The organism is Rhodanobacter denitrificans (assembly GCF_003335105.1).
Taxonomy (GTDB): domain Bacteria; phylum Pseudomonadota; class Gammaproteobacteria; order Xanthomonadales; family Rhodanobacteraceae; genus Rhodanobacter; species Rhodanobacter denitrificans_A.
On sequence record NZ_QFWQ01000007.1, the window covers coordinates 1 to 55942 of the forward strand.

The window sequence follows — 55942 nt, forward strand, 5'->3', positions numbered from 1 at the left end:
CGCTTTTTACGTCCGTCAACATCCGCAGCGAAGAAATTTTTCAGCGAGGGATGTTGCAGAAACCCTCTCGAGAGGGCGTCTCGTCGAAGGGGCGAGAATCATAGCGCCGAGTGAAGCATCTGGGAAGGGGCAAACGCGCTCTGCGCGTGAAAAGCGCAACCGATCGCAGCGCTACACTGCACAACGTTCCCAAAACTGCGACACGTGCCGCGATGAAAAGATGGCTTGTCCCGCTGCTTCTGCTGCTGGCCGGATGTTCCCGCAGCATTCCCGCTCCGCACGCAGGAATCGCTGTTGTGCTGCACGGACAGCGTTTCTCGGTGGAGCTCGCCACCGACGACGCCAGTCGCCAGCATGGCCTGATGATGCGCACCACGCTGGCACCCGACCACGGCATGCTATTCGTGTTTCCCTACACAGCGCCGCAGGCGTTCTGGATGAAGAACACGCTGATGCCCTTGGATATCCTGTATTTCGACACGGATCGCCGGCTCGTCTCGATGCAGTCGGGCTTGCCGCCGTGCAAGGCGGATCCCTGCGCGACCTACCCGAGCGATGCGCCCGCGCGCTACGTGCTGGAACTGTCCGCGGGCACCGCGCAGCGCATCGGCGCGCGGCACGGCGACGAACTGAAGATCGACGGAGAAATCGGCGCGGTGCGCTGAACGGAAGCACTACCCGCATCCAGCATGCCGACCCGGTAGGGAATCAAGGCCTCGGGACGCAGGGTCTCCAGGATGTCCCAGTTGTCTTCGAACGGAATGAACTGTTGCATGGCGATGTTCCTCGCATGACGCGCCACGCGAAGGGGGCGCAGGAGCATCAGAACAGGCGGCCCGGCCAATACACTGACGGGATCGGGCCGTTTGCTGGCAGAAACAGGCGTTCAGTCGATCTCGATCATCTCGAAATCGGCCTTGGTGGCGCCGCAGTCCGGACAGGTCCAGGTATCGGGCACGTCCGCCCAGCGGGTGCCGGCGGGAATCCCCTCGTCGGGCACGCCCGCGGCTTCGTCGTAGATGTAACCGCAGACGACGCACATCCATTTACGCAAGGCAGCGGTTTCGGTGGAACTCTGGCTCATGATCGGGCTTCTTCGGATCGCAACGGAATTGCCCATTCTCGCAACTCGCCAGACATTGCGAAAGCATGGATCATCATCGCCCGCTTCACCAACCCAGAGATCATGCCTTGAACATGCCCACCGCCCATTCCGGCCACGGCCTGTATGCGATCACCGACGGGCCGCGCGCCGATCTTCTGGCCGCGGTCGCGCAGGCGCTGGCCGGCGGCGTGCGGCTGCTGCAGTATCGCGACAAGAGCGCTGACGCGGAACGACGCCACGCCGAGGCGATCGCGTTGCTGCAACTGTGCCGCGGCCACGGCGTGCCGCTGATCATCAACGACGATATCGCGCTGGCCCGCGCAGTGGGCGCGGACGGCGTGCACCTGGGTCGGGAAGACGACGATCCCGCCAGCGCCCGCGCAGCGCTCGGCGAGCACGCGATCATCGGCGTATCGTGCTACGACTCGCTGCAGCGCGCGCAGGCGGCGGCCCGCGCCGGCGCGAGCTATGTCGCGTTCGGCGCGTTCTTCCCCTCCCCGACAAAGCCGCTGGCGCCGCGCGCGCCGCTCGAACTGCTGAGGCAAAGCGCCGCGCTGGGCGTGCCGCGGGTGGCGATCGGCGGGATCACGCCGGACAATGGCGCCTCGCTGGTCGAGGCGGGTGCGGACTACCTGGCGGTGATTTCCGCCGTATTCGCCGCCGCCGATGTGCGCGCCGCCGCGCGGCGCTTCGCCGACCTGTATCCCTCCGATCGAGAATCCGCACGATGAGCAACCACGAACTCTTCCAGCGCGCCCAGAAGCTGATGCCCGGCGGCGTGAACTCGCCGGTGCGCGCATTCAAGTCGGTCGGCGGCGAACCCTTCTTCACCGCGCGGGCGGATGGCGCGTATCTGTGGGATGTGGAAGGCACCCGCTACATCGACTACGTGGGCTCGTGGGGGCCGATGATCGTCGGCCACAACCACCCCGCCGTGCGCGAGGCGGTGGAGCGCGCGGTGAAAAACGGCCTCTCGTTCGGCACGCCCTGCCCGGCCGAAGTCACCATGGCCGAGACGATCATCCGGCTGATCCCCTCGGTCGAGATGGTACGCATGGTGAACTCCGGCACCGAGGCGACGATGTCGGCGATCCGCCTCGCGCGCGGCGCCACCGGCCGCAGCAAGATCGTGAAGTTCGAGGGCTGCTACCACGGCCATGGCGACAGCTTCCTGGTCAAGGCCGGCTCCGGCGCGCTGACCTTCGGCGTGCCAACCTCGCCGGGCGTGCCGAAGGCGAATGCCGACCTCACGCTCACCCTGCCCTACAACGACCTCGCCGCCGCGCAGGCGCTGTTCGCCGAACACGGCAGCGAGATCGCCGGCCTGATCATCGAGCCGGTCGCCGGCAACATGAATTGCATCCCGCCGGTGGACGGCTACCTGCAGGGCCTGCGCGAACTGTGCACGCAATCGGGCGCGCTGCTGATCTTCGACGAGGTGATGACCGGTTTCCGCGTGGCGCTTGGCGGCGCGCAGGCGCATTACGGCGTGATGCCGGACCTCACCACGTTCGGCAAGATCATCGGCGGCGGCATGCCGGTGGGTGCCTACGGCGGCCGCCGCGAGCTGATGGAGCAGATCGCGCCGAGCGGACCGATCTACCAGGCCGGCACACTCTCCGGCAACCCGGTGGCGATGGCGGCAGGCCTGGCGATGCTGGAGCTGATCCAGGCGCCAGGTTTCCACGACAAACTGGCCGCCCGCACGCGCCTCCTCTGCGACGGCTTCCAGTCCGTCGCCGACGGCGAAGGCATCGCGTTCAGCACCAACCGCGTCGGCGGCATGTTCGGGTTGTTCTTCCACGCCGAAAAAGTGCAGAGCTACGCGCAGGCCACGGCGGCGGATACGGCGCTGTTCAACCGCTTCTTCCACGGCATGCTGAAGCGCGGCGTGTACCTGGCGCCCTCGGCGTTCGAAGCCGGCTTTCTGTCCAGCGCGCACAGCGACCAGGACATCGCCGACACGCTGGAAGCCGCGCGCGGCGCCCTGCGCGACGCGAAGGGCTGATTCACCAGCTGCCGGTGTTCGGCATCGACGCCCACGGCTCGCGCGGCGGCAGGTGGCCTTCCTGTAGCAGCTCGATCGAGATCAGGTCGGGCGAGCGCACGAAGGCCATGTGGCCGTCACGCGGGGGCCGGTGGATGGTGCAACCGATCGCCTGCAGGCGCGCGCAGGTGGCGTAGATGTCCTCGACGCGGAACGCGAGGTGGCCGAAGTTGCGGGCACTGCCATAGTCCTCGGTCGAACCCCAGTTCCAGGTGAGCTCGATCTCGGCCTCGGGGCTGTCCGGCGCAGCCAGGAACACCAGCGTGTACTTGCCCTCCGGCACCTCCTTGCGGCGCACTTCGCGCAGGCCGAGGCCTTCGACATAGAAACGCAGCGAAACGTCGAGGTCGCGCACGCGCACCATGGTGTGCAGGTATTTCATCGGGATGCTCCTGATCGTCCGGCTTCAGCCTGCCGCAAAATCGCTCAACGCCGCGTGCAGGCGCCCGAGGCCGTCGGCGAGCTCCTCGTCGGTGATGGTCAACGGCGGCACGAAGCGCAGCACGTCCGGCCCCGCCTGCAACAGCAGCAAGCCATGCGCGGCGGCGTGGTCGAGGATCGCGCCGGCCTTGCCCTTGTGCGCCTCGGCCAGCACCGCGCCGATCATCAAGCCACGGCCGCGCACCTCGGCGAACACTTGCAGCTCATGGTTGATGCGCGCGAGCCCCACGCGCAGGTCGTTCGCCTGCCGCTCCACGTTCATCAGCACCGCCGGCGAGGACAGCTTGGCCAGCGCGACGCGCGCCACCGCCGCGGCCATCGGGTTGCCGCCGAAAGTGGTGCCGTGCGCGCCGTACTGCATCACCTCGGCCACCCTGGGGCCAGCCAGCATCGCGCCGATCGGGAAGCCGCAGCCGAGCGCCTTGGCCAGGGTCACGATATCCGGCCTGACATTCTCGTGAGCATGCGCGAACAGCGTACCGGTGCGGCCCATGCCGCACTGGATCTCGTCCAGCACCAGCAGCGCATTATGTCGGTCGCACAGCTCGCGCACGCGCTCGAGGAAGCCCGGCGCGGCGGGCAGCACGCCGCCCTCGCCCTGCACCGGCTCCAGCATCACCGCAGCGACATCACCAGCGACGAAGGCCGCCTCAAGCGCCTGCGCGTCGTTGAAATCGAGGTAGCGGAAACCCGCCGGCAGCGGCTCGTAGCCCTGCTGGTACTTCGGCTGCGCGGTGGCGGTGACGGTGGCCAGCGTGCGGCCGTGGAACGAACCCTTGAAGGTGATGATGACGCGCCGTTCCGGCGCCCGGCCCTGCGCCGCCGCCCACTTGCGCACCAGCTTGATCGCCGCCTCGTTCGCCTCGGCGCCAGAGTTGCACAGGAACACCCGCTCGGCGAAACCCGAAGCCTGCACCAGCTCTTCCGCCAGCCGCAGCGGCGGCTCGGTGTAGAACACATTGCTGCTGTGCCAGAGCTTGTGCGCCTGCGCGGTCAGCGCGGCGAGCAGGTCCGGATCCTGGTGGCCGAGCGCGTTCACCGCGATGCCGGCGCCGAAATCCACGTAGTCACGCCCCTCGGTATCCCACACCCGCGCGCCCCTGCCGTGGTCGAGCACCAGCTCGCGCGGCTTGTACACCGGCAGCCAGTAATGTTTGCCGAGCGAAGTCAGGGCCTCGGTGGAGGAATCGGAGCGGGTCATCGATGTTCCGGCGTGCGTGAAAGGGGATGGGTGGCGCGCATGCTAGAACCTGATTCCGGCAATTGCACGGCCGATTTCAGTCCAGGAAGAGATCCGGCAGCAAGGCCGCGCCCGGCTGCACGGCATAGCCGTCGAAGTCGCTGACGCCGGCCTCGCGCAGGATCTCCTCGTCGATCGCGAAATGGCCGGTGTAGCCACGCGCCGGACGGGTCAGGATGGCGTGGGCGGCATCGGCCACGATCTCCGGCTTGCGGCAATGCTCGGCCTTCACGCCGTCGATCATGCTGATCGCCGCGGTGGCGATCACCGTGCGCGGCCACAGCGCATTCACCGCAATGCCCAGCGGCGCGAATTCCGGGCTCATGCCCAGCACGCACAGGCTCATGCCCATCTTGGCGATGGTGTAGGCGGTGTGCGGCGCGAACCATTTCGGGTCAAGGCTCGGTGGCGGCGACAGCATCAGCACATGTGGATTGGCCGCTTTCTTCAGGTACGGCAGGCAGGCCTGGGTGACCAGGAAGGTACCGCGGGTGTTGACCTGCTGCATCAGGTCGAAGCGCTTCATCGGCGTGCCTTCGGTACCGGCGAGCCAGATCGCGCTGGCGTTGTTGACCACGATGTCGATGCCGCCGAAACGGTCGGCCGCCTGCGCCGCGGCGGCCACCACCTGGGCCTCCTCGCGGATGTCTACCTGCAGCGCCAGCGCCTTGCCGCCGGCCGCCTCGACCGCTGCCGCTGCGCTATGAATGGTGCCGGGCAGCTTCGGGTTCGGCACGCCGCTCTTGGCCGCGATCACGATGTTGGCGCCGTCGCGCGCGGCGCGCAGCGCGATCGCCAGGCCGATGCCACGCGAGGCACCGCTGATGAACAGGGTCTTGCCGGCAAGGTCGGCCATGCACGTCGCTCCGTCGAATAATGTGCCCAGTGTAGAACCCGTCGGGCTCACGGTTTCTGGAAGCGCGGCAGGATGTCGCGCAACTGGGCCAGCCGCTGCACCGGATCATCCAGTTCGAGCATGTGCTGCTGCTCGCCGGCATCCAGCGGCAACAGCTCGGCCAACCGGAAGCCCAGCCAGCTGGCATCGTCGTAGGCGCTGCGCGGCGCATCGCGCCACTGCGGCGCCATCGTCTCGATCAACCGCTCCAGGATGGTCTGCAGCAGGGCGAACTCCACCGGCACCGGCTGCTTCGGCTCGTCCGGCCAGACCTCCACGTCGCCGCGCAGCAGGCCGTCGGACCGCGCCCGGCTGCGTGCCACACGAAAACGCGAGCCGCCCTCGGCGACGATGCCGAGCAGACCACCGTCGTCGCGATGGAAATCGCTGATCCGCGCGATCGTGCCGATCGCCGCCGGCACCGCCGGCTCGCCCGTTTCCTGGCCCTGCAGGATCAGGCACACGCCGAAGCCGGTGCCGTGACGCGTGCATTCGCGCACCAGGTCGAGATAGCGCGGTTCGAAGATGCGCAGCTGCAGCCGACCACCGGGAAACAGCACGGATGCCAGCGGAAACAGCGGCATTTCGACGAGCGGCGATTGGGACCGGACAGCCATGCGACGAGTGTACCCAGAGCCGGCATCCCGGGTCTGCAGCGGCCGGATCAGGCCTGCCGCAAGCTCTCCACGAAACGGCGCGGCGCCGCCTCGAAACCGCCGTTGGACATGAAGATCACCTGGTCGCCCGCGCGCGCCTGTGCACGCAACGCGCCGATCAGTGCATCGACCGTCGGCGCCGTGGTGCCGCGCCCGCCCAGCGCCGCGGTTACGCGGCCGGCGTCCCACGGTAGTTCGGGGCGATGCAGGAACACCACCGCATCGGCGTCGGCCAGGGACGGCGCCAGCGCCTCGGCGTGCGCACCCTGGCGCATCGAGTTGGAACGCGGCTCCAGCGCCACCAGGATGCGCGCATCGCCCACCTTCGCGCGCAGCCCCGCCAGCGTGGTGGCGATCGCGGTGGGGTGATGGGCGAAGTCGTCGTACACGCGCACGCCATCCACCTCGCCGACCAGTTCCATCCGCCGCTTCACGCTCTCGAAGCCGGCGAACGCCGGCAGCAGCGCCTGTGGATCGGCGCCGGCGGCGGCCGCCGCGGCGAGCGCGGCCAGCGCGTTCATCACGCTGTGGTGGCCGAGCAGCGACCAACGCACCTCGCCCACTTCTTCGCCGTGACGCGTCACCCTGAACGCGCTGCCATCGGCCTCGATCAGTTCCGCCTGCCAGTCACCGGTTCCGATGCCAAAGCTTTCCACCGGCGTCCAGCAGCCCATCGCCAGCACCTCGGCCACGCGTTCGTCATGCGCGTTGACGATCAGCCGGCCGTTGCCCGGCACGGTGCGCACCAGATGATGAAACTGGCGCTGGATCGCGGCCACGTCGGGGAAGATGTCCGCGTGGTCGTATTCGAGGTTGTTGAGGATCGCGATGCGGGGGCGGTAGTGCACGAATTTCGAGCGCTTGTCGAAGAACGCGGTGTCGTATTCGTCCGCTTCGATGACGAAAGGCCTGCCTTGCCCGAGCCGCGCCGACACTCCGAAATTGCCCGGCACCCCGCCAACCAGGAAGCCCGGTGCCATGCCCACGCTCTCGAGCAGATGCGCAAGCAGGCTGGTGGTGGTGGTCTTGCCGTGGGTGCCGGCCACGGCCAGCACGTCGCGGTCGGCCAGCACGGTCTCGCCCAGCCATTGCGGGCCGGAGATGTAGCGAAGACGCTCATCGAGCATGTACTCGACGGCCGGGTTGCCGCGGGTCATCGCGTTGCCGACCACGACGAGATCGGGGGCCGGCTGCAGGTGCTCGGCGGTGTAGCCGCTCATCAGGCCGATGCCGAGCGCCTCAAGCTGGGTGCTCATCGGCGGATAGACGTTGGCGTCGGAACCTTCGACCGCGTGGCCCAGCTCGCGCGCGAGCGCGGCGACCCCGCCCATGAAGGTGCCGCAGATGCCGAGGATGTGCAGGCGCATGGTGAGCGATTCCCTTGCAGGGAGCGGGAAGTGTGCTCAGCCGTTTGCGGCGGCGGCTTCGTTCTGCAGCGCGCGCTCGATCCGTGCGGTGACCTCGGCCAGCTCGCCGACGCCGTCCACCACCTGCAGCTTGCCGCGGCTGGCGTAGAAATCGGCCACCGGCGCGGTCTGCTCGGCGTAGACGCCCAGGCGCTTGCGCACGGTGTCCGGGTTGTCGTCGGCGCGGCCTTCGGCCTTGAAGCGGATTTCGCAGCGCCCGATGATCGTCGCGTTCGGCACGTCCAGCTTCACCACCGCATCCAGCGGCTGGCCGAGCTTGGCCAGCAAGTGATCCAGCGCGTCGGCCTGGGCCAGGTTGCGCGGGTAGCCGTCGAGGATGAAGCCAGCCTTCGCGTCGGCCTGGGCGAGGCGCTCTTCCAGCATGCCGAGCAGGATGTCGTCGGAAACCAGCTGGCCGGCGTCCATCACCGCCTTGGCCTTGAGCCCCATCGCAGTGCCGGCGGCGACGGCGGCGCGCAGCATGTCGCCGGTCGAGATATGCGGAACGCCCAGCGCCGTCTTCAGCCGGGCCGCCTGCGTACCTTTGCCCGAGCCGGGCGCACCAAGTAGGACGAGTCGCATAATGCTCCACAAGTTCGGCGGGCCGCCGCACACTGCAACAGCCCGCCCGATGCACGGAATTGTGCGTCAAATTAGCCGCTGCACCGGATGTCGTCAAACAGAGACCTTCGTCGCAACCGGCCAAGTGCTTGTTGCAGAAAAAGATTTGCCGGCACCATTGCCACGCTTCCACCGCCCGATCGAGGATCCCATGAGCCCGAGCCGCCGTTCGCCCGCCATCACCGGCAACCTGCTGTACGCCCAATCCGGCGGCGTCACCGCGGTGATCAACGCCACCGCCGCCGGCGTGATCGAAGCCGCGCGCGGCAAGGGAGTGAAGGTATACGCCGCGCGCAACGGGATCCTCGGCGCACTGCGCGAGGAGCTGATCGACACCTCGAAGGAACCGGCCACGGCGATCGCCGCGCTGCGCCACACTCCCGGCGGCGCGTTCGGTTCGTGCCGCTACAAGCTGAAGTCACTGGACGAGAACCGCGCCGAGTACGAGCGGCTGATCGAGGTGTTCCGCGCCCACGACATCCGCTGGTTCCTCTACAACGGCGGCAACGACTCGGCCGACACCGCGCTGAAGCTGTCGCAGATCGGCAAGGCACTCGGCTACGATGTCCGCTGCATCGGCGTGCCGAAAACGGTGGACAACGACCTCGCCGTCACCGACTGCTGCCCGGGCTTCGGCTCGGTGGCGAAATACACCGCGATCTCCACGCTGGAAGCCAGCCTCGACGTGGCCTCGATGGCGGAGACCTCAACCAAGGTGTTCATCCTCGAAGTGATGGGTCGCCACGCCGGCTGGATCGCCGCGGCCGCCGGTCTCGCTGGCGATGGGGCGGATGCGCCACCGCACATCATCCTGTTTCCCGAGAACACGTTCGACGAGACTGCGTTCCTGGCGAAGGTGAAGGCCACGGTCGGACGGGTGGGCTGGTGCACCGTGGTCGCTTCCGAAGGCGTCCGCAACGCGGCCGGGCAGTTCCTCGCCGAAGCGGGTACGCGCGATGCGTTCGGCCACAGCCAACTGGGCGGTGTGGCGCCGGTGCTGGCGGCGCTGGTGAAGGAGAAGCTCGGCTACAAGTACCACTGGGCACTGCCCGACTATCTGCAGCGCTCGGCGCGGCATGCCGCCTCAAAGGTCGACGCGGAGCAGGCCTACGCGGTGGGCCGTGCGGCGGTCGACTACGCGCTGGCGGGGATGAATGCGGTGATGCCGGTGATCGTGCGCACGTCCGACACGCCGTATCGCTGGAAGATCGAACCGGCCGCGCTGGCGAAGATCGCCAACCGCGAAAAGAAGATGCCGAAGAACTTCATCACCCGCGACGGTTTCGGCATCACCGCAGCCGCACGCCGTTACCTGGCACCGCTGATCCGCGGCGAAGCGCCGCTGCCCTATGGCAAGAACGGCCTGCCGCGCTACGTGCAGCTGAAAAACACGGCCGTGGCAAAGCGCCTGGCGGCATTCCAGCGCTGAACCGCAGCGATGGCGTGATGCGCTTCACGTGCCGAGCGCCCCCTCCTGAAACCGGGAGGCGTCGTATCGGCTTGCGTTCAGCCGCATATTCTTACGATCCACCTGCCTGGGTCGATCGTCGCATGCTGCGGCCACGGCCCTCCACGGAGGAGACCTGCAAATGAAATTCATCCCCCGCCTGTTCATCGTGCTTGCCTTGCTCGCTACCGGCAGCCTGGCACTGGCTGCCCCGGGCCCCGGCCCGGGCGACCACGGCCGGCATGGCCACGATCGCGGGCACGATCGCCGCCATGACGATGGGCGCCGCGACCATCGACACCACGGCGACCGCTACCGCGGTCACTACCATGACCACCGCTACGCCGGCCCGCGCTACTACCCGGTGCGCCACCATCGCTGGGAACGCGGCCACCGCTACCGCGGCCCGACCTACGTGGTGCGCGACTACGGCCATTACCGCCTGCGTCGACCGCCGCGCGGCTACCACTGGGTACGCGCCAACAACGACTACCTGCTGGTCGCGATTGCCACCGGCATCATCCTGGACGTGGCGCTGCGTTGAGTCTGTTGCGGCACGAACCGACCGGGCCATGCATCCGTGCATGGCCCTTTTCGTTGTGGGCCGCGGCGTTGCGCCGCACAACGGCTTGCGCCGCCACGTCTGCCTATACTCCCGGGGACCGCCCGTTCCGGACGGCCACATACAACCCATGGGGAGGCTCCGATGCTGCAGCAGTATGGCTGGTGGATCGTCGTTGCGTGTGCGGTGGTGGCGGTTCTGTATGGCGCGTTCTCCGCGCGCTGGATCCTGGCGCAATCGCCGGGCAACGAGCGGATGCAGGAAATTGCCGCTGCCATCCAGGAAGGCGCACGCGCCTACCTCAATCGCCAGTACACCACCATCGGCCTGGTCGGCGTGGTGCTGTTGCTGCTGATCGGCTTCTTCCTCACCTGGGCGACCGCGGTCGGCTTCCTGATCGGCGCGATCCTGTCCGGCGCGGCCGGCTACATCGGCATGAATGTGTCGGTGCGCGCCAACGTGCGTACCGCCGAGGCGGCGCGGCGCGGCCTCCGCGCGGCGATAGACGTGGCGTTCCGCGGCGGCGCGATCACCGGCATGCTGGTGGTGGGGCTGGCCCTGCTCGGCGTGGCCGGCTACTGGCTGATACTCGATCGCATGGGCATCGGCGGCGAGACGGCGTTGCATGCGCTGGTCGGCCTGGCGTTCGGCAGCTCGCTGATCTCGATCTTCGCGCGCCTGGGCGGCGGCATCTTCACCAAGGGCGCCGACGTCGGCGCCGACCTGGTCGGCAAGGTCGAGGCCGGCATTCCCGAGGACGACCCGCGCAACCCGGCGGTGATCGCCGACAACGTGGGCGACAACGTGGGCGACTGCGCCGGCATGGCCGCCGACCTGTTCGAGACCTACGCGGTGACGGTGATCGCCACCATGCTGCTGGGCGGCCTGATGGCCGGTGAAGTCGGTCCCAACGCGGTGCTGTATCCGCTGCTGCTGGGCGGCGTGTCGATCGTCGCCTCGATCATCGGCACGCTGTTCGTCAAGGCGAAGGAAGATGGCTCGATCATGGGCGCGCTGTACAAGGGCGTGTTCGTCTCGGCAGTGCTCGCCGGCGCCGCGTTCCTACCGATCACCATGCAGCTGATGCCCGGTTTCGGCCACGGCGCGATGAACCTGTGGGTGTGCTCGCTGATCGGCCTGGCGCTGACCGGCGCGATCGTCTGGATCACCGAGTTCTACACCGGCACGCAATACGCTCCGGTGCAGCACATCGCCGCGGCGTCCACCACTGGCCACGGCACCAACATCATCGCCGGCCTGGGGGTGTCGATGAAATCCACCGCGATGCCGGTGGTGGTGATCTGCGCGGCGATCTGGGGCGCCTATGGCCTCGGTGGCCTGTACGGCATCGCGATCGCCGCTACCGCGATGCTGTCGATGGCCGGCATGGTGGTGGCGCTGGACGCCTACGGCCCGATCACCGACAACGCCGGCGGCATCGCCGAGATGGCGGACCTGCCGCCGGAAGTGCGCGGCGTCACCGATCCGCTCGATGCGGTGGGCAACACCACCAAGGCGGTGACCAAGGGTTACGCGATCGGCTCGGCCGCGCTGGCCGCGCTGGTGTTGTTCGCCGACTACACGCACAACCTGCAGGCGGCGCATCCCGGTGACGTGTTCACCTTCGACCTGTCCGACCACATGGTGATCATCGGCCTGCTGATCGGCGGCCTGGTTCCCTACCTGTTCGGCGCGATGGCGATGGAGGCCGTGGGCCGCGCCGCCGGCGCGGTAGTGGAGGAAGTGCGCCGGCAGTTCCGCGACATCCCGGGCATCATGCAGGGCACCGCCAAGCCTGAGTATTCGCGTGCGGTGGACATGCTGACCCGCTCGGCGATCCGCGAGATGATCGCGCCGTCGCTGCTGCCGGTCGCGGTGCCGATCGTGGTCGGCCTGCTGCTGGGGCCGAGGGCGCTCGGCGGCGTGTTGATCGGCACCATCGTCACCGGCCTGTTCGTGGCGATCTCGATGACCACCGGCGGTGGCGCCTGGGACAACGCGAAGAAGTACATCGAGGACGGTCATCACGGCGGCAAGGGTTCCGAGGCGCACAAGGCCGCGGTCACCGGCGACACCGTGGGCGATCCGTACAAGGACACCGCCGGCCCCGCGGTGAACCCGCTGATCAAGATCATCAACATCGTGGCGTTGCTGCTGGTTCCGCTGCTGTAAGCCGCGCCTCCGTGCTCGCGAAGATCCCGCCCGCGTGGCGGGATCTTCGTTTCCGGCCCGCGCGCCTGACTTTAGCCACGGGCGGCCCCGCGACCGCGGCGTTACGCTCGGCCGGCGGCGGGCGTGCCCCGTCCATCACGTCCACTCGCGTACCTGGGAGCACACGATGAAATCGGTCTGGCTGATGCTGGCACTCGGCGTCACACTGGCGGGCATGAATGACACCCACGCCCGCGACACAACACCCCGCTCCACGCCCGAGGCCGCGCCGGCCGGCGACGACCGGTTCCTGTGGCTGGAGGACATCCACGGCGCCCGCGCGCTGGACTGGGTGAAGCAGCAGAACGCGGCGACCGCGAAACAGTTCGTCGACAACGCCGAGTTCGCGCGTACCCGCGACAGCATCCTCGAGGTGCTCGACTCGGAAGCGCGCATTCCCTACGTCAACCGGATGGGCAGCTACCTGTACAACTTCTGGCGCGACAAGGCGCACCCGCGCGGCATCTGGCGGCGCACCACGCTGGCCGAGTACCGCAAGACCGAACCGGCGTGGGAAGCGTTGCTGGACGTCGACGCGCTGAACCGGGTCGAGAACAAGCGCTGGGTGTTCAAGGGCGTGGAATGCCTGAAGCCGGCGTTCGAGCGCTGTCTGGTCTCGCTGTCGCCGGACGGCGGCGACGCGGTGGCCGTGCGCGAGTTCAGCATTCCGCACAAGGCGTTCGTGAAAGGCGGATTCGAATTGCCGGTGGCGAAAAGCCAGGTCGGCTGGATCGATGAAAACACCCTCTACGTCGGCACCGACTTCGGCCCCGGCTCGATGACCGAATCGAGCTACCCGCGCATCGCCAAGGAGTGGAAGCGCGGCACGCCGCTGGCGGCGGCCGTCACCGTGTACGAGGGCAAGCCGACCGATCTCGCAGTCGGCGCATCGCACGATCGCACGCCGGGCTACGAGCGCGACTTCGTCTCCGTCGCCAAGGATTTCTTCCACAGCGAGCTGTACCAGCGCATCGGCAACCAGCTGAGGCGCGTCGAGATGCCGACCGATGCGAACGCCGACGCCCATCGCGAATGGCTGCTGGTGCAGACGCGTTCGCCGTGGACGATCGGCGGCGACCACTACCCGGCCGGCGCCCTGCTGGCGACGAAGTTCGATGATTTCATGGCCGGCAAGCGCCGGTTCGTCGTGCTGTTCGCACCGGACGCGCGCACCTCGCTGGACTCGTACGCCTGGACGAAGGACCACCTGATCCTCAACCTGATGGACGACGTCAAGAGCCGGCTGGAGGTGCTGACCCCGCCACAGATGGCCACGCCCGACGGCAACTGGAAGCGCGAGGCCATGCCGGGCGCGCCTGCAATGAGCACCATCCGCGTGGTCGACACCGACCCCGACCACAGCGACGAGTACTGGCTCGACGTCACCGGCTTCCTGGCGCCGTCGTCGCTGAAGCATGGCGTGCTTGGCAGCACGGCGGCCGAGACGATCAAGCAGGCGCCGGCATTTTTCGACGCCGCGAAGTTCGCGGTCAGCCAGCACTTCGTGCAATCGAAGGACGGCACCCGCGTGCCGTATTTCGAGATCGCCCCGAAGGGCCTCAAGCTGGACGGCAACAACCGCACCCTGCTGTACGGCTACGGCGGCTTCGAGGTCTCGCTGCAGCCGCAGTACAGCGGCAGCGTCGGCCGCGCGTGGCTGGAACGCGGCGGCGTCTACGTGATCGCCAACATCCGCGGCGGCGGCGAGTACGGCCCGCAGTGGCATCAGGCCGCGCTGAAAGCGAACCGCCCGCGCGCCTACGAGGACTTCGCCGCGGTGGCGCAGGACCTGGTCCGCCGCGGGGTGACCTCGGCGAAGCACCTCGGCGCCGAAGGCGGCAGCAACGGCGGCCTGCTGATGGGCAACATGCTCACGATGTATCCGCAGCTGTTCGGCGCGATCGCCTGCGAGGTGCCGCTGCTGGACATGAAGCGCTACATCCACCTGTCCGCCGGTGCCTCGTGGATGGCCGAGTACGGCAACCCCGACGGCACCGACTGGAGCTTCATCAGGACCTTCTCGCCGTACCAGAATGTGAAGAGGGACGGCCGTTATCCGCCGGTGCTGTTCTACACCGCCACCAGCGACGACCGCGTCGGCCCGGTGCAGGCGCGCAAGATGGCCGCGAGGATGCAGGCGCAAGATCACGGGAACGTCTGGTTCTACGAGAACCTGGAAGGCGGCCACGGCGCCGGCGCGGACAACCAGCAATCCGCCCACATGCACGCGATGGCCTACGACTTCCTGTGGGACCAGCTGAAGTAGGCAAAGACGTATGCGCCACCCGCAAGACGTCCCATGGCGTCTTGCGCCACGGGAATCGGCTTGGCAGTGTGGACCATTCCGCGTTTCCAAAGATGCCCGGATTCGACTCGAGTGCTCGCGCATCCGAGCCGAGAGGCTGTTATTTCACGGCATCTCCGCCGCGCGCAGCCATACGGATGGCATAGGGTCCGGACATGACGGCGGCCATGCGCTGTCCGCACAGGTCTGCGTGGTCGCAGAGCACGGCCACGTTTGTCATGGGGTGATCGGGCGTGCCTGCGAAAGTGTAGCGGACGGCCATCGCTCGGTCGGTCGAGATGTCGGTGAAATACCAGAGCTCGTGCGGCGCGAGATGGGCATCGTAGATCCGGTAGATATGGAATTGATCGCCCGTGCCGTCGTACACGGCCTGGTGAACCCGTGCCGCCACCCCGGCAACGGCTGCCGCCACCGAGGTGTAGCCGATAGGTACCCGATCGACGCTGATCGGCGCCTGCCGATAGGCCTGCCACCAGTCCGGCTCGTTGGTGAGCGTGTCGGTGAACACCACCGGGACACGCACGTAACCGTCGACCGCGTAGCCGTATTTGATTTCCGGCCGGAACCGCCACGCGATGGCCGCCGTGATAGCCGCCCGGTCAAGGTTGCGCGAACCCGAGCTGCGGACAACCTTGATGTCGAGCGGGCTGCCTTGCTTGCCGATCAGGATCAGCAGCATGGTCGTGCCCTGCACGCCGTAGATCGCTTCAAAGCCCGGATAAACCGGGGCTTTGTAGAACGATCGCATGGCTGCCGGATTAGCAAAATAGCCGGAGGGCGGCGGGGGTGGTGGCGGTGGCAAGGGGCGCGGCGACAGGAAGGGTTGCGGTGGAGCGGGGGTCGAAGCCATGTCGTCGACGGGCTTCTGGGCCGGTATGGCCGCACAACCGGCGAGCGACAGGCAGCAAAGAGCGGCCGCGGGTATCCAGCGCATGAGTCACCATGGTTTGCCAGGCAAGGCGGCAGGGTAAACGTCGACGGGCGGCGGGTTCAAGCAGGCAAGCGGACCTTAACCGGTGGCTTCGCGTCGATCCTGAATGGCGTGAAGTAAGCTTGGACAGGTCCACGCCCGCACCGCCATGCACCCACACACCACGATCAGCCCCGAACTGCGCGAATGGATCCTCGCCACCACGCGCGCCGGCCACGGCGTGCCGGAGGTGCTGAAGCTGATGAAGGAACATGGCTACGACCCGCGGCAGAGCCGCAGCATCGTCGCCGAGGTGCTGAAGCTGCCGCTGGCGGCGCTGCTTGCCGGCAGTGCCAAAGGGGCGCAGCCGGGCCTTCGTACGAAGCACCCCGAGGCTCCGGAAGTCCATGTGGACGGGCACGCCATCGGCGTCTCGCTCAGCGTCGACGCGCCGGCGCTGCGCATACTGGAGAACGTCCTCGGCGCACAGGAATGCGACGAACTGATCGCGCTGGCGCGGCCGCGCCTGCAGCGCGCGCTCACCGTGGACAGCGAGGGGCGCCAGCAGGTGGATCGGCGACGCACCAGCGAGGGCATGTTCTTCACCCTGAACGAAGTGCCGCTGGTCGGCCGCATCGAACAGCGCCTTGCCGCCCTGCTCGGCGTGCCGGCGAACCACGGCGAGGGGCTGCAGATCCTGCACTACCTGCCGGGCCAGGAATACGAGCCGCACTTCGACTGGTTCGATCCGGAGCAGCCGGGCTACGAGGCGATCACTGCCGTCGGCGGCCAACGCATCGCCAGCGTGGTGATGTATCTGAATACACCCGCCCGGGGCGGCGGCACGGCGTTCCCCGAACCCGGCCTCACCATCACCGCGCGGCGCGGCACGGCGGTGTATTTCGCCTACGAGGGCGGCGACCGCAGCTCGCTGCACGCCGGCCTGCCGGTGCTGGAGGGCGAGAAGTGGATCGCCACCAAATGGCTGCGCGAACGGCCTTACAAGAAGCCGGCGAAAGCCTGACCGGCCAGTGTGGCACCCCGCCACTGCTGCATCGCAGCAGTGTTTGGCGTATCCTTGCGAACCTCATTTTTCCCTTTACCGCCAAGGACAGTCCATGGGTCTGCACCTCGTCTCCGCCGGCCGCAACGTGCCGGAAGAAATCAACGTCATCATCGAAATCCCCAAGGATGCCGAGCCGGTCAAGTACGAGGTGGAGAAGGAAAGCGGCGCGATCTTCGTGGACCGCATCCTGTCCACCCCGATGCGCTACCCCTGCAACTACGGCTACGTGCCGCGCACGCTGGGCGGCGACGGCGATCCGCTGGACGCGGTGGTGATCCTGCCGCTGTCGCTGGCCGTCGGTTCGGTGATCCGCTGCCATCCGGTCGGCATGCTGAAGATGACCGACGAGGCCGGCAGCGACGAGAAGCTGGTGGTGATCCCCTCGCCCAAGGTGTTCCCCGGCTATGCGCACATCAACGACATGAAGGGCGTCTCGCCGCACTGGCTGGAACGCATCGGCCACTTTTTCGAGCACTACAAGGATCTTGAGAAAGGCAAGTGGGTGAAGGTCGAGGGCTGGGTCGGCGCCGACGAGGCGAAGGCCGAGATCCTGGCTGGCTTCCAGCGCTACCAGGACGCCATCAGCGGCTGAGCCTGTCAGGTGCGGACTCCCTGCGGAACACGTGGCCGCACCGCGCACAAACCCCGCTTCGGCGGGGTTTGTGCGTTTTGGCCAACCGCGGCCGGGCGGGACGCGGGGCACGTGCAGGACCGGCCCTCAGCTTCCATCCGCTGAGTGTCACGGCTATCGGCGCCTCGACGGCGCCCGCCGGATCTCGGCGGCGGCCGGGCTGGCGCCGTATCCTTGTCGCTCCGCGGGAGCAGACCATTCGCCGAGCGCACTCCGCTTCCGGCACCGGCCCTCCCGGTCTGCTGCCGGAGTTACCCCATGAAAGCCGTCGCCCTAACCCGCTACCTGCCGATCGACGACCCGCAGTCATTGCTCGACGTCGAACTGCCCACCCCCGTACCCGGCGCGCACGACCTGCTGGTGCGCGTCGAAGCGGTATCGGTGAATCCGGTCGACACCAAGATCCGTTCGCCCAAGCCGCAGATCGAGGCGCAGCCGAAGGTGCTCGGCTACGACGCCGCCGGCGTCGTGGAGGCGATCGGCGATTCGGTCGGCGGCTTCCGGCCCGGCGATCGCGTGTACTACGCCGGCGACGTGACCCGCGCTGGCAGCAACGCACAATTCCAACTGGTCGACGCACGCCTGGCCGGCCATGCGCCGCGGTCGCTGGAGCTGGCCGAGGCGGCGGCGTTGCCGCTGACCGCGCTGACCGCGTGGGAGCTGCTGTTCCAGCGCATGCCGTTCGACAGCGAACTCGGCGGCGAAGGCAAATCGCTGCTGGTCATCGGCGGCGCCGGCGGCGTGGGCTCGATCGCGATCCAGCTGGCGCGGCGCGCGGGCTTCACGGTGATCGCCACCGCCTCGCGCGTCGAGACCATCGACTGGTGCCGCACGATGGGCGCGCACCACGTGCTCGACCACCACCATGCGCTGGCGCCGCAGCTGGAGGCGCTGGGTTTCGGCCAGGTCGACGCCGTGCTCAACCTCGCCGATACCGACCACTACTGGGAAGCGATCGGCCAGCTGCTGGCGCCGCAAGGCCACGTCGGCCTGATCGTGGAACCGGCCAACGCGCTGAGGATCGGCGATCCGTACAAGGCCAAATGCATCGGCATCCACTGGGAATTCATGTTCGCGCGGCCGCGCTTTGGCACCGCCGACATGGCCGAACAGGGCCGCATCCTCGAACGGGTCGCCGGACTGATCGACGCCGGCGAACTGCGCGGCACGCGCACCGGGACGCTGGCCCCGATCAACGCGGCGAACCTGCGCGAGGCACACCGCCGGCTGGAATCGGGTCGCACGATCGGCAAGCTGGTGCTGGCCGGCTGGTGACGGCACCGGCGGCGCGCGCCGGTGCCGCCTGGGACAATCAACTCCGCTTGCCCACGGCCTTCCTGGCGGGCGAAGGCTTGGCCGGCTCGCCCTTCTTGCCGAGCTGTTCCAGCAGCGTGTTCATGTCCTCGGCGTGCTCCTCCTCCATCGCCAGGATGCCCTCCAGCATGCGGCGGGTGGTGGGATCGTCGCTGCCGATGTAATCGATCATCTCGCGGTAGCTGTCGATCGCGATGCGCTCGGCCACCAGATCCTCCTTGATCATGTCGACCAGGTCGTCGCCTTCCGCGTAATCGGCGTGGCTGCGGCTGAGCAGGCCTTCCGGCGACAGGTTCGGCTTGCCGTCGAGCTGGGTGATCCGTTCGGCGATCAGGTCGGCGTGCCCCTGCTCCTCATTCGCGTGCTGCAGGAACTCGCCCTTGATCGCCTGCGAGTTGATGCCCGACGCCATGTAGTAGTGGTACTTGTAGCGCAGCACGCAGACGATCTCGGTCGCCAGCGCATGGTTGAGCAGCTTGACCACGGTGGTGCGGTCGGCGCTGTAGCCCGCCGTCATCGCGCCCTTGTCGATATCCTTGCGCGCGCGTTTGCGGATGTTCTCGATGTCGCTGACGAAAGGTTTGCTCTTGGCCATGACCTGCTCCTCTGGATGACGTGGCTTTCCAGCCTAGGCAGGCGCGCGAAAAAGCCGGGTGAAGAGCGCTTCAACCGCCCGCTCAGGTGCGGCGATAGACCTCGGCGCCCCGCGCGCGGAACTCGGCGGCCTTCTCCGCCATACCCTCGTCGATCGCCGCGAACGCCTCGACGCCATGTTCGGCAGCGTAGTCGCGCACGTCCTGGGTGATCTTCATCGAGCAGAACTTCGGTCCGCACATCGAGCAGAAGTGCGCCGACTTGTGCGCATCCTTCGGCAGCGTCTCGTCGTGGAACTCCTTCGCCTTGTCCGGATCGAGGCCGAGGTTGAACTGATCCTCCCAGCGGAACTCGAAGCGCGCCTTGCTCAGTGCGTTGTCGCGCACCTGGGCGCCGGGATGGCCCTTGGCGAGGTCAGCCGCGTGCGCGGCGATCTTGTAGGCGATGATGCCGTCGCGCACGTCCTGCTTGTTCGGCAGGCCCAGGTGCTCCTTCGGCGTCACGTAGCAGAGCATCGCGGTGCCGAACCAGCCGATCATCGCCGCGCCGATCGCACTGGTGATGTGGTCGTAGCCCGGCGCGATGTCGGTGGTGAGCGGCCCCAGCGTGTAGAACGGCGCCTCGCCGCACTTCTCCAGCTGTCGGTCCATGTTCTCCTTGATCAGCTGCATCGGCACGTGGCCGGGGCCTTCGATCATGGTCTGCACGTCGTGCCTCCAGGCGAGCTGGGTGAGCTCGCCCAGCGTGTCCAGCTCGCCGAACTGCGCCGCGTCGTTGGCATCCGCGATGCAGCCGGGGCGCAGGCCGTCGCCGAGGCTGAAGGACACGTCGTAGGCCTTCATGATCTCGCAGATGTCCTCGAAGTGCGTGTAGAGGAAGTTCTCCTTGTGGTGCGCGAGGCACCACTTCGCCATGATCGAGCCGCCGCGCGAGACGATGCCGGTGACACGCCCGGCGGTGAGCGGCACGAAGCGCAGCAGCACGCCGGCGTGGATGGTGAAGTAGTCGACCCCCTGCTCGGCCTGCTCGACCAGCGTGTCACGGAACAGCTCCCAGGTGAGCTCCTCGGCCACGCCGCCCACCTTTTCCAGCGCCTGGTAGATCGGCACCGTGCCGATCGGCACCGGCGCGTTGCGCAAGATCCACTCGCGCGTCTCGTGGATGTGCTTGCCGGTGGAAAGGTCCATCACCGTGTCGCCGCCCCAGCGGATCGACCACACCATCTTCTCGACCTCTTCGGCGATCGACGAGGTCACCGCGCTATTGCCGATGTTCGCGTTGATCTTGGTGAGGAAGTTGCGGCCGATGATCATCGGCTCGCTTTCCGGATGGTTGATGTTGGCGGGAATGATGGCGCGGCCGCGCGCCACCTCGTCGCGCACGAACTCCGGCGTGATCAGGCGCGGCAGCGCGGCGCCGAACGACTGGCCCGGATGCTGGACGCGGAGCGCGCTGTCGCCCAGCACCTCGATGCGCTGGTTCTCGCGGATCGCGATGTACTCCATCTCCGGCGTCACGATGCCGCGGCGCGCATAGTGCATCTGGGTGACGTTGGCGCCAGCCTTGGCGCGGCGAGGCGCGGGCAGATGCGGAAAGCGGATCGCCGCCAGTTCCGGCGCGGCGGCGTGGCGGCGGCCGAATTCGGAACTCCGGCCACCGAGCACCTGGCTGTCGCCGCGTTCGGCGATCCATGCGGCACGCAGCGGCGGCAGGCCGGCGACCAGGTCGACGCGATGGTCCGGATCGGTGTACGGGCCGGACGTGTCGTAAACGGTGACCGGCGGATTCCTCTCCACGCCGAACATCGCCGGCGTATCGGCCTGGACGATCTCGCGCAACGGCACGCGCAGGTCGGGCCGGCTGCCCGGCACATGGATCTTGCGCGAACCCGGGATCGGCCGCACGACGGACTCGGAAAGTTCCTGCGCGGCGCGCGCAAGGTCGAAGGGCTGGGCATTCATCGGCATGGCTCCGGCATTCACCCGCGTCCCCGCGGGGACGCGCTTTGTTGTGGGTCCGCGCAAGGACGTGCGGATCCTTGCGAGGAATTCGCATACAGCAACAAAGCGGCGATGCCGGACGCACGAGGGTGGATGTCGTGCGACGAAGCTCCCTACACCGGTACGAGCCGGATCAGGTTCGAAGGGACTCTCTCAGCCGACCGTGGTCGGCACCCCCGCTTCAGAACGGCGCCATTCAAGCACGAAGCGGGGGGTGCAGGCGAGCACTGCCGAGGATAATGGGCGGTAGGAACCGTCCGGGCTCCTAGCGCGGCAGGTAGGCGCGCAGGAATGTCTCGACGCCGGCGCGTGCCGTCGCCTCGATTTCCTCGATATAGCTGTCGGTGCAGCCGGTGCAGCCGAACATCTGGCGCATCATCAGGTTGCCCTTGATCAGGGTGAGGAACTGCACGGCGGCGCGCGGCACGTCGTCGATGTCCAGCCGGCCGGCGTCAACCGCCTGCTTCAGCAGGCGTTCCATCAGGCCATGCGTTCGCATCGCGCCTTCCTCCCACATCAGCTTGCCGTAGCGCGGGTTGCCCTGGCGACAGTCGCTGAGGATGGCACGGAACGTGCCCACGGTCTCGGCGTTGCAGTCCAGGTGGGCATGGGTCAGCGCCACCCGCATCAGCACTTCGCGGATGTCGGCCTTCGGATCGAAGGAGTAGGTCTCCTCCGGCAGCAGGTCCTGGATGCGCGAACGGATCACTTCGCGGAACAGGTTGTCCTTGTCGCCGAAGTGGCTGTACACGGTGAGCTTGGACACGCCGGCGTCCGCGGCGATCGCATCCATGCTGGTGCCGGCAAAGGCATTGCGGATGAACAGCGCCTTGGCTGCCGCCAGGATAGCCGCACGCTTCTCCATGTCCTTCGGGCGGCCTGGTCCCTGGGATTTGATTTGCGTGCTGCTGCTCATGCCTCCACCTTCACAAACGGATGTTCAAGCTTTATTATACGCATCGGTTCAATTATTTTCCAGAAGGCCGCCTCCCATGGCCCGGCGCCTGCCGCGCCGGCATCCGCATGGAGCGGCTGACCCTCGGTCGGCCGCGATGACTTCCGGCACTTCGTAGGGCCGCCGGCAACCGGCAGGCTTGCCTGCGTCGAAGGTGTCATTGTAGGGCCGGGCGCCAGCGCTTATCCTTTTTGACCTTTTTCGATCCGTACGGGACACGAGCAGATGGCGATGAACATCGAGCAGGCGCGGCTGAACATGGTGGAAAACCAGGTGCGCCCTTGGGAAGTGCTGGACGGCCGCGTGCTGGACGTGCTCGGCCGCGTACGCCGCGAGGATTTCGTCGCTGCCGAGCACCGCCAGCTTGCCTTCGCCGACCTGTGCCTGCCGCTGGGCCACGGCGAGGTGATGATGAAGCCGGTGGTGGAGGGCCGCGTCCTGCAGGCGTTGGAACTGCTGCCCACCGACAGCGTGCTGGAAATCGGCACCGGTTCGGGCTTCCTCACCGCCTGCCTGGCCAGCCTGGCGGCCCGGGTGAGCAGCGTCGACATCCATGCCGATTTCACCGCGGCCGCCGCCCGGCGCCTGCAGAATGCCGGCATCGCCAACGCCAACGTGGCCACCGGCGAGGCGGTCAACGAGTGGCAGCCCGACGGCCTGTTCGACGCGCTGGTGGTGACCGGCGCGGTGCATGCGATCCCGCCGCGCTGGCTGGCCTGGCTCAAGCCCGGCGCACGCGCGCTGGTCATCCGCGGCCAGTCGCCGGTGCAGCAGGCCACCTTGCTGACCCACGAGGGTGCCGGCCGCTGTCGCGAAGAAACCCTGTTCGAAACCGACCTTCCCTACCTGACCCATGCCGAGCCGCCGCAACGGTTCGTGTTCTGACCTCTCCCGAACCATCCCCACGAGGCATCCCATGCGCTTGAAGCTGCTTACCCTTGCACTGGCCCTGGCCGCCATCTCGCTGCCCAGCCACGGCGAGGATCTGCTCGATGCCTACCGCGAGGCGCGTGCCAATGACCCGGTGCTGTCGCAGGCCGACGCCTCCCGGCTGGCCACCGGCGAAGGGGTGGACCAGGCGCGCGCGCTGCTGCTGCCGCAGGTCAACGCCAGCCTGAGCCTGGACCAGACCCACGGCGGCAACCTCATCGGCCATGCCCGTTCGCGCTCGCTCAAGGGTACGCTCAGCCAGACGGTGCTCGACTTCAGCAAGTACGCCAACCTCAAGGCCGCGCACTCGGCGTCGGAGGCCCAGGACGAGCTGTACCAGGCTGCTGCGCAGGAGCTGTACGTGCGCGTCGCCTCCGCCTATTTCGGCGTGCTGACCAGCGACGACGAGCTGACCTACGCCAAGGCCAACGAGGATGCGTTCCGGCAGCAGTACGAGCAGTCCGACCAGCGCTTCAAGGTCGGGCTCTCGGCGGTCACCGATGTGTATCAGGCCAAGGCCTACTACGAGGCGGCCAAGTCGCAGACCATCGCTGCGCAGAATGCGGTGAACGACGCCCGCGAGGCGCTCGCCCAGATCACCGGCAAGCCCACCGGCGACCTGAAGAAACTGCGCGACGACCTGCCGATGCAGCCGCCGGAGCCGGCCGACCAGGACAGCTGGGTGAAGCAGGCGCTGCAGACCAGCCCGAGCCTGCTCGCGCAGAAGAGCAACGTGCAGACGGCCGAACACAACATCAGCGCCGCACGCGCCGGCCACCTGCCCACGATCACCGCCGGCGTCAGCTACGGCAAGGATGCCGGCTGGTCCGACACCAACGCCTCCGCGCGCTACCACGATCCGGCCTCGACCACGATCGGGCTGACCCTCAACGTGCCGATCTTCTCCGGCGGCGCGACCCAGTCGCGCGTGCGCCAGTCGATCTACCAGCGCGATGCCGCTGCCGACGCGATGGAAGCGCAGCGCCGCCAGATCGTGCGCGACACGCTCAACTACTACCGCTCGGTGATCGCCGGCATTGCCCAGGTGGAGTCGGCGAAAGCCTCGGTGGAATCCGGCCGCAAGGCGCTCGAGGCAACCCGCGCGGGCTTCGAGGTCGGCACCCAGACGATGACCAACGTGCTGCTGGCGATCCAGGTCCTGACCTCCTCGGAGAGCAGCTACTCGCAGGCCCGTCACCAGTTCATCCTCAACAAGCTGCTGCTGAAGCAGACCGCCGGCACTGCCGACCTGAAGGACATCGAGACGATCAACGCGCTGCTGCAGTAAGCCGCTGCGCCACGCACGCGCCAGACGGCCGGGCTTGCCCCGGCCGTTTTGCCGTCTGCGGAATCACTCCTGCAGCAGCGCGTCGATCAGCCGCATCACCCGCTGCACCGCACCGCGCTCGCGCTGGAACACCTGCTGTGCCGCCTGCCCCATCCGCTCGCGCCTGGCGGTATCGCGCAACAACGTCAGCACGCCGGAGCCCAGCCGCGCGGCGTCCGCCACGCGTTCGGCGCCCCCGTGCTCGATCAGGCTGCGGGTGATCTCCTCGAAGTTGAACGTGTGCGGCCCCACCAGCACCGGCACCGACAGGGCCGCCGGCTCCAGCACGTTGTGGCCGCCGATCGGCACCAGGCTGCCGCCGACGAAGGCGACGTCGGACGCCGCGAAGAAAGGCATCAGCTGGCCCATGGCGTCGATCACGAACACCTGGTGCGACACCGACGGCACGCCCTCACCACTGCGCGTGGCGACCGAGAAGCCCAGGCTGCGCACCGCATTCTCGGCCAGCTTGAAGCGCTCCGGGTGGCGTGGCGCCAGCAGCAACAGCGCGTCCGGCAGCCGCTGCAGCACCTGCAGGTGCGCCTCCAGTGCCGCCAGTTCCTCGCCTTCGTGCGTGCTGGCCGCCATCCATACCGGCCGCCGCCGGCCCCAGTGCTCGCGCATCTCCGCGCCGACGGCCACCGCGCCGTCCGGGATCGGCATGTCGAACTTCATGTTGCCGGTGACAAGCACCTGCTCCGGGGTAGCGCCGAGCAGCCGGTAGCGCGCGGCGTCGGTGCGCGACTGCGCCGCGATCAGCCGCACGCAGCGCAATGCCGAGCGCGCCAGCCCGCGCAGCGGCGCATAGCCGCGCAGCGAGCGTTCGGACAGCCGCGCATTGACGATCATCAATGGAATGCCGCGCCGGCGGCAGGCGAAATACAGGTTTGGCCAGATCTCGGTTTCCACGATCAGCGCCAGCCTCGGCCGGATCTTCTTAAGGAAGCGGCTCACCGAGTACGGCAGGTCGTACGGCAGGTAGACGTGGAACACGCTGTCGCCGAACAGCTGGTGCACGCGCGCCGTGCCGGTCGGCGTGACCGTGGTGACCACCAGCGGCGCGTTCGGATAATCGCGGCGCAGCGCCTTGATCAGCGGCTCGGCCGCATTCACCTCGCCCACCGACACCGCGTGCACCCACAGACTGCCGCTGAAGCCGGGCGGATCGAAGAAGCCGAAACGCTCCGGCCAGCGCCGGTGATAGGGCCGCGAACGCACCCCCCGCGCCAGCAGGCGCAGCACCAGCAGCGGCGTCACCAGGAACATTGCCAGGGTATAGAGGTAGCGCAACGTCACGGCCCGTCAGTCCAGCGCGGCAGTATACGGGACCGGGGAATCGCGAACCGGGGGCCATGACCGGGGCCTGCGGCACGCTGTCGCCCCGCGGTCCGTTGCCGGTTCCCGCCTCCACTACAATGCGCACGATGCCCGGCATGCCCCGCCCCACCTTCACCCGCTCGCTGCTTGCGCCGCGCCACTGGCCGGCCTGGCTGGGCGTGGCCGCGATCTGGCTGATCGCGCGGCTGCCGCAGCGCGCATTGATGGGGCTGGGGCGCCGGCTGGGCGCACTGGTGCCGCGGATCCCTTCCGAGCGGCGGCATATCGCCGCGGCGAACATCGCGCTGTGCTTCCCCGAACTCGATGCCGCGGCGCAGAAGGCGCTCGTCGAGACGAACCTGCGCGACATCGGCCTGATGCTGGTGGAGTTCGCGCTGGGCTGGATGGGCAGCGACCGCCGCATGGCCGCCATCCCCACCCGCATCGAAGGGCTGGAACACCTCGAGGCGGCGCGCGCGCAGGGCAAGGGCGTGCTGCTGGTGGGCGGCCACTTCTCGCACTTGGAGCTGTGCGCGCGGCTGGTCTCGCAGCGCATCCGCATCGCCGGGATGTACCGGCGGATGGATTCGGCCGTGTTCGAATGGGCGGTGCTGCGCGCGCGGCTGGACTACGCCGACGCGATGTTCGAGAAGGACGACATCCGCGGCACCGTGAAATACCTGCGCGGCGGCGGCACGCTGTGGTACGCGCCGGACCAGGACATGCGCAGCAAGGACAGCGTGTTCGTGCCGTTCTTCGGCGTGCCGGCGGCCACCATCACCGCCACCCATCACCTGGCGCGGATGTCCGGCGCGCTGGTGGTGCCGTTCTTCCATCGCCGCCTGCCCGGCGGCGATGGCTACGCGCTGCGCCTCGGCGCGCCGCTGGAAGGTTTTCCCGGCACGGACGTGCTGGACGACACGGCGCGCATCAACGTCTGCATCGAGCAGATGGTGCGCGAGGCGCCCGAGCAGTATCTGTGGGTGCACAAGCGCTTCAAGACGCGGCCCGCCGGCGCACCCGCGGTCTACTGACGCCGCACGACAGCTGGGCGAAAGCCTGACCCGCTGAAATGGCGCCGTCTCCGCGAACGGGCGCCGACCACGTCGAACCGTCCTCGCGCCGAATGCCGGCCTCGTGCAGGAAGCTCCCGATGCCCGCCCGGCAAGTCGCGCGGGCGTCGCGGCGTTCCGTATCATGGCCGTCTCTTCACCACACCGTCGGCGGAGGAGTCGGCATGGGTCAGGTCAGATCGCAGGGAACGCATGCCCTGCCGATCCTCATGTATCACAACATCGCGCAGGCGCCGCGCGACCTGCGCGTGTACCGCAGCCTGTTCGTGAGCCCGGCCGCGTTCGCGCGGCAGATGTGGCTGCTGCACCGGCTCGGCTATACCGGCCTGTCGATGTCCGCGGCAATGCCCTACCTGCGCGGCGAGCGTACCGGTCGCGTCGTCGTCATCACCCTCGACGACGGCTACGCGGACAACCTGGACGCGGCGCTGCCGGTACTGCAGCGTCATGGCTTCAGCGCCACCTGCTACGTCGTCAGCGGCAGCATCGGGCGCTACAACCAGTGGGACTCCGAACGGTTGGGCCTGCGCAAGCCGCTGATGTCGACGGAGCAGCTGCGCGAGTGGCATCGCGGCGGAATGGAAGTCGGCGCGCACACCCAGAGCCACCCGCGGCTGACGCAATGCAGCGACGCGCAGCTGCGCGACGAGATCCACGGCTGCAAGGTGACGCTGGAGGACCGCCTCGGCGCGCCGGTCACGCAATTCTGCTACCCCTACGGCGACGCCGACGACCGCGTGGCCGGCGTGGCGCGCGAGGCCGGCTACGCCGCCGCCACCACGACCCGGCGCGGCCGGGCGCACGCCGGCATGGACCTGTGGCAACTGCCGCGGATCCAGATCGCGCGCCACCACCTGCTGCCGCAGTTCGCCATGCGGACCCTGACCGGCTACGAGGATCGGCGCGGGTGAAACTGCTCTTCGTCGGCACCAATCCGGAGAACACCGGCGCCGCCAGCCATTTCGTCGCGCTGGTGCAGGCCATGGCCGAGGCCGGGCACGACGTCGGCGTGGTGGCCTATCCCGACGGCCTGATCTGGCAGGGACTGTCGACATCCCGTGTCCGCCTGACCAAGGCGAAGTTCCGCAACGTGTTCGACCTGCGCGGCTATGCCGCCGTCTTCGCAGCGGCGCGGCAGCTGCGCCCCGACTGGCTGGTCGGCAATTTCGGCAAGGAGTACTGGCCGCTGATCCTGGCCGGGCGGTTGTTGCGCGTACCGGTCGCGCTGTTCCGGCACCGCACGCCGCCGATGAAACGCCTCTCGGCGTGGCTGGTCCCGCGCCTCGCGCAACGCTTCCTGGCCGTCTCCCGCCACGCCCGCCAGGCCTATCTCGACCGCGGCATCCCGGGCCGGCTGGTGCAGGTGCTGTACAACCCGGTGAACATGGAGCTGTGCCGGCCCGATCCGCAGCGGCGCAGCGAGATCCTGCGCTCGCTCGGCCTGGATGAGGGCGCGATCGTGCTCGGCTACAGCGGCCGCATGCACAACGGCAAGGGCATCTTCCCGCTGTTCGAGGCGGCCAGCGCGGCCATGGCGGAACAGCCGCGGCTCCATTGCCTGTGGCTGGGCGACGGCCCGGATGCGCAGGCGCTGCGCGAACGCGCCGCCGCCCACCCGCTGGCCGCGCGGCACCACTTCCTGGGCTGGATCGCCGATGTCCATCCCTATTACAGCGTGATGTCCATGCTGGCCTTCCCGTCGATCGCGACCGAAACCTTCGGCCGCGTCTCGATCGAGGCGCAGGCCGCCGGCGTACCGGTGCTGGGCAGCGACATCGGCGGGATTCCGGAGACGCTGGACGCGGGCGTGAGCGGCCTGCTGCTGCCGCCGGGCGACGTGGCCGCATGGCGGGACGCCATCCTCGCCCTGTGCGATCCGTCCATGCGCATGCCGATGGGCGTGGCCGCGCACGCGTTCGTGCAGTCCCATTTCAGCACCGGCGTGATCGCCGACGAGTTCGTGCGGATCCTGACCACCGACCGCTGATCCGCGCACCCGATCAGCCCTGCTGCCGGCGCCGCTGTTCGTACAGCTTCGCGTACTTCAGGAAGGCATAGAACGCGTGGATGCGCGCCGCGATGAAACCGGCCCAACCGGAGCGCCAGTGTCCGCGCAGCAGGTAATAGCGCAGGAATGCCACCGCCGGATACGCCACCATGCGCAAGCGCAGCCAGCCGACCTGGCGACCGTCCAGGTCGGCCAGTTGCAAGGTGGAGTAACGGTTCGCCTTGGCCACGCGACCGGCGATGTCGGGTTCGCCGTAGTGGTCGATGACCACGTCGAGCACGCCCACCGGGCCATCCACCAGCACGGATTCGTGCACCTCGTGGCCACTCATGCGCGCCCGCTGCCGGTCGAACAGGCGCACGTAATGGTTGAGCCGACCGCGCCGCGACTGCCAGCGCCAGAACTGCCACTCGCGACGCCACAGCTGGTAGCCCGCCTGCGCCGGTGCACGCAGCGCCTGCTGCAGCGGCACCGCGGCGTCCGCATCCAGCGACTCGTCGGAATCCAGCAGCAGCACCCAGCGATGGCTGGCCAGGTCGATCGCCGCCTGCTTCTGCGCGCTGTAGCCGGCGAATGGCTGGGTGTGGATGCGCGCGCCGTGGTGCGCGGCGATCGCCACGGTGGCGTCGGTCGAGCCCGAGTCCAGCACCACGATCTCGTCGGCCCAGGCCACCGAGCGCAGGCAAGCGTCGAGCGTGCCGGCGCTGTTGAACGTGGTCACCACTACCGACAGCTGTTCACGCCCCACCGCGCGTCCCCTGAGGGCGTGCTTCTTTGAGGAGTCCGGCACGGATGCCGGGCTCTTCTTTGCCGGCAGGGATGCCGGCTACAAATAGACTGGCGCACCACAGCCCGAGCAGCCAGGCGAACAGCAGGCCCCACCACGCCGAATAGAACGCCAGGTGGGTGTTCAGCGGGAACAGCATCACGCCCAGCGCCAGCGTGGCCGGGAACGCCCGCGCCCGCGCTGCCGCGCCGACCCGGCGCCATGCGCGCAGCGCCAGCACGAGTCCGGCCAGCCACAGCAGCAGGCCGAGCGTGCCGGTCTCGGTGAGAATTTCCAGCACCAGTTGATGCGCATGGCAGGCGCCTTCGCCCACCCCGCAGGCCTCGCCGCCGGCCACGAAATGATCGTTCGCCGGCGCGTACTGCGGATAGGCATAACGGAAACCGCGTACGCCGACGCCGTTGACCGGATGCGCCGCGAACATGCCGAGGCTGGCGTGCCAGATATCGAGCCGGCCGCTGAGCGCGGCGTCGACCGACTGGTCGGTGCCGTGCAGCGCCAGCAGGGTGCGATCCATCCGGTCATGGAAGCGCGCCGAGGTTTTCCAGGCGAGGCCGCCGGCCAGTGCCAGCAGCACCGCCGCGATCGCGCAGAATCCCGCGAAGCGCAACGGCGACCTTGCCTCGCGCCAGGCGAAGCCAAGCGCCACCAGCGCATAGCACAGCCAGGCTGCGCGCGAGCCGGCCAGCAGTACCGGGCCGAGCACCAGCAGGAAGGCGACCAGCAGGCCCGGCAAGCCCCAGCGTCGCCGCGCCGCCCACAGTGCGAACGGCGACAGCACGGCGAGGCTCGGGCCCAGCTTGAGGTTGTCCGCGCCGAAGATGCCGGAGACGCGCTGGGCCTCGGCGTGCCCGCCGAGGCTCCAGCCGGTCAGTGCCTGCACCCAGGCATCGGCGCACCACAGCGCCAGCACCCATGCCACCGCCACGTACAGCGCCTGCAGCTTCTGCTCGCGGCGGATCGCGAAGCAGGCGTACAGACCCAGCGGCGCGTAGCGCAGCAGCGCCACCACGGTGCCCCAGCTCTTGCCGGGCCGGATCGCATCGACGGCAGACAGCAGCGCCGCGCCCACGTAGGCGGCCAGCAGCCACAGCAGCAGGCGCCCCCCCGGATGCCCGCGCAAGGCCTGCGGGTCGCGCAAGAACAGCATGATCACGCCGAGCAGGCACAGCGCCGTGCCCAGTTCGGAGCTGCGCCCGAACGGCAGCAGCGCGATCACCAGCCAGAACGGCAACAGCGGGGAACGCAGCGCAGCCTTGAGCGAGGTAGCGAAGGAATTCATGCGCGGACCGGTACGGAGACGATCACGCATTGTAGGCGAGCGGACGCGCCCGCTGCCGCCTCAGCCGGCGGCCACCTCGTCGTACAGCGCCAGCGTGGCCTGCTGCATGTCGCTCAGGCGATAGCTCTGCAGCGGCGAGATCGGTGGCGCTACCCGCAGCAGTTCGGCGGCCCGTTCCACCAACCGCTCACGGTCACCGGGCGGCACCCGGCCGGCCGGGTACAGTTCGGCCAGCAATTCGCCGACGCCGCCGTGCGCGTAGCCGAGCACCGGCCGGCACAGCGACAACGCCTCGATCACCGTGCGCCCGAACGACTCGGGCCGATTCGACAGTTGTAGCACCAGCGCCGAAACCGCATAGATGTCGCGCACGTCGTGGCGCGGCGGCGTCATCACCACCTGCGAGGCCATGCCGCGCAGCTGGATCAGCTCCTGCAACTCAGCCAGGTAGGCCTCGCGCCCGGGCTCGATCACGCCCAGCAGCAGCAAGCGCGCCTCGATGCCGCGGCGCTTGAGGTCGGCCAGCAGCTCGATCGCGTCGTGATGGCCCTTCAGCCGCGTGCCGCGCCCCGGCAAGGTCAGCAGCGGCGCCTCGGCGAGCACGGGGAACTCGGCGAAGAACGCCTTGCGCCAGGTCTCGTCCGGCCGGTGGCCGTAGGGAAACGCCTGCGGATCGATGCCGCGCGGGATCACCCGCACCCGCCCCGGTTCCAGCCAGCGATAATGGCTCAGCACGTAGTCGCGCAGAGTCTGCGAGACCGCCACCACGCGCTCGCCGCGCAGCAGGATCGCGCTGTAGCGACCCGGCGAGTTGAGCCCGTGCACGGTGGTGACGAAATGCGGCCGCGGCGACATGCCCTTCAATGCCCACCAGCCCATCCAGGCGGGCAACCGCGAGCGGGCATGCACGATGTCCGGCTTCAGCTCGCGCAGCACCCGCCGCAGCGCACCGAGCCGCGCCAGCGTGAACAGTGACTTGCGACCCAGATCCAGCGTGACATGTTCGCTACCCTCGGCCTGCAGTTGCTCGACCAGGCGCCCTCCGGCCGAGATCACCACCGAACGGTGGCCGGCCTGCACCAGCGCACGCGCAATCTCCAGCGCCGAGCGCTCCGCGCCGCCGGACTGCAGCGCAGGGATCAGTTGGACCACCGTCAGCAGCTTGGCAGGCACGGCGATGCTGGACATGAGTTCGGGGCTGGATGCCTTCATTCCCTGGAGGCATGCAAAAACAGTGCCGCCAGTAGCTCGGGGACCGGCCGCCGGGTCAGTCGCGCAACACGTAGCACGCGCCGCAATAGGCGCAGACTGACTCGCCGCCGTCATCGACGATCGGCAGGTACACCTTCGGGTGCGAATTCCACAGCGCCATGCCGGGCATCGGGCAGGACAGCGGCAGGTCCGCGCGCGTCACTTCGTAACGATTTTCGGCATTTGCCGGCACCAGCGGCGCCGTCGGGGAATGAGGGGATGGCATCGGAGGGCTCCGGACTGGACAGCAGGCCGCAAATGGTAGCAGGCTGCAGCCTTCTGTCGGGGGGCAGACAAGGGAAAGCGGGATGCAGCCGTGGCCGAACCGCTGCCAGGTTGCCGCAGCGATTGTCACGAAGCGAGTACACCAGCCCCGGTCCGCCGCCTTGGGTCGGGTCCACTGACACGAGCTTGGGGAACCGACCATGGACTTCGGAAAGATCATCGAGCGGATCAAGGCCATCCTGACCACGCCGAAGACGGAGTGGCCCGTCGTCGCCGCCGAGGCGACCTCGGTGAACGGCCTCTACAGCGGCTACATCGCGGTGGTCGCCGCCCTGCCGATCATCGCCAGCTTCATCAAGGGCAGCCTGATCGGCAGCGGTGCGTTCGGCATCACCGTGCGCACGCCGATCGGCATGGGCATCGTGGGCATGGTGCTGCACTTCGTGCTCGCGATGGTGCTCGTCTACGTGATGGCGCTGATCATCAACGCGCTGGCGCCCACCTTCGGCGGCCAGAAAGACATGACGCAGGCGCTGAAGACCGTGGCCTACTCGTGGACTGCCGGCTGGGTCGCCGGCATCGCGGTGATCGTGCCGTGGCTGGGCTGGCTGATCTGGCTCGCCGGCGGCATATACAGCATCTATCTGCTTTACCTGGGCCTGCCGCATACGATGAAGTGCCCACCGCACAAGGCCGGGGGCTACACCGCGGTCAGCGTGATCATCGCCATCGTGCTGAGCTGGATCGTCGGCGCCATCGTCATTGGCGTGGTCGGCACCGCCGCGATGACCGGCGCCACGATGGGCGGCACGCAGGTCACCGGCAGCAACGGCGACAGCGTCACCATCGACGGCAACAGCGCACTGGGCAAGTTCGCCGCGATGAACCAGCGCGCCGAGCAGGCCGGCAAGGACGCGGGGGCCGCACAGAAATCCGGCGACGGCGCCGCGCAATCCGCCGCGATGGGCAAGATGATGGGTGGCGACGGCGGCGTGGAGGCGCTGGCGCCCGACCAGATCAGGGCCTTCCTGCCCGACGACCTGGGCAACTTCAAGCGCACCAGCCTGTCCGCCCAGCGGAATGCGGCGATGGGCATGCAGATCTCCCAGGCCAGTGGCGACTATTCGGCCGGCAACGGCCAGCACATCACGCTGGAAGTTTCCGACACCGGCGGCGCCAGGGGCTTCATGTCGCTGGCCGCCGCGATGGAGTCGGAGGAGGAGAAGCAGACCGACCACGGCTACGAGAAGACCTACAGCGCCGACGGCAACCTGGTCCACGAGGCGTGGGACACGCAATCGAAGTTCGGCGAGTACAGCATGGTGGTCGGCAAGCGCTTCACGGTGAAGGCGAACGGCAATGTCGACGGCATCGACCAGCTGAAACAGGCGGTGGCCAGCATCGACCTGGCCAGGCTCGAATCGTTGAAGGAAGCCGGCGTGCAATCGAACTGAGCCGGACATCCATCCACAAAAAAACCGCGCCGGTGATGGCGCGGTTTTTTATGCCACGGAAGCTTACTTGGCTGCGGCTTTCTTCGGCACCGAACCCTCGGTGGTGATGCGGATCGCGAGTTCGTCGCTGACGTTCGGCACATAGGCGCCGACGCCGAAATCCGAACGCTTGATGCTGGCGGTGGCGTCGAAGCCGATCGACGGCGCCTTGGTCATCGGGTGCGGGCCGACCTTGTTCAGCGTCGCATCCAGCACCACCGGCCGGGTCACGCCGTGCACGGTGAGGTTGCCGGTGACCTTGAACTTGTTGCCGCCCAGCGGCTGCACTTCGGTGCTCTTGAAGGTCACTACCGGATACTTCCCGGCATCGAGGAAATCCGCTTCCTTCAGGTGCTCGTCCAGCGCCGGCACGTGGGTATCGAGCTGGGCCAGCGGCAGGGTCACTTCCACGCTGGACTTGGCCGGATGCTGCTCGTCGAACACCACGGTGCCTTCGCCCAGGCCGAAATTAGCGGTGGGGTTGGAGTAGCCGAAATGGTTCCAGCTGAACAGCACCATCGTGTGGCCGGGGTCGAGCTTGTAGGTGACCGGGGCGGCCTGCACCGACACGGCGGCGCCGAGCAGGCCGGCGAGAGCGAGATACTTCAATGCACGCATGGAAAGGCTCCTTGGAAATGGAAATGGGAATGGAAAAGTGGGGATGGAACGTGGACTTCAGGCGATCGTGCAGGCTTCGTCGAACGTCAGGCGGGGACTGCGCGGGAACAGGTTGCGGCTGGCGTCGCCGTAGCCGATGCTGATCAGGAAGTTCGACCTGATCGCGGTCCCGGCGAAGAACGCCGCATCCACGCCGGCATTGTCGAAACCGGACATCGGGCCGCAGTCCAGCCCGACCGCGCGCGCCGCCAGCAGCAGGTAGGCACCCTGCAACGTGGCATTGCGGAATGCGGTGGTGTCGATCAGTGGCTGGTTGCCGACGAACCAGCTCTTCGCGTCGGCATGCGGGAACAGCTTCGGCAACTGCTCGTAGAACTCATGGTCGGTGGCGACGATCGCGGTGACCGGCGCTTCCATGGTCTTGGCGCGGTTGCCCTCGGACAGGAACGGCTCCAGCTGCGCCTTCGCCGCCTTCGACTTCACGAACACCACCCGCATCGGCGAGGCATTCGCGCTGGTCGGACCGAACTTGGCCAGCTCGTAGAGCTGGTGCAGCTGCTCGTCACTCACCTCTTTCGGCAGCCACGCATTGAACGTGCGGGCACTGCGGAACAACTGGTCGAGACTGGCCTCGGAAAGCAACTCGCTCATCGGTATCCTCTGTGGAAAGACGCGTCTGCGGCGACGCCATTCCATCAGTGTATAAGTGTTGGCCGACGAACAGTCCAGCCGTCGATAGAACATAGAGTGCTCATTTGGGAAACAGTGACGCGATGCCCATGCCGAGACTGCACGGCGAATGCTGGGTGATCACCGACGGCGCCGCCGGCAACCAGCGCCAGGCACTGGCGCTGGCCGAGTATCTGCAGTTGCCGCTGCGCCACCTGGTGTTGCAGCCGCGGGCACCGTGGTCGTGGCTGGCACCGCGGTTGACGCTGGGCGGCCGGCTCGCCCTGTCCGGTGGCGAGCGTCGCCTGTTCGCGCCGCCGTGGCCGGCCGTGGCGATCGGCTGCGGCCGCGCCGCCGCGCTGTTCACCCGCCTGCTGCGCCGGCTGTCGGACGGCCAGTGCTACACCGTGCAGATCCTCGACCCGCGTCTCGATCCCGCGCACTGGGACACGGTGATCGCGCCGCGCCACGACCAGCTCGACGGTCCCAACGTGCTGCGCCCGCTCGGTTCGCTGAACACGGTGGACGACGAGTGGCTGGCTGACGGCCGCGAAGCCTGCCCCGGCTTCGCCGAACTGCCGCAACCACGCGTGGGCGTACTGCTCGGCGGACCGCGCCGGGGCATCATGCTGGACACGGACTATGCGCGCCGGCTGGCCGACTGCCTGCTCGAACGCCGACACCGGGAAGGCGGCAGCCTGCTGGTGCTGGGTTCGCGGCGTACGCCGCCGGCACTGATGGACATTTTCCGCGCCGCCCTGCGCGACGTGCCCGGCCTGGTCTGGGCCGGCCCCGACGACGGCCGCAACCCCTACCCGGGCGTGCTCGGCTGGGCCGACCGGCTGGTGGTCACGCCCGATTCGGTGAACATGCTGAGCGAGGCCTGCGCCGTCGGCTGCCCGGTATCGACCCTGGTCACCAGGCCGCTCCCGGCCAAGCTCGAACGCTTCCATCAGGCCCTGCGCACAGCCGGTCTGCTGCACGACCTGGACGCCGACACCGGCATGACGCCCGCCCCGCCGCTGCGCGAGACCACGGCGATCGCGGCGACCTTGCGCGAGCGCATCCTCGCCCGTCCACGCGATTCATGACGCCTCTCGTACCCAGCGCAGGCGACCGGCGGCGAGCAGCGCGTCGAGCTGCGGCCCGAACGGAACGCACAGGACGTCCGCCGGCAGCGGCGTGCTGGCGACCAGGCCGACGCTGACGTTGCGACCTTCCTGCTTGGCGCGGTACAGCGCAAGGTCGGCCAGTTCAAGCGCGATCTCGAACGTGTGGTCGTCGGCATGCATGGCCAGCGGGTGCATGCTGAAGCCGATCGAACAGGTCAGCCTGACACTGCCGCCACGGCCATCGGGGAAGGCCTGCGCGGTGATCTCCCGGCGCAGGCGTTCGGCGATGCCCAGCGCGCCGGCAGCATCCACGTCCGCCAGCAGCAGCAGGAACTCCTCGCCGCCCCAGCGCACGGTGATGTCGCTGTCGCGCCGCGCCGCAGCCAGCATGTGGCCCAGCTCGCGCAGGACCGCGTCGCCGACTGCGTGGCCGTAGCTGTCGTTGATCTCCTTGAAATAATCGATGTCGATCTGCAGTACCCCGATGCAGGCGTCGGCGGCAAGCACGCCGGGCAAGTGCTTCAGCAGGTAGCGGCGATTGTGCAGCGAGGTCAGTGCGTCGGTATGGCTTTCCTCGGCCAGCGCCAGGTTGGTCACGCGCAGCCGTTCGACGGCACGCGTCAGCTGCTCGGTGCGCTGCGCGACCTGCGCTTCCAGCCAGGCGTTGCGGCGGCGTTGCGAACGCATGCTCCAGCCGAGCAGCAGGGCCACGACCAGGCCCAGCAGCAGAATTGCCGCCAGGCGTACCCAGGTGCGTTCGTACCAGTACGGCGTGATCCCGATCGGCAGATCCGCCTCGACGCCGTAACCGGATGCGCCGGACACCGTGGCGGCGACGCGAAAACGGTAGCTCCCCGGCGGCAGGTGCGTATAGAACGCGATGCGCCGCTCGCCGGCATCCTGCCAGGCCGTGTCGTAGCCCTCCAGCCGATAGCGGAAACTCAACGTCCCCGGGTGCAGGTAGGGCGCGGTGTAGTGGATGGCCAGGTCGCGTGCACCCTCATGCGGTTTGAAGCCGTCGTCCAGGAACTGCCGTCCGGCACGCTCGACCGATTCGATCATCGCCGGCGGCGGCCTTGGCAGCGGACCCAGCGCTCGCGTGTCCACGCCAAGCGCGCCATCGGTGGTGCTGTACCAGATGATGTCGCCGTCGACCAGGCTGCGGGCGCTGGCGCCGCCGTTGCAGCAACGCCCACTGTTCACGCGGCTGCTGCGCTCTTCCCCGGCTATCCGCTGCGGCGCGACCCGGCGTGCCGGCGAGCCGGGCCGCGGCAGCTGTGCCAGCGGCAGCCGCCAGGCGCCGGCGATCGAGCCGACATAGAGATCGCTGCCGATCACGTCCAGGGTCCAGGCATTGTCGCTGGGCAGGCCGTCCTTCTGCCCGGTCATGCGCAGTTGCCCGTCGACCATCACGCCGATGCCGGCATCGCTGGTCGCGACGCCGAGCAGGCCGGGCCCGAGCATGGCCAGGCGGGTGACGAAATGGCCACGCAGCGGCCGGGCCCATGCCGGCTCCTCCAGCTTGCCGTCATGCCACTCGCGCACGCCGTCCTCGGTGCCGAGATAAAGATGGTCGGGCGCCAACGGCAGGATCGAGCGGATGATCGCCGCCGCCGAGGATGCGCCCGGATCGGCGCGCACGAGGCTACCCTGGCGCCAGCGGTAGAGGCCCTCGGAGCTGCCGATCCAGAAGTCGTCGTCGGCGACTTCGCGGATATTGTCGATGCGCAGATTGTCCAGCGCGGCCAATGCCGGCGGGGTGACCTTGCGGCCATGGTCGAACACCGCGATGCCCGCGCGGGTACCGACCCACAGCCGGCCCCGATGATCGTGGAACAACTCGTACGCCGAGGGGTTCGGCAGGGTGCTGCCCGGGATCAGCGGATGCACGCGCTTGCCGTCGAAGAGCTGCACGCCGGAATTGGTGCCGAGCACGATGCCGCCCTGCGGCGCACGCACGATGCTCCAGACCAGCGTGTCGTCCACCCCGTCGCTGCTCGACACGCGGCGCGTCCAGCCGTTCCACACCCGGTACAAGCCATCGATCTGGGTCCCCATCCACAGGTTGCCCGCGTGGTCTTCGAATAGCGCACGGACCCATGGATGGCGAACGAGATCGTCGTCGCCGATCTGCTCCAGGCTGCCGCCCGGCAGGTGCCGGTACAGTGCCGGCACGGTGCCGATCCACAATGTGCCGCCGCGGTCGACCAGCAGGCTCTCGATCCCGGTGGTGTCGAGCCCCGCGCCCAGCCCGGACGGCACGATGCGATCGCCGTCCAGCCGCATCAGACCCAGGCGGGTACCCAGCCACAGGCCACTGCGGCGCGTACCCGCCATCCGGCTGATCGCCACCGGCTGGGAACCCGCCCCCTGCTCGACGCAGGTCGCGGCGGGCAGGCTGGCCGCCGGATCAAGCCGGCATACGCGCCCGAGGCCGCCGATCCACAAGCTACTGCCATCACGCAACAGGCTGAATGCGGCGCCGCTGTAGCCGGGCACCGCTTCGATCCGGTCGTTGCGCACGCGCGCCAGGCCCTTCGCCGTGGCCAGCAGCGGGGTGCCGTCGCCCGCATCGATGATCGCATTGACCGTATCGCCGCCCAGTGCAATGAAGCGACCATGGCGTTCGCGCAGCAGCCCATGCGCTCCGCCGAACCAGACCTGTCCCTGCGGGTCGGCCCATGCCACAGCCAGCATGCTGGTGTCGACGCCGGTACCGGCGCGGTCGAAGGTGACGAAACGCGTGCCGTCGAAACGCGCCACCGCGGCCTGCGTGTTGATCCACAGGAAGCCCGCGCGATCCTCCGCGATGTCCAGCACGGTGATCTGCGGCAAACCCTGTTCGACACCCCAGTGATCGAGCACGAAGGCATGGAATGGAACCTGCGGATCCATGCCCAAGGCCGCCCGCATACCGGATATGCAGATCACTACCGTGAACAGGATGGTGTACGACACCCTTGCCATGATTCCCCTGCGGCGAGGCCGGCACTGCCTCGATGACACCGCGCTGCCGGCCCGATCTTGCCCTGTCCGCGAGGCGCCCGACAAGCCCGGTCGCGTGGGTCACATGCGGACCGGCGAACCTACGTCTGGCTGCCGGGTCCGCCAAAGGCGAAGCCGAGCGCGGCGGCAACCTCGCGCACACCGGCGCATATCTGGCTGAGTTCCGCGTCGCGCGGCGCGATGCGCGGGCGCAGGTCGAGCGTGCAGGCGAGCGCGCGCTGCAGCAGGTCGGCGTGGGCCACGGCGAGAATCGCCGCCTGGTTGTCGTCGAGCAGGCCGGCGACGCGGCACGCCTCGATCAGCCCGGCGTTCGCGGTGACGCCGAGCAGGGCCGGCTGCCCGGCCGCATGCGCCAGCACCAGTCCCTGCAGCGCGAACTCGATGTCGAGCAGGCCGCCATGGCCCTGCTTGAGGTCGAACTGGCGCTCGTCGGAGCGGTCGCGCTCGGCGCGCCAGCGCTGGCGCATGCTGCCGACCTCGGCCAGTACGATGGCGCGCTCGCGCGGCACCGCCAGGATCGCGCGGCGGACCCCGGCCAGCTCGGCGTTCAGCGCTCCGTCGCCGGCCACCGGCCGTGCGCGCAGCAGCGCCTGGTGTTCCCAGGTCCACGCGCGGCTCTGCTGGTAGGCCACGAAGGCGTCCAGGCTGCCGACCAGCAGGCCCTTGGAACCGTCAGGGCGCAAGCGGGTATCGACTTCGTACAGGCGGCCGCCGCGGGTCAGCACGGTGAGCCAGTTCATCACCCGCTGGGCCAGGCGCTGGTACCAGCGCGAGCCCTCGATCGGTCGTGCGCCATCGCTCAGCACCTGCGCGCGGCGACCGTCGTAGACGAACACCAGGTCGAGATCGGAGGCGAAGCCGAGCTCCTCGCCGCCGAGACTGCCGTAGCCCAGCACGGAAAACCCGGAGCCCGGCTGCCGGTCGGTTCCCGGCAGGCGGCCATGCTGGGCGACCAGCTCGCGCTCGGCCAGCGCCAGCACCGCAGCGACCACCGACTCGGCCAGCGCGGCCAGCCGGCGCGCGGTGGCCACTGCATCGGCACGGCCGTCGTTGAACGCCAGGCCGAGCCGGAACGCGGTGGAGGCCTTGAACTCGTTGATCCGCTCCAGCTCCGCTTCGGCCTCGCGCTCCTCCAGCGTGCCCAGCACGCGGGCGATCTCGGCCGTGATGTCGGCGCGCTTCAGCGGCAATTGGTCGATGCGCGGGTCGAGCACGTCGTCCAGCAGCAACGGCTGCGCGATGACGCGCTCGGCCAGGAACGCGCTGTCGGCGAACAGCCGCACCAGCCGTCGCCGCGCCGCCGGCTGCTCCTCCAGCAGCGCGAGGTAGGACGAACGCCGCGCCACCGCCTGCATCAGCCGGCACAGCCGCAGCAGGCTGGCCACCGGCGCCGCGGTGGCGCGGGCGGCATCGAACAGCTGCGGCATCAGATGGTCGAGCCGCTCGCGCGAGCGCGGCGACATCGCACGCACCGCCGCGGCCTGCGGCAATTTCAGCAAGGCATCCGCCAGCTCGGCGCCGGGCACGAAACCGGAGGCTTCCAGCGTGGCGGCGTCCAGCGATTCGTCGCAGGCACGCTGCCACAGCAGCTTGTCGGCGGCCGGCACGCTGGCCGCGCGACCGCCTTGCGGCATCAGCACCGCGGCGAATTCCTCGCTGACCACCGCGCGCTGCTTCGCCAGCGCCGCATGCAGGCTGTCCCAGTCGGGATAATCGAGGCCGCGCGCGATGCGCTCGCGGCTCAGTGCGTCGGCGGGGATGTCGTGGGTCTGCGCGTCGCGCAGCATCTGCACGCGGTTCTCGACCCGGCGCAGCAGCACGTACGCCTCGCGCAGCATGCGCGCGCGCGCCGCGCCGATGTGGCCGCGCGCCTCACAGGCGGTCAGCGCGCCCAGCAGGCCGCGCACGCGCAGGGACGGTTCGCGGCCGCCGCGGATCAGCTGGGTCAGCTGCACGATGAACTCGATCTCGCGGATGCCGCCGGGGCCGAGCTTGAGGTTGTCGGCCAGATCCTTGCGCGCCACCTCCGCGTCGATCAGCGCCTTCATCTCGCGCAGCCCGGCGAACGCGGTGTAGTCAAGGTATTTGCGGTAGACGAACGGGCGCAGCAGCTCCTGCAGCTGCTTGCCCGCGGCGCGGTCGCCGGCCACCGGGCGCGCCTTGATCCAGGCGTAGCGTTCCCAGTCGCGGCCCTCGCTCTGGTAGTACTGCTCCATCGCGGCGAAGGACAGCGCCAGCCGGCCGGCGTTGCCGAACGGGCGCAGGCGCAGGTCGACCCGGGCACAGAGGCCGTCCATGGTCGGCTCGTTGAGCAGGCGCACCAGCTGGCGGCCGAGCCGCACGAAGTATTCGCTGTTGTCGAGCGTCCGCGCGCCGTCGCTGTGGCCGCCATGCGGGTAGGCAAACACCAGGTCGATGTCGGAGGAGAAGTTCAGCTCGCTGCCGCCGAGCTTGCCGAAGCCGACCACCAGCAGCCGCTGCAGCGCACCGTCGGAATCGCGACCTTGGCCGTAGCGCGTGGCCAGCGCGCGTTCGGACCAGCCCAGCGCCGCATCCAGCAGCGCCTCGTACAGCACGCTGGTGGCGGACAGCGTTTCCGGCAGGTCGTCCAGGGCGTTGACGTCGCGGAACACCAGCCGCAGCGCCTCGGCATGGCGGAAGCGGCGCAACGCCGCCATGCAGGCGGCCTCGTCGTCCGGCAGCTTCAGCGCGTCGATGCGCGCACCGGCGTCGCTGCCCGAACGCAGCCGTTCCAGCCCGGCCGGCGCCAGCAGCTGCGGTTGGCGGCACCACACGTCGAAGGCGAAATCGCTGGCCAGCAGGGTGCGCCGGATCCGCTCGGCTACGCCGGCGTCGTCGTGCAGCGGCACGCCGGCGGCGCGGCAATGGGCGGCCAGGTCGGCGTAGCGGTCGTCGATCAGCGCACGCAGCGCGGGGGACTCGGGGATAACCATCCGCGCATTGTGCCGCAGTGCGGCAACCGACGCCGCCCCGCAAGCCGGTACACCAAGCTTGCGCTGGAGCGTTGGACCACCTGCGCCAGTCCCGCACCCGGCGTTTCCCCACCTACACGCGGTTCATCTGTGCCGGATTACATTTGAGTGTCCGCAACATGACAGCAAGCGCAGGACTGCCATGCCCCTGACCCGTGCCCACCTGCCTGCACGCTGGCGCGCCGTCGTTCCGCGCGTCGCGCTGGTGCTGTTGCTTGCGCTGGCCTTCGTGCTGCTGACCGGCCTGCTGGATGGTGGCGTGGGCGTGAGTCCGCCGCGCATGTTCGACCAGGCTCGCTATCCGCTGGCCAACGCCTGGCCGGGGCTGCTGCTGGCCCTGGTGCTGCTGGTCGCCAGTCGTCGCGCCGTGCTGTCGTTCGCCCTCGCGTTCCTGCTGCAGGGACTGCTGTACGCGGCCAACGTGTTGAAGAAGGCGAATCTTGGCACGCCGCTGCTGCCGGAGGATTTCCGCATCGTCGGCCAGCTGCGCAAGGGCGGCCTGCATATCCTGTCCGGCTACCTGCCGCACAGCCCCTGGCCGTATCTCGGCGCACTTGCTGCGGTGGCGCTGATCGTCGCGGCGTGGCGGCTGGAGCCGCCCCTGTTCCCGCGGCGCACGCGCGGCCTGCGCCTGCTCGGCGGCAGCGTGTTGGCGCTGGCGCTGGCCAGCCTGCTGGCCGGGCGGCCGGTGTGGAGCCGGGTCTACAACGCCAATACGCTGTGGCTGGAGCCATGGTCGGCAATTTCCACCGCCACCCACTCCGGCCTGGTCAGCTCGCTGATGCTGTTCCACCTGGAATACAACAAGGGCGAGCGCAAGCCGGATCGCGCTGCGGCCACGCAGCTGATCGAACAATCCACACCGGCCCTGCTGCAGTCCATGCGGGCGCCGGCAACGGGCGGCGAATTGCCCGACATCGTGGTGGTGCAGAGCGAGTCGTTCTTCGACCCCGCCATCATGCGCGGCTACGAGCACAGCAACTTCACGCCGAACCTGCGCCGGCTCGCCGCCCACGGCACCAGCGGCGCGCTGCATGTGCCCACTTTCGGCGGCGGCACCATCCGCACCGAGTTCGAGGTGCTCACCGGGCTGTCGCTGCGCTATTTCGACAACCTGCAGTTCCCCTACCTGCAGATGGGCCACAAGCCGCTGCCGGGGCTGGTTCGCGCGCTGGGCCGGCACGGCTATTCGACGCTGGCGCTGCACGGCAACGATCCGGCGTTCTGGAACCGCACCGCCGCGTTCAAGATGCTCGGCTTCGACCGCTTCGTGTCGCAGTCGTCGTTCCCGCACGACGCGCCCAACGACGGCAAGTACATGGCCGACAGCGCGATGACCGGCGAAATCATGGCGCAGCTGAAGGACCACGGCCCGCCGCAGTTCATCTTCGCCATCAGCATCGAGGCGCATGGCCCTTACGACGTCGAACCCGCCCACGCTGCCGAGCGCGACGCGATCCCGGTGCCCGCAGGCATCGAGGGCCGCGACAAACTGGAGCTGCAGACCTACCTCTACCATCTGAAGCACGCCGATGCCGAACTCGGCCGGCTGGTTGAGCTGTTGGCCCAGCGCCAGCGGCCCAGCGTGGTGCTGTTCTACGGCGACCACCTGCCCGCGCTCAGCAACAGCTACCGCACCACCGGTTTCGTCGACGGCGGTGACATGCTGAACCAGGCCGGCGTCTGGCTGCTGGTCGATCCGAAGCATCCGGGCCAGCGCGCGCAGGTGGACACCGCTGCATGGCTGCTGCCTGGCAAGCTGCTGGCGCATGTCGGCATCCACGACGACGCGTATTTCGCGCTGACCGAACTGGTCGGCCCGCAACTGGCGGTACTCACCGAGGCCCCCGGTGCGCCGCCGCTGCCCGAGGGCGACGATCAGCGCCAACTCGACGCGGCGATGGGCAGCGTCGGCCAACTGCGCATGCGCGGCAAGCTGGACCGCCTGCTGCCGCAACCGCCCGAGCCCTCGCCCGCCAACGTCGCCCACAACGACGAGCCGCCAACTTCGCCGCCCGCGGGCGCGATGTTGTTCGATGCAGCGGACTGGCGCGGCCATCGGCCACTGTTCAGCGAGCTGTCCGCCGACTGAAGGCCGCGGCGCCCTGTTCAGACGGGAGTCTGGCAGCGGCACCTAGTTTGGCGGCGTCCGCGAAGCCGTGGCACGGCCTTGGTTCGCGGCATCCCCTACATTGGAGGTCAACCCCATGCGCAAGACCATGCTCTCAGCCCTCGTTCTCGGTGCCAGCGTTTTCACCGCATCCGCCTTCGCCCAGGCCAGCCTCGGCGGTGCCGCCCAGGTCGGCGCCGGCGTCCATGCGGGCGCGGTCGTGCCGAGCGCCATGCACACGGCCGGCCAGACCACGGCCCAGACCGGGCAGAGCCTGCATCGAGCCGGCTCCCATATGAAGCACAAGGCCCGCATGGTCACCGACAAGACCGCGTCGGCCGTGAATGACAACGCCAACGCCAATGCCAACGGCGCGATCGGGGCGGGCGCCGGCGATTCGCATGCCAACGCCAACGCCAATGTCAACGCGAATGTCGATGCCGGAGAAGGCCTCGATACCGCTGCCACCGCTGGCAAGGCCGGCAACATGGGCCAGGGCGTGGGCGGCAACGTGCGCGACGCCGCACACTCGGCGATCCAATCCACCGATCGCACGGCCGGCTCGGTCGGCAACGCGGTGAAGGGCCTCAACGCCAGCGGCAACGCCGGCGCCAGCGGGAATGTCAACGCCAACGCCCACGGGCACTGAGCCGGCCACCACCGTCCGGGCATATCGCCCGGGCCGGCAGCGCAAAAAGAAAACCCCGCCTTGGCGGGGTTTTCTCTGGTCGTGCCTTGGATGCGGGCTGGGAAATCCATGCCCATGCCACCCGTGCCCTCAATCATGTCGCCGCTCCTTCTGCCGTATCGCTCGGTCCGCCGAACATCTCGATATACGCCTGATATCGGAACAACCGGTTGCGCCGGTAGCCGGTGGTTTCCACCAGCACACTCAGTTCCACCAGCCGCGATACCAGGTTGTTGGCGGCGGTGTAGGTGGTACCAGTGAGTTCCTGCACATCGGAAACCGAGACGATCGGGCGCCGGTAGAGATGCTCCAACACCTTGTGCCCATTGCCGGCAGCGCGACCGAGGCCGATGGTGACGCGGGCGCGATGGTCCTCGCGCAGGGCAAGGACGCGCCGCGCTGTTTCGGTGGCTTCGCGGCTGACGCTGGTCACGCCGCGCAGGAAGAAGGCCAGCCAGCCTTCCCAATCGCCGTTGTCGCGCACGGCCTGCAGGCGCTCGTAGTATTCGACGCGGTGCTGCTTGAAGAAGTGCGAGAGGTACAGCACCGGCTTGACCAGGATCTCGCGCTGGCACAGCAGGAAGGTAATCAGCAGGCGGCCCACGCGGCCGTTGCCGTCGAGAAAGGGATGGATGGTTTCGAACTGCGCATGCGCCAGCCCGATCTGAATCAGCTGCGGCAAGGTGCTGTCGGCATGCAGGAAGGTTTCCAGCGCGCCGAGGGCGAGTGGCACTTCGTGCGGCGGTGGCGGGACGTAGGTCGCTTCGCGCAGTGTGCAGCCGCCGGGGCCGATCCAGTTCTGCGAAACGCGCAGTTCGCCCGGCGTCAGGCGTATGCCACGCACACCTTGAAGCAGGCGCTGGTGGATTTCGCGGATCAGACGCACGGACACCGGCAATTCCTGCAGCCGATGCAGACCATAATTCATCGCGGCGACGTAGTTGACCACCTCGTCGACGTCGCGCGGGCGATCCGGCGCCAGAATATGCGCCTCGGCCGCCAGCAGATCCTGCAAGGAACTCTGTGTACCTTCGATCTGGCTGGACAGCACCGCCTCTTTGCGCACGTACATGAAGACGAACAGGTCGGGGTTAGGCAGGGTCTGGATGGAACCGTCGAGCCGGCCCAGCGCGCGGTCGGCGTGCGACAGCAGTATCTGCAGCTCGCCTTCCAGCCGAGGCAGCGGTTGCGGCGGCAGCGGCGCGGGATAGAAGGCGCGGTAGCCGGTGGGCTGTGCGATATAGCGCCCGGCGCGATGGCGCAGGGTCTCATTGCTGCCGGGGGGATCGACCGTACTCATGCGAGGCTGTCCTGCATTTGGCTCGAATCTCCGCCCATATTTAACGCAGCCTATAATGTAAGGACAAGTCGGCGCTGTATGCAAGACAGCCTGCGACATGCACTGCCCTCGTGGGGTCATGTCGTCGACGATGTCCGACAACGGGCCGTCGGCCTCCCTGCTCCAGTGCGGGGATGGGCCGTGCCAATGTCGCCACAGTGGGTAGCAGCATCTGCGCGCGGGACTACCAACCCCCGATACGAAAAACCCCGCCGGGGCGGGGTTTTCGTATCGCGGAGCCCTCGACTTTGCCGCTGCGCGGCTAGGTCCGGGACAAACGGTGGGGCTTAGAAATCCATGCCGCCCATGCCACCCATGCCACCGCCCATGCCACCGCCGCCATGGCTGTGGCCTTCGTCCTTCTTCGGCAGCTCGGCGACGATCGCCTCGGTGGTGATCGCCAGGCCGGCGACCGACGCGGCGTGCTGCAGCGCCGTGCGGGTCACCTTGGTCGGGTCCAGGATGCCCATCTCGACCATGTCGCCGAACTCACCGCTGGCGGCGTTGTAGCCGTAGTTGCCCTTGCCTTCCTTCACCTTGTTGAGGATCACGGACGGCTCTTCGCCGGCGTTGGCGACGATCGCGCGCAGCGGCGCTTCCAGCGCGCGGCGGGTGATCGCGATGCCCAGGTCCTGATCGGTGTTGTCGCCCTTCAGGCCTTCGACCGCCTTCAGCGCGCGGATCAGCGCGACACCGCCGCCTGGGACCACGCCTTCTTCGACAGCCGCACGGGTCGCGTGCAGGGCGTCTTCGACGCGGGCCTTCTTTTCCTTCATCTCGACTTCGGTGGCGGCACCGACCTTGATGACGGCCACGCCGCCGGCCAGCTTGGCCACCCGCTCCTGCAGCTTCTCGCGGTCGTAGTCGGAGGAGGTCTCCTCGATCTGCGCCTTGATCTGGCCGATGCGCGACTGGATGCGCGCGGCTTCGCCGGCGCCGTCGATGATGGTGGTGTTTTCCTTGGTGATCACCACGCGCTTGGCGCGGCCCAGGTCGCCGATGGTGGTCTTCTCCAGCGACAGGCCGACTTCTTCGGACACGACCTGGCCGTTGGTGAGGATCGCGATGTCTTCCAGGATCGCCTTGCGGCGGTCACCGAAGCCCGGCGCCTTGACGGCGGCAACCTTGACGATGCCGCGGATGGTGTTGACCACCAGCGTGGCCAGCGCCTCGCCCTCGACTTCCTCGGCCACGATCAGCAGCGGCTTGCCGGCCTTGGCGACAGCTTCCAGCACCGGCAGCAGCTCGCGGACGTTGGAGACCTTCTTGTCGTGGATCAGGATGTACGGGTCGTCCAGCTCGACCTGCTGGCTCTGCTGGTTGTTGATGAAGTACGGCGACAGGTAGCCGCGGTCGAACTGCATGCCCTCGACCACGTCGAGTTCATTGTCCAGGCCCGAGCCTTCCTCGACGGTGATCACGCCTTCCTTGCCGACCTTCTTCATCGCGGTGGCGATGATGTCGCCGATGTTGGTGTCGGAGTTGGCCGAGATGGTGCCGACCTGGGCGATTTCCTTGTCGTTCGCGGTGGGGTTGGAGAGCTTCTTCAGCTCGCCGACGGCGGCGATCACCGCCTTGTCGATGCCGCGCTTCAGGTCCATCGGGTTGATGCCCGCGGCGACGGCCTTGAGGCCTTCCTGGATGAACGCCTGCGCCAGCACGGTGGCGGTGGTGGTGCCGTCGCCGGCGACGTCGGAGGTCTTGGAGGCGGCTTCCTTGACGATCTGCGCGCCGAGGTTCTCGTACTTGTCGGCCAGCTCGATCTCCTTGGCGACGGACACGCCGTCCTTGGTGATCGTGGGGGCGCCGAAGCTCTTCTCGAGCACGACGTTGCGGCCCTTCGGGCCCAGGGTGACCTTGACGGCATTGGCGAGCGTGTTCACGCCCTTGAGGATGCGCGAGCGGGCGTCTTCGCCGAAACGGACTTCTTTGGCGGCCATAAATTTTTTCCTTGAAAAAATTGAAATAGGTACGGGCAATCTTGCTAAAGGGGTGCGGGAAGGAGCTAAAGGCGACTGGCGTGCGCGCTTGTTTCGCGCTCGACCAGTCAAGCGTGGATCAGCCCTCGATCACCGCCACGATGTCGTCTTCCTTCAGGAAGACCAGCTCTTCGCCGTCGATCTTGATTTCCTGGCCGGCGTACTTGCCGAACAGCACCACGTCACCGGGCTTCAGCGACATCGGGCGCACCTTGCCGTCGCTCATGATCAGGCCGGTGCCGGCGGCGACGACCTTGCCGCGGGTCGGCTTCTCGGTGGCGCTGTCGGGGATGACGATGCCGCCGGCGGAGACGCGCTCTTCTTCGAGACGCTTGACGATGACGCGATCGTGCAGGGGACGCAGTGTGCTCATGGATGACTCCAGCTGACTTGAGTTGTTGATGGACAAGGCTTTCAAGGCCCGGAACGGCGACCCTGTTAGCACTCAAAGTTGGTGAGTGCCAATTTTACGGGTATGCGACCCCGCTGCAAGAACTTTGAACCGGGGGGGGATGCCACAGCTAATTGGGCGGACGGGTGCCGCTTTCAAGGGGCGCCGGCGAAATCGCCCCACGACCCGGGTACGCTTCGGCCATGACCCTGACCCACCCCGCCACCGTGCTGCTCTGCTACTGCAGCTGCCCCGACGCCGCCAGCGCCCGTGCCATTGCCGAGGCACTGGTCGGCGAGCGGCTGGCCGCCTGCGTCAACCGCCTGCCGGCCGTCCAATCCACCTATCGCTGGCAGGGCACCGTGACCCACGACAGCGAGGAACTGCTGCTGATCAAGACCACCGCCGCCCGCTTCGACGCGCTGAAGGCGCGCCTGCTCGAACTGCACCCGTACGAGCTGCCGGAGCTGGTCGCGGTGCCGGTGGAGCGGGGCCACACGGCCTATCTGGACTGGGTGCGCGCCGGCGTGGCGGGCTGATCGGCGACATGGAGCCGGGCCTGCGGCCGGGCCACGAACACCACCAGCATGGTTGCCGTCTCGCTGCGGCTGGCGTTGCCGCAGAGCACATGGTGCGCCCCGGCCGGCTCGAACCAGCTCTCGCCGGGGGCGTAGACGCGCGCTGGTGTCGCGTCCAGCTGGCTGCGCACGTGGCCGGCGAGCACGTAGACGAAGGCATCCGCCTCATGGCGGTGCGGTGCGGAGGATTGGCCCGGCCGGTAGGTGACAGTGAGTGCGGTGAAGCGGGCGCCCGGGGCTTGGGTCAGCGGTACCGCGAGCAGCGCGTGCTCGTCGACGGCCGCAGCCGGCGTGGCGGCGCCGGCGATGGCCGCAGCGACCAGCAACCGGGGCAGGAAACGCGGCGAACGCATCATGACGACACCCCTCGGCGGCCGGCCAGGGTCTTCATGGCCTGCTCCAGCGGCGCACCCGCGTCCTCGATCCGCCGCACGATGCGTCCGGAATCGTCGAAGAGCAGCACCGTGGGCACGTGGCTGACGCGGAAGCGGCGGAACAGCGCACCGGAGGCGTCCAGGGCGAGCGGCATGCCGAGGCGATGCGCGTCGCGGTACGTGGCCAGCTCCTCGCGGTTGGCCCACAGTCCCGAGGCGATGCCCAGCCAGCGCACCCGGCCCGCGCCGGCGGACAGCGCCGCCACCTGCTCGCGCACCGCGCGGCAGCTCTGCGCCAGTGCGGGGCGGCTGTCCGCCAGATAGGTCTCGCACCAGGGAGAGAGGAACACCAGCGCGGTGGGCCGGCCGGGTTGCGGCAGGGTGAAGGAGCCGCCGGCGAGCGTGGCCGTGGCCGAAGCGGGCACGCGGTCGCCCACGTCGTAATGGACTTCGCGCCCGGGCGCAGCCGCCGCGACCACCGCGGCGCCCGTCTCGCGGCGCGCCGCCAGCAGGGCTGCATCCAGCTTCGCGTTGGCCTCGTGGCCGACGTAGAGAATGCGCCCGTCGCGGCCGATCACCACGTGCTGCGGCGTCACGCGCAGGCGGAAGGCCTCGGCCAGGGTGCCGTCGTCGAACACGATCGGCATCTTCAGGCCCATCTCGCGGCGGTACTTGCGTACGTCGGCGACGGTCTCGTCGAAGCCCACGCTGATGGCGATCACCGCCAGGTCCCCGCCGGCCCCGGCGTAGGTCTGCTTCAGGTGCGGCATCTGCTCGCGGCAGGGCACACACCAGGTGGCCCAGAACTTCAGGTATACGGCCTTCCGGCCGTAGAGGCCGGCCAGGTCGATGGTCCGCCCGTCTATGGTCCTCAGCACCATCCGCGGCGCCGGCGTACCGACCAGGCCCTGGCCGGCGGCCTCGGCACGCTGCTGGCCGGACTGGGCCCACAACGGTCCGGCGACGATGGAGAGCAAGGTGAAACAGAGGATGGCGAGGCGACGCATGGCGGATACCGGCAAGTGGAGGTGCCCTATGCTGGCGTCGATGTGGCCCCAATGTAAGAGCCACGTTCCATCAATGCGACGGGTCCACTTTGGCGGCGGCGCCGTGCCTGCCTCAGCGCGGCAGCAGGCGCGCCACCCGCCGCAGCGCCTCGCCGATGCGCGCGGCCTCGATCATGCCAAAGCCCAGCACCAGCCCCTGCATGGCGACCCGGCCGTGGGTATAGCCGTCCAGGCCTTCCAGATGGATGCCCTGGGCGGCGGCCTGCTCCACCAGGGTGGCGCTGCGGACCCGGTGGGGCAGCCGCGCCGAAAGGTGCAGGCCCGCATCCGACGGCCAGGCCTCGATGCCGTGGCACGACAGCGCCTCCAGCAGCGTCGCGCGGCGCTCCGCGTACTCCTTGCGCATCCTGCGCACGTGGCGGGCCAGGTGGCCCTCGGTGATGAACGCCGCCAGGGTGTCCTGCGCGGGCAGGTCGCAGTGCCAGTCGGTCATCGCCTTGGCCGCCGCCAGCGCGGGCAGCAGCCAGGGCGGTGCCACCACGTAGCCCAGCCGCAGTGCGGGGAACAGGCACTTGGAGAAGGTGCCCACGTAGCACACCAGGCCATCGCGATCGAGTGTCTGCAGGGCGTCCAGCGGGCGTCCGCCGTAGCGGAACTCGCCATCGTAGTCGTCCTCGACCACCACCGCCTGGCGGGCCGCGGCGAAGGCCAGCAGGGCCGCGCGCCGCGACGGCGACATCGGCACGCCCAGCGGGAACTGGTGCGAGGGCGTCACATAGACCACGCGCGCCTCGGCCGGGATTTTCTCCACCACCAGTCCCTCGGCATCCACCGCCACCGGTACCACCCTGGCGCCGGCGGCTGCGAACGCGGCGCGCAGCGGCGGGTAGCCCGGGTCCTCCACCGCCACCACGGTGCGCCCCGGCGTCACCAGCACCCGCGCCAACAGGTCGAAGGCCTGCTGGGCGCCGCTGGTCACCACCACGTCGTCCGGATCACAGGCCACCGCGCGGGCGAAGGAGACGTGCCGCGCAATCGCCTCGCGCAGGGCCGGGCGCCCGGTGGCGTGGCCGTACAGCGGCGGCGCCTTGGACAGGCCGCGTAGGGCCCGCGCCGACAGCCGCCGCCACAGCTCGAAAGGAAACTGCCGGTTGTCGGGAATGCCCACGCGGAAGTCATGGGTACAGGCGCCCAGCTGCATCGGCGCCGGCAGGCGCGCCGCGCGCCAGTACGGGGTCAGCCGGCGGTCGCCGCCGGGTCCGGGCGGCGGCGCGCCGCGCTGGCCGCGGCGCCCCAGCAGATCGGCCACGTAGTTGCCGGCACCGCGCCGGGCGACCACGTAGCCCTCGCTCAGCAGCAGTTCGTAGGCCGCCACCACCGTGTTGCGCGAGATCTTCAGCGCCTGCGCCAGTTCGCGCGTGGCGGGCAGGCGCAAGCCGGGCTGGAGTCGCCCGTCGAGGATCGCCGCGTGCAGCTGCGCGTGCAGCGCGGCCAGGCGCTGGCGCGACCCGCTGGCGGGCAGCTGCAGCGGAAACTCGAACGGATGCTGCATGGCGCCCCGCAAAGTGGACCCTGATGATTGTCATATCGTGGATCTTTTCAAGGACCATGGCAACGCCTAGCCTGCACCTACTCCCACCGGACAGGAGCACCCCGTGACGCAGCCCACCGCCATCCCTGGCCACGACCCCCACCCGCGTCGCCACGTGGGCGTACCCCACCGCGGGATCGGCCTCGTCGCCGAAATGCGGGCCACCGCCCCTCGCTGAACGGCGCCGCACGACGCCCGGCAGCCCGAAGCCGGACCGTTCCCGCAAACGGCCGGCGGCTCGAACACTGCTGACAGCATCTGGCATCGCCGCACCCTAATCTGGCCGCCTCCCATCAGGAATCCCACCGTGAAGAAGATCGACTACGCCGTGCTGCTGTCGCTGGGCGCCCTGTGGGGGGGCTCCTTCCTGTTCATGCGGATGGGCGCCGGCGCCTTCGGCGCGCTGCCGCTGGCCGGCCTGCGCGCGATCGGCGCGGCGCTGTGCTTCCTGCCGCTGCTGGCCTCGCGCCGACGCCGGGCCGAGTGGCGCGCGCACTGGTGGCCGATCGCGGTGGTCGGGCTGACCAACTCGGCGCTGCCTTTCGTGCTGTTCACCTTCGCCACGCGCAGCCTGCCGGCGGGGCTGGCCTCGATCATCGACGGCATGACGCCGATGTTCGCCGCACTGATCGGCTGGCTGTGGCTGGGTCAGCGGCTGGACGCTTGGCGCGGCGCCGGGCTGGCGATCGGTTTTGCCGGCGTGGTCTGGCTGGCCGAAGGCAGTCTCGCGCCGGGGTCGGGCGCGGGCCTGGCGCTGCTCGCCTGCGTCGCCGCCACCGTGCTGTACGGCTACGCGGTGCATTACACCCACCTGCGCCTGGCCGGCGTGACGCCGCTGGTGGTGACGGTCGGCAGCCACATGGTCGCCGCGCTCCTGCTGCTGCCGACCACGCTGCTGGCGTGGCCCACGCAGCCCCCGCCGCTGCATGCGTGGCTGGCGGCCGCAGGGCTGGCCGTGCTGTGCACGGCGCTGGCCTACGTGCTGTTCTTCTGGGTGCTGGCGCGGGTCGGCGCGACGCGCATCATGGTGATCCCCTACCTGATCCCCGCATTCGGCGTGCTGTGGGGCGCCCTGCTGCTCGGCGAACCGGTGAGCGCGCGCATGCTCGGCGGCTGCGCCGTGATCCTGCTGGGCACGGCGCTCACCACCGGGCTGGTCCGCGGACGCCGCGCCACGGCGCCGCTGGCCGCCGGGGAGACATAAGGCCGCAACGAACGGCGGCCCGTTCCGCATGATCCATAATGCTTTCTCCACCGTTGCACCACCGGAACCTGGAACCACGATGCCTTCGACCATCGGCCGCCTGGCCGCCCGCCTCCCCGCCCTGGCCCTGCTGCTTGGCCTGCTGTGCGCGCCGTCCGCGCCGGCGCAGGACACCGACAACCTGCTGCCGGTCACCGAGGCGTACAAGTTGAGCGCCGACGCCGCCACCCCCGGCGTGCTGAAGCTGCACTGGACGATCGCGCCGGACTACTACCTCTACCGCGGCCGCATGAAGTTCAAGGGCGGCGACGGCGTCACCCTCGGCGAGGCGCAGCTGCCCGACGGCGAGAAGCATCACGACGAATACCTCGGCGACGTGGAGACCTACCACCACGGCGTCGACGCCAGCATCCCGTACACGGTCGCCGCCGGCACCACGCGACTCGCCGTGAGCGTGCAGTACCAGGGCTGCCACGAGGTCGAGCCGAAGATCTGCTATCCGCCGCATACCGAGAAACTGGACCTGCCGCTGCCGGCCGCAGCCGGCGCTCCGGCCACGCCGGCTGCGGGCAACGCATTGGGCGCGGCGCTCGACCGGCTCGGCAGCAATGCCGGCACGACTGCGGCGGGCGCGCCGCTGCCAGCCGAACAGGCGTTCCGTTTCGAGGCGCTGGCGCAGGGTCCCAAACAACTGTTGCTGCGCTGGACGATGCCGAAGGGCTACTACCTGTACCGCGACCAGACCACGCTGAAGCTCGCCGACGCCGCCGGCCTCACGCTGCATCCCGCATGGCCGGCCGGCACCGCGCATCACGACGAACACTACGGCGACGTCACCGTGTACTTCGACCAGGTCGAGCTGCCGGTGACGGTGGACGGCGACCTGGCCGGCCGCATGCGACTCGCGCTGCAGGCGAGCTTCCAGGGCTGCCAGGACGGCGGCCTGTGCTATCCGCTGATGACGCGCACGGTGGACATCGACCTGAATGGCGGTGCGGCAACGTCCGGCACACCAGCGCCGGAACTGCCACCGGCCGATCTCGCCGGCGGCCCGCTGCAGGTCAGCCTGCTCGCCGCGCTGCTGCTGGCGCTGGGCGGCGGACTGGTGCTGAACCTGATGCCGTGCGTGCTGCCGGTGCTGTCGATCAAGGCGGTCAGCGTGCTGGAAAGCGGCGAGAACCGCGCCACCGCGCGCCGGCATGCGCTGTTCTACACCGCTGGCGTGCTGAGCAGCTTTGCCGCGCTGGGGTTGGGCATCCTCGCCCTGCGCGCGGCCGGCCACGCGATGGGCTGGGGTTCGCAGCTGCAGCAACCGCTGCTGGTCGGCGCACTGGCCTGCGTGATGCTGGCGGTGGGCCTGTCGATGTCCGGCGTGGTGCAGTTCGGCGCGTCGCTGGGCAATACCGGCGCGAATCTGGCCAACCGCTCCGGCCCGGTCGGCGACTTCTTCACCGGCGTGCTGGCGGTGGTGGTGGCCAGCCCGTGCACCGCGCCGTTCATGGGCAGCGCGCTGGCGTACGCGTTCGCCGCGCCGATGTTGTCCGCGCTGCTGGTGTTCCTGGCGCTGGGCGTCGGCCTCGCGCTGCCGTTCCTGGCGGTCGGCTTCGTGCCCGCGCTGGCGCGCCTGCTGCCGAAGCCCGGACGCTGGATGGAAACGCTGAAGCAGGTGCTGGCCTTCCCGATGTACCTCACCGCCGCCTGGCTGGTGTGGGTGCTGGCCAACCAGCGCGGCGCCGACGCGGTCGGCCTGGTGCTGGTCGCGATGGTGCTGCTGGCGATGACGCTGTGGTGGTTCGAACGCAGCCGCTCACGGGGAGCGCCCGGCAAATTGATGGTGGCGGTGCTGGCGCTCGCCACCCTGGTGCCGTTGTACCTGCTGGCCCAGGTACCGCCGCCGTCGGCTGCGGCCGTGGCCGAGGAAGGCGTGGTCGCCTACAGTCCGCAGAAACTCGCCGAGTTGCGCGCGGCCGGTACGCCCGTGTTCGTCGACATGACCGCCGACTGGTGCGTCACCTGCAAGGCGAACGAACACGCCGTGCTGGGCACGCAGGCGTTCCGCGACCTGCTCCAGCGCACCGGCGCGGTCTACATGAAGGGCGACTGGACCGACGTCAACCCGACCATCAGCGCGTTCCTGCAGCAGTACCACTCGCCCGGCGTGCCGCTCTATGTGGTGTTCCCGAA

At 68.8% G+C, this 55942-nt stretch carries 48 protein-coding genes and 1 riboswitch (1 of these 49 cut by a window edge); of the genes, 22 read left to right on the forward strand and 26 right to left on the reverse strand.

The annotated features are described in order from the left end of the window. Positions 1 to 212: 212 nt before the first annotated feature. Positions 213 to 665, forward strand: a complete 453-nt coding sequence (locus tag DEO45_RS11835; RefSeq protein WP_189339750.1) for a DUF192 domain-containing protein — start codon at positions 213 to 215, stop codon at positions 663 to 665. Between the two features lie 221 nt (positions 666 to 886). Here the strand turns inward: DEO45_RS11835 and DEO45_RS11840 are convergent, their stop codons facing one another. Next, positions 887 to 1084: a rubredoxin gene (locus DEO45_RS11840; RefSeq protein ID WP_114343884.1), complete on the reverse strand. Its 198-nt coding sequence runs from the start codon at positions 1082 to 1084 to the stop codon at positions 887 to 889. Positions 1085 to 1197: 113 nt separating this feature from the next. Between DEO45_RS11840 and thiE the strand changes: the two genes are divergently transcribed. Continuing rightward, positions 1198 to 1836 (forward strand): thiamine phosphate synthase, encoded by a 639-nt coding sequence (thiE, locus tag DEO45_RS11845; protein WP_114344388.1) that lies wholly within the window; start codon positions 1198 to 1200, stop codon positions 1834 to 1836. After that, a complete protein-coding gene (gene hemL / locus DEO45_RS11850; RefSeq protein WP_114343886.1) occupies positions 1833 to 3113 on the forward strand; it encodes a glutamate-1-semialdehyde 2,1-aminomutase in 1281 nt (426 codons plus the stop codon). The genes thiE and hemL overlap by 4 nt, the downstream gene beginning before the upstream one ends. Before the next feature lies 1 nt (position 3114). Here the strand turns inward: hemL and DEO45_RS11855 are convergent, their stop codons facing one another. The 6 genes from DEO45_RS11855 to DEO45_RS11880 all read right to left on the reverse strand — a co-directional run bounded on the left by DEO45_RS11855 (position 3115) and on the right by DEO45_RS11880 (position 8372). Next, positions 3115 to 3534: a VOC family protein gene (locus DEO45_RS11855; RefSeq protein WP_114343889.1), complete on the reverse strand. Its 420-nt coding sequence runs from the start codon at positions 3532 to 3534 to the stop codon at positions 3115 to 3117. A 24-nt stretch (positions 3535 to 3558) separates the two neighbouring features. Beyond that, positions 3559 to 4794 carry an acetylornithine transaminase gene (locus tag DEO45_RS11860; protein ID WP_114343891.1) on the reverse strand — a complete coding sequence of 412 codons (1236 nt, stop codon included), beginning with the start codon at positions 4792 to 4794 and terminating at the stop codon, positions 3559 to 3561. 76 nt (positions 4795 to 4870) lie between these two features. Then, on the reverse strand, positions 4871 to 5689 hold the full coding sequence (locus DEO45_RS11865) for an SDR family oxidoreductase (protein ID WP_114343893.1): 819 nt from the start codon (positions 5687 to 5689) through the stop codon (positions 4871 to 4873). A gap of 47 nt (positions 5690 to 5736) precedes the next feature. Next, positions 5737 to 6345, reverse strand: coding sequence for an LON peptidase substrate-binding domain-containing protein (locus tag DEO45_RS11870; protein ID WP_114343903.1), 609 nt, complete (start codon positions 6343 to 6345; stop codon positions 5737 to 5739). 47 nt (positions 6346 to 6392) lie between these two features. Beyond that, positions 6393 to 7751: a UDP-N-acetylmuramate:L-alanyl-gamma-D-glutamyl-meso-diaminopimelate ligase gene (mpl, locus tag DEO45_RS11875; RefSeq protein WP_114343905.1), complete on the reverse strand. Its 1359-nt coding sequence runs from the start codon at positions 7749 to 7751 to the stop codon at positions 6393 to 6395. 36 nt (positions 7752 to 7787) lie between these two features. After that, a complete protein-coding gene (locus DEO45_RS11880) occupies positions 7788 to 8372 on the reverse strand; it encodes an adenylate kinase (protein ID WP_114343907.1) in 585 nt (194 codons plus the stop codon). Between the two features lie 190 nt (positions 8373 to 8562). On the opposite strand from DEO45_RS11880, the gene DEO45_RS11885 reads away from it, so the two are divergent. From DEO45_RS11885 to DEO45_RS11900, 4 genes are all read left to right on the forward strand, one after another. After that, positions 8563 to 9840, forward strand: a complete 1278-nt coding sequence (locus DEO45_RS11885; RefSeq protein WP_114343909.1) for a 6-phosphofructokinase — start codon at positions 8563 to 8565, stop codon at positions 9838 to 9840. Positions 9841 to 10000: 160 nt separating this feature from the next. Continuing rightward, positions 10001 to 10402, forward strand: coding sequence for an RcnB family protein (locus tag DEO45_RS11890; RefSeq protein WP_114343911.1), 402 nt, complete (start codon positions 10001 to 10003; stop codon positions 10400 to 10402). A 162-nt stretch (positions 10403 to 10564) separates the two neighbouring features. Next, complete coding sequence (locus DEO45_RS11895) at positions 10565 to 12592, forward strand: sodium-translocating pyrophosphatase (protein ID WP_114343913.1); 2028 nt, start codon at positions 10565 to 10567, stop codon at positions 12590 to 12592. Between the two features lie 166 nt (positions 12593 to 12758). After that, positions 12759 to 14897: a prolyl oligopeptidase family serine peptidase gene (locus tag DEO45_RS11900; RefSeq protein ID WP_114343915.1), complete on the forward strand. Its 2139-nt coding sequence runs from the start codon at positions 12759 to 12761 to the stop codon at positions 14895 to 14897. Positions 14898 to 15036: 139 nt separating this feature from the next. Here DEO45_RS11900 and DEO45_RS11905 read toward each other — a convergent pair whose 3' ends face one another. After that, the gene (locus tag DEO45_RS11905) at positions 15037 to 15870 is read right to left on the reverse strand and encodes an energy transducer TonB (protein ID WP_114343918.1); all 834 of its coding nucleotides are present in this window, start codon (positions 15868 to 15870) and stop codon (positions 15037 to 15039) included. Between the two features lie 145 nt (positions 15871 to 16015). On the opposite strand from DEO45_RS11905, the gene DEO45_RS11910 reads away from it, so the two are divergent. From DEO45_RS11910 to DEO45_RS11920, 3 genes are all read left to right on the forward strand, one after another. Next, a complete protein-coding gene (locus DEO45_RS11910; RefSeq protein ID WP_114343920.1) occupies positions 16016 to 16870 on the forward strand; it encodes a 2OG-Fe(II) oxygenase in 855 nt (284 codons plus the stop codon). A 94-nt stretch (positions 16871 to 16964) separates the two neighbouring features. Beyond that, on the forward strand, positions 16965 to 17504 hold the full coding sequence (gene ppa, locus DEO45_RS11915; protein WP_114343922.1) for an inorganic diphosphatase: 540 nt from the start codon (positions 16965 to 16967) through the stop codon (positions 17502 to 17504). 297 nt (positions 17505 to 17801) lie between these two features. Then, the gene (locus tag DEO45_RS11920; RefSeq protein ID WP_114343924.1) at positions 17802 to 18818 is read left to right on the forward strand and encodes a zinc-binding alcohol dehydrogenase family protein; all 1017 of its coding nucleotides are present in this window, start codon (positions 17802 to 17804) and stop codon (positions 18816 to 18818) included. Positions 18819 to 18855: 37 nt separating this feature from the next. On the opposite strand, the gene DEO45_RS11925 is transcribed toward DEO45_RS11920, so the two are convergent. The 3 genes from DEO45_RS11925 to DEO45_RS11935 form a co-directional block, all read right to left on the reverse strand. Further along, complete coding sequence (locus DEO45_RS11925) at positions 18856 to 19452, reverse strand: ferritin-like domain-containing protein (protein WP_114343926.1); 597 nt, start codon at positions 19450 to 19452, stop codon at positions 18856 to 18858. A gap of 82 nt (positions 19453 to 19534) precedes the next feature. Continuing rightward, positions 19535 to 21412, reverse strand: coding sequence for a phosphomethylpyrimidine synthase ThiC (gene thiC / locus DEO45_RS11930; RefSeq protein ID WP_114343929.1), 1878 nt, complete (start codon positions 21410 to 21412; stop codon positions 19535 to 19537). A 132-nt stretch (positions 21413 to 21544) separates the two neighbouring features. Beyond that, a riboswitch (TPP riboswitch) is annotated at positions 21545 to 21639 on the reverse strand. 77 nt (positions 21640 to 21716) lie between these two features. After that, positions 21717 to 22367 (reverse strand): TetR/AcrR family transcriptional regulator, encoded by a 651-nt coding sequence (locus DEO45_RS11935; RefSeq protein ID WP_114343931.1) that lies wholly within the window; start codon positions 22365 to 22367, stop codon positions 21717 to 21719. Positions 22368 to 22631: 264 nt separating this feature from the next. Between DEO45_RS11935 and DEO45_RS11940 the strand changes: the two genes are divergently transcribed. Continuing rightward, the gene (locus tag DEO45_RS11940) at positions 22632 to 23291 is read left to right on the forward strand and encodes a protein-L-isoaspartate O-methyltransferase family protein (protein WP_114343934.1); all 660 of its coding nucleotides are present in this window, start codon (positions 22632 to 22634) and stop codon (positions 23289 to 23291) included. A gap of 31 nt (positions 23292 to 23322) precedes the next feature. Beyond that, positions 23323 to 24624, forward strand: a complete 1302-nt coding sequence (locus tag DEO45_RS11945; RefSeq protein ID WP_114343936.1) for a TolC family outer membrane protein — start codon at positions 23323 to 23325, stop codon at positions 24622 to 24624. A 63-nt stretch (positions 24625 to 24687) separates the two neighbouring features. Here DEO45_RS11945 and waaA read toward each other — a convergent pair whose 3' ends face one another. Beyond that, positions 24688 to 25953, reverse strand: a complete 1266-nt coding sequence (waaA, locus tag DEO45_RS11950) for a lipid IV(A) 3-deoxy-D-manno-octulosonic acid transferase (protein WP_114343938.1) — start codon at positions 25951 to 25953, stop codon at positions 24688 to 24690. Positions 25954 to 26096: 143 nt separating this feature from the next. Here waaA and lpxL point away from each other — a divergent pair, with 143 nt between their 5' ends. The 3 genes from lpxL to DEO45_RS11965 all read left to right on the forward strand — a co-directional run bounded on the left by lpxL (position 26097) and on the right by DEO45_RS11965 (position 29040). Further along, positions 26097 to 27014: an LpxL/LpxP family Kdo(2)-lipid IV(A) lauroyl/palmitoleoyl acyltransferase gene (lpxL, locus tag DEO45_RS11955; protein WP_223250858.1), complete on the forward strand. Its 918-nt coding sequence runs from the start codon at positions 26097 to 26099 to the stop codon at positions 27012 to 27014. Between the two features lie 203 nt (positions 27015 to 27217). After that, on the forward strand, positions 27218 to 27964 hold the full coding sequence (locus DEO45_RS11960; RefSeq protein ID WP_114343944.1) for a polysaccharide deacetylase family protein: 747 nt from the start codon (positions 27218 to 27220) through the stop codon (positions 27962 to 27964). After that, entirely contained in the window at positions 27961 to 29040 is a 1080-nt protein-coding gene (locus DEO45_RS11965; RefSeq protein ID WP_114343947.1) for a glycosyltransferase family 4 protein, read from the forward strand. The genes DEO45_RS11960 and DEO45_RS11965 overlap by 4 nt, the downstream gene beginning before the upstream one ends. A gap of 13 nt (positions 29041 to 29053) precedes the next feature. Here the strand turns inward: DEO45_RS11965 and DEO45_RS11970 are convergent, their stop codons facing one another. From DEO45_RS11970 to DEO45_RS11985, 4 genes are all read right to left on the reverse strand, one after another. Then, a complete protein-coding gene (locus DEO45_RS11970) occupies positions 29054 to 29809 on the reverse strand; it encodes a glycosyltransferase family 2 protein (RefSeq protein WP_114343950.1) in 756 nt (251 codons plus the stop codon). Then, on the reverse strand, positions 29799 to 31130 hold the full coding sequence (locus DEO45_RS11975) for an O-antigen ligase family protein (protein ID WP_114343953.1): 1332 nt from the start codon (positions 31128 to 31130) through the stop codon (positions 29799 to 29801). The genes DEO45_RS11970 and DEO45_RS11975 overlap by 11 nt, the downstream gene beginning before the upstream one ends. 60 nt (positions 31131 to 31190) lie before the next feature. Next, entirely contained in the window at positions 31191 to 32318 is a 1128-nt protein-coding gene (locus DEO45_RS11980) for a glycosyltransferase (protein WP_114344390.1), read from the reverse strand. Between the two features lie 79 nt (positions 32319 to 32397). Continuing rightward, on the reverse strand, positions 32398 to 32607 hold the full coding sequence (locus DEO45_RS11985; protein ID WP_114343955.1) for a zinc-finger domain-containing protein: 210 nt from the start codon (positions 32605 to 32607) through the stop codon (positions 32398 to 32400). 199 nt (positions 32608 to 32806) lie between these two features. On the opposite strand from DEO45_RS11985, the gene DEO45_RS11990 reads away from it, so the two are divergent. Next, positions 32807 to 34060 carry a Yip1 family protein gene (locus DEO45_RS11990; protein ID WP_114343957.1) on the forward strand — a complete coding sequence of 418 codons (1254 nt, stop codon included), beginning with the start codon at positions 32807 to 32809 and terminating at the stop codon, positions 34058 to 34060. A 63-nt stretch (positions 34061 to 34123) separates the two neighbouring features. On the opposite strand, the gene DEO45_RS11995 is transcribed toward DEO45_RS11990, so the two are convergent. Next, complete coding sequence (locus DEO45_RS11995; RefSeq protein ID WP_114343960.1) at positions 34124 to 34717, reverse strand: YceI family protein; 594 nt, start codon at positions 34715 to 34717, stop codon at positions 34124 to 34126. A gap of 57 nt (positions 34718 to 34774) precedes the next feature. Then, entirely contained in the window at positions 34775 to 35368 is a 594-nt protein-coding gene (locus DEO45_RS12000) for a malonic semialdehyde reductase (protein ID WP_114343962.1), read from the reverse strand. Positions 35369 to 35496: 128 nt separating this feature from the next. Here DEO45_RS12000 and DEO45_RS12005 point away from each other — a divergent pair, with 128 nt between their 5' ends. Beyond that, positions 35497 to 36477 carry a mitochondrial fission ELM1 family protein gene (locus DEO45_RS12005; protein ID WP_114343965.1) on the forward strand — a complete coding sequence of 327 codons (981 nt, stop codon included), beginning with the start codon at positions 35497 to 35499 and terminating at the stop codon, positions 36475 to 36477. On the opposite strand, the gene DEO45_RS12010 is transcribed toward DEO45_RS12005, so the two are convergent. After that, on the reverse strand, positions 36472 to 39465 hold the full coding sequence (locus DEO45_RS12010; protein ID WP_114343967.1) for a ligand-binding sensor domain-containing diguanylate cyclase: 2994 nt from the start codon (positions 39463 to 39465) through the stop codon (positions 36472 to 36474). The two genes, DEO45_RS12005 and DEO45_RS12010, sit on opposite strands and share 6 nt — an antisense overlap. 119 nt (positions 39466 to 39584) lie before the next feature. Then, a complete protein-coding gene (glnE, locus tag DEO45_RS12015; RefSeq protein ID WP_114343970.1) occupies positions 39585 to 42458 on the reverse strand; it encodes a bifunctional [glutamate--ammonia ligase]-adenylyl-L-tyrosine phosphorylase/[glutamate--ammonia-ligase] adenylyltransferase in 2874 nt (957 codons plus the stop codon). Between the two features lie 181 nt (positions 42459 to 42639). Between glnE and DEO45_RS12020 the strand changes: the two genes are divergently transcribed. Both DEO45_RS12020 and DEO45_RS12025 read left to right on the forward strand, forming a co-directional pair. After that, on the forward strand, positions 42640 to 44589 hold the full coding sequence (locus DEO45_RS12020) for an LTA synthase family protein (RefSeq protein ID WP_114343972.1): 1950 nt from the start codon (positions 42640 to 42642) through the stop codon (positions 44587 to 44589). A 115-nt stretch (positions 44590 to 44704) separates the two neighbouring features. Then, the gene (locus DEO45_RS12025) at positions 44705 to 45256 is read left to right on the forward strand and encodes a hypothetical protein (RefSeq protein ID WP_114343974.1); all 552 of its coding nucleotides are present in this window, start codon (positions 44705 to 44707) and stop codon (positions 45254 to 45256) included. Positions 45257 to 45389: 133 nt separating this feature from the next. On the opposite strand, the gene DEO45_RS12030 is transcribed toward DEO45_RS12025, so the two are convergent. The 3 genes from DEO45_RS12030 to DEO45_RS12040 all read right to left on the reverse strand — a co-directional run bounded on the left by DEO45_RS12030 (position 45390) and on the right by DEO45_RS12040 (position 48986). Continuing rightward, positions 45390 to 46694: a Fic family protein gene (locus DEO45_RS12030; RefSeq protein WP_223250859.1), complete on the reverse strand. Its 1305-nt coding sequence runs from the start codon at positions 46692 to 46694 to the stop codon at positions 45390 to 45392. A 227-nt stretch (positions 46695 to 46921) separates the two neighbouring features. Further along, complete coding sequence (groL, locus tag DEO45_RS12035) at positions 46922 to 48574, reverse strand: chaperonin GroEL (protein WP_114343980.1); 1653 nt, start codon at positions 48572 to 48574, stop codon at positions 46922 to 46924. Between the two features lie 118 nt (positions 48575 to 48692). Beyond that, a complete protein-coding gene (locus tag DEO45_RS12040) occupies positions 48693 to 48986 on the reverse strand; it encodes a co-chaperone GroES (protein WP_114343982.1) in 294 nt (97 codons plus the stop codon). A gap of 221 nt (positions 48987 to 49207) precedes the next feature. Here DEO45_RS12040 and cutA point away from each other — a divergent pair, with 221 nt between their 5' ends. Beyond that, the gene (gene cutA / locus DEO45_RS12045) at positions 49208 to 49543 is read left to right on the forward strand and encodes a divalent-cation tolerance protein CutA (protein WP_114343984.1); all 336 of its coding nucleotides are present in this window, start codon (positions 49208 to 49210) and stop codon (positions 49541 to 49543) included. Here the strand turns inward: cutA and DEO45_RS12050 are convergent. The 3 genes from DEO45_RS12050 to DEO45_RS12060 all read right to left on the reverse strand — a co-directional run bounded on the left by DEO45_RS12050 (position 49507) and on the right by DEO45_RS12060 (position 52515). Further along, positions 49507 to 49938 carry a cupin domain-containing protein gene (locus DEO45_RS12050; protein WP_114343986.1) on the reverse strand — a complete coding sequence of 144 codons (432 nt, stop codon included), beginning with the start codon at positions 49936 to 49938 and terminating at the stop codon, positions 49507 to 49509. The genes cutA and DEO45_RS12050 overlap by 37 nt on opposite strands. Beyond that, entirely contained in the window at positions 49935 to 50963 is a 1029-nt protein-coding gene (locus tag DEO45_RS12055) for a TlpA family protein disulfide reductase (protein WP_114343989.1), read from the reverse strand. The genes DEO45_RS12050 and DEO45_RS12055 overlap by 4 nt, the downstream gene beginning before the upstream one ends. 112 nt (positions 50964 to 51075) lie before the next feature. Continuing rightward, the gene (locus DEO45_RS12060; RefSeq protein WP_114343991.1) at positions 51076 to 52515 is read right to left on the reverse strand and encodes a PLP-dependent aminotransferase family protein; all 1440 of its coding nucleotides are present in this window, start codon (positions 52513 to 52515) and stop codon (positions 51076 to 51078) included. 346 nt (positions 52516 to 52861) lie between these two features. Here DEO45_RS12060 and DEO45_RS12065 point away from each other — a divergent pair, with 346 nt between their 5' ends. Beyond that, on the forward strand, positions 52862 to 53758 hold the full coding sequence (locus DEO45_RS12065) for a DMT family transporter (protein WP_114343993.1): 897 nt from the start codon (positions 52862 to 52864) through the stop codon (positions 53756 to 53758). A gap of 79 nt (positions 53759 to 53837) precedes the next feature. Further along, on the forward strand, positions 53838 to 55942 hold the 5' portion of the coding sequence (locus DEO45_RS12070) for a protein-disulfide reductase DsbD family protein (protein WP_114343995.1). It continues 82 nt past the right edge of the window; only the first 2105 of its 2187 coding nucleotides appear in the window; it begins with the start codon at positions 53838 to 53840; its stop codon lies off the right edge, out of view.

What these genes read in the sequence shown, in the direction of transcription:
- ppa (WP_114343922.1), top strand. Translation starts at nt 16,965, where the DNA reads ATGGGTCTGCACCTCGTCTCCGCCGGCCGCAACGTGCCGGAAGAAATC.
- DEO45_RS11865 (WP_114343893.1), bottom strand. Translation starts at nt 5,689, where the DNA reads ATGGCCGACCTTGCCGGCAAGACCCTGTTCATCAGCGGTGCCTCGCGT.
- DEO45_RS12000 (WP_114343962.1), bottom strand. Translation starts at nt 35,368, where the DNA reads ATGAGCGAGTTGCTTTCCGAGGCCAGTCTCGACCAGTTGTTCCGCAGT.
- DEO45_RS12005 (WP_114343965.1), top strand. Translation starts at nt 35,497, where the DNA reads ATGCCGAGACTGCACGGCGAATGCTGGGTGATCACCGACGGCGCCGCC.
- DEO45_RS11870 (WP_114343903.1), bottom strand. Translation starts at nt 6,345, where the DNA reads ATGGCTGTCCGGTCCCAATCGCCGCTCGTCGAAATGCCGCTGTTTCCG.
- DEO45_RS12060 (WP_114343991.1), bottom strand. Translation starts at nt 52,515, where the DNA reads ATGCAGCATCCGTTCGAGTTTCCGCTGCAGCTGCCCGCCAGCGGGTCG.
- DEO45_RS11925 (WP_114343926.1), bottom strand. Translation starts at nt 19,452, where the DNA reads ATGGCCAAGAGCAAACCTTTCGTCAGCGACATCGAGAACATCCGCAAA.
- DEO45_RS12010 (WP_114343967.1), bottom strand. Translation starts at nt 39,465, where the DNA reads ATGGCAAGGGTGTCGTACACCATCCTGTTCACGGTAGTGATCTGCATA.
- DEO45_RS11910 (WP_114343920.1), top strand. Translation starts at nt 16,016, where the DNA reads ATGCACCCACACACCACGATCAGCCCCGAACTGCGCGAATGGATCCTC.
- DEO45_RS11885 (WP_114343909.1), top strand. Translation starts at nt 8,563, where the DNA reads ATGAGCCCGAGCCGCCGTTCGCCCGCCATCACCGGCAACCTGCTGTAC.
- DEO45_RS12040 (WP_114343982.1), bottom strand. Translation starts at nt 48,986, where the DNA reads ATGAGCACACTGCGTCCCCTGCACGATCGCGTCATCGTCAAGCGTCTC.
- hemL (WP_114343886.1), top strand. Translation starts at nt 1,833, where the DNA reads ATGAGCAACCACGAACTCTTCCAGCGCGCCCAGAAGCTGATGCCCGGC.
- DEO45_RS11935 (WP_114343931.1), bottom strand. Translation starts at nt 22,367, where the DNA reads ATGAGCAGCAGCACGCAAATCAAATCCCAGGGACCAGGCCGCCCGAAG.
- cutA (WP_114343984.1), top strand. Translation starts at nt 49,208, where the DNA reads ATGACCCTGACCCACCCCGCCACCGTGCTGCTCTGCTACTGCAGCTGC.
- DEO45_RS11920 (WP_114343924.1), top strand. Translation starts at nt 17,802, where the DNA reads ATGAAAGCCGTCGCCCTAACCCGCTACCTGCCGATCGACGACCCGCAG.
- DEO45_RS11975 (WP_114343953.1), bottom strand. Translation starts at nt 31,130, where the DNA reads ATGAATTCCTTCGCTACCTCGCTCAAGGCTGCGCTGCGTTCCCCGCTG.
- DEO45_RS11900 (WP_114343915.1), top strand. Translation starts at nt 12,759, where the DNA reads ATGAAATCGGTCTGGCTGATGCTGGCACTCGGCGTCACACTGGCGGGC.
- DEO45_RS11890 (WP_114343911.1), top strand. Translation starts at nt 10,001, where the DNA reads ATGAAATTCATCCCCCGCCTGTTCATCGTGCTTGCCTTGCTCGCTACC.
- DEO45_RS11980 (WP_114344390.1), bottom strand. Translation starts at nt 32,318, where the DNA reads ATGTCCAGCATCGCCGTGCCTGCCAAGCTGCTGACGGTGGTCCAACTG.
- DEO45_RS11880 (WP_114343907.1), bottom strand. Translation starts at nt 8,372, where the DNA reads ATGCGACTCGTCCTACTTGGTGCGCCCGGCTCGGGCAAAGGTACGCAG.
- DEO45_RS11995 (WP_114343960.1), bottom strand. Translation starts at nt 34,717, where the DNA reads ATGCGTGCATTGAAGTATCTCGCTCTCGCCGGCCTGCTCGGCGCCGCC.
- DEO45_RS11960 (WP_114343944.1), top strand. Translation starts at nt 27,218, where the DNA reads ATGGGTCAGGTCAGATCGCAGGGAACGCATGCCCTGCCGATCCTCATG.
- DEO45_RS11945 (WP_114343936.1), top strand. Translation starts at nt 23,323, where the DNA reads ATGCGCTTGAAGCTGCTTACCCTTGCACTGGCCCTGGCCGCCATCTCG.
- mpl (WP_114343905.1), bottom strand. Translation starts at nt 7,751, where the DNA reads ATGCGCCTGCACATCCTCGGCATCTGCGGCACCTTCATGGGCGGGGTC.
- DEO45_RS12050 (WP_114343986.1), bottom strand. Translation starts at nt 49,938, where the DNA reads ATGATGCGTTCGCCGCGTTTCCTGCCCCGGTTGCTGGTCGCTGCGGCC.
- DEO45_RS11985 (WP_114343955.1), bottom strand. Translation starts at nt 32,607, where the DNA reads ATGCCATCCCCTCATTCCCCGACGGCGCCGCTGGTGCCGGCAAATGCC.
- glnE (WP_114343970.1), bottom strand. Translation starts at nt 42,458, where the DNA reads ATGGTTATCCCCGAGTCCCCCGCGCTGCGTGCGCTGATCGACGACCGC.
- DEO45_RS11940 (WP_114343934.1), top strand. Translation starts at nt 22,632, where the DNA reads ATGGCGATGAACATCGAGCAGGCGCGGCTGAACATGGTGGAAAACCAG.
- thiE (WP_114344388.1), top strand. Translation starts at nt 1,198, where the DNA reads ATGCCCACCGCCCATTCCGGCCACGGCCTGTATGCGATCACCGACGGG.
- DEO45_RS12030 (WP_223250859.1), bottom strand. Translation starts at nt 46,694, where the DNA reads ATGTCGCAGGCTGTCTTGCATACAGCGCCGACTTGTCCTTACATTATA.
- DEO45_RS11835 (WP_189339750.1), top strand. Translation starts at nt 213, where the DNA reads ATGAAAAGATGGCTTGTCCCGCTGCTTCTGCTGCTGGCCGGATGTTCC.
- DEO45_RS11840 (WP_114343884.1), bottom strand. Translation starts at nt 1,084, where the DNA reads ATGAGCCAGAGTTCCACCGAAACCGCTGCCTTGCGTAAATGGATGTGC.
- DEO45_RS12025 (WP_114343974.1), top strand. Translation starts at nt 44,705, where the DNA reads ATGCGCAAGACCATGCTCTCAGCCCTCGTTCTCGGTGCCAGCGTTTTC.
- DEO45_RS11990 (WP_114343957.1), top strand. Translation starts at nt 32,807, where the DNA reads ATGGACTTCGGAAAGATCATCGAGCGGATCAAGGCCATCCTGACCACG.
- DEO45_RS11855 (WP_114343889.1), bottom strand. Translation starts at nt 3,534, where the DNA reads ATGAAATACCTGCACACCATGGTGCGCGTGCGCGACCTCGACGTTTCG.
- DEO45_RS11905 (WP_114343918.1), bottom strand. Translation starts at nt 15,870, where the DNA reads ATGCGCTGGATACCCGCGGCCGCTCTTTGCTGCCTGTCGCTCGCCGGT.
- lpxL (WP_223250858.1), top strand. Translation starts at nt 26,097, where the DNA reads ATGCCCCGCCCCACCTTCACCCGCTCGCTGCTTGCGCCGCGCCACTGG.
- DEO45_RS11860 (WP_114343891.1), bottom strand. Translation starts at nt 4,794, where the DNA reads ATGACCCGCTCCGATTCCTCCACCGAGGCCCTGACTTCGCTCGGCAAA.
- DEO45_RS12055 (WP_114343989.1), bottom strand. Translation starts at nt 50,963, where the DNA reads ATGCGTCGCCTCGCCATCCTCTGTTTCACCTTGCTCTCCATCGTCGCC.
- groL (WP_114343980.1), bottom strand. Translation starts at nt 48,574, where the DNA reads ATGGCCGCCAAAGAAGTCCGTTTCGGCGAAGACGCCCGCTCGCGCATC.
- thiC (WP_114343929.1), bottom strand. Translation starts at nt 21,412, where the DNA reads ATGAATGCCCAGCCCTTCGACCTTGCGCGCGCCGCGCAGGAACTTTCC.
- DEO45_RS12020 (WP_114343972.1), top strand. Translation starts at nt 42,640, where the DNA reads ATGCCCCTGACCCGTGCCCACCTGCCTGCACGCTGGCGCGCCGTCGTT.
- DEO45_RS11895 (WP_114343913.1), top strand. Translation starts at nt 10,565, where the DNA reads ATGCTGCAGCAGTATGGCTGGTGGATCGTCGTTGCGTGTGCGGTGGTG.